We start from the raw sequence: 57,671 nt of genomic DNA, 5'->3' as shown, positions 1-57,671 counted from the left end.
GGACACGCTGCCCGCATCCTTCCCGTCCGCCAGCGTTTCGACAAATACCCGTCCCCGCCGCGCGGTGGTACAGCACAGCGGACGGGCCGCCAGTGGGCGGGCCACGTCATGCAGGGCGTCGGCCATGGCTTCCCCCCCCGTCATGCCCATGACGGCACAACCGCTGCCCGCCGCAAGGCCATGGGCAAACGCCAGCGAAGCCCGCAGTCCCGTAAACGATCCCGGCCCGACCACCACGCCCACCAGTTCGGGCATGGCATGGGTCCAGCCACATTGCGCAAAGAGTTCGGTCGCCAGCAGGGGAAACTGTTCGGCTGCCCCCCGCCCCGTGGCGAACCGGGTCGCCAGAACGGACAACACGCCGTCATCATCCGACACAAGGCAGGCAATCACGGCCCGCGCCTGTGTTCCGGTGGCGCTGCCGTCCATCACCAGAATCCGCATGACCTATACAATCACGCAGGCGTCATCAAAATCGGGCCGCGGCGCACGCGGGGTGGGTGGTGGCCCATCCGTATAGCCAAGGCAGACAAGGAAATTGGCCTGCCAGCCTTTCTGCGCCAGGAAGCAGTCTTCCACCATCGCGCCATCGAACCCCGACAGCGGCAGCACGGACAGGCCCAGCGCACGCGCGGCCATGATCAGGTAAGCGCCCTGCAACGTGCCATTACGAAAGGCCGTTTCCTCCGCCAGCCCCACATCAGCCGCGAACCACTGGCGTACGTCCGGGGCTGGGTTGAGTGAATCCATCCGGTCAAAGAACAGTGGGTCATGCGCCACGATCACGGTGACCGGGGCGGTCATCACGCGCTGCACGTTCCCTGCCGACAGGGCCGGGCGCAGGCGTTCACGGCAGCTTTCGGTAGTGATGAACACGAAACGCGCGGGGCAGCAGTTACCCGATGTCGGGCCCAGGCGGACCAGATCATATAACTGCCGCAGCGTATCCTGCCCTACCGGCCGGTCATTCCACGCCACCGGCGTGCGTGCGTTGCGAAACAGAAGATCAAGCCCAGCGTCATCAAGCGCCATGAAACATTCCCAGACTACCCGCAGGCCTGCCGATCAGGCCTCTACCTGCTCTACCGATACCACTTCCGGCACATAATGGCGCAGCATGTTCTCCACCCCGTGCTTGAGCGTCGCGCGCGATGACGGGCAACCCGAACACGCACCCTGCATGGTCAGCCGCACCACACCGTCACGATAGCCCCGGAATACAATGTCCCCGCCATCACCCGCAACGGCGGGGCGCACGCGGGTATCCAGCAGTTCCTTGATCTGCTGCACGATTTCCTCATCCCCCGGCGCGATCAGGTCTTCGACCACCTGCGCATCGCTTTCGACCACGGGCTGTTCCGTCGCCAGGTAATCCGCCAGTACGGCCAGCACCTGCGGGCGCAGGTCGTCCCACTGCGTCGTGTCACTGCGGGTCACGGCCACGAAGTCATTGCCGAAAAAGACGCGCGCCACACCGTCCAGATCAAACAGAAGTTCCGCAAGGCGCGAACGCCCGGCCACGGAATCGGGGCTGATGAAATCAGCCGTGGCCCCATTGGCCATGATCTCGCGCCCCGGCAGGAACTTCAGCGTTGCGGGATTTGGGGTATCTTCTGTTTCGATGAACATTGCTCGGTCTTCCAGACATGACGGGAAAGCGGGACATGCAAACGTACTTCCCAAGTCCTGTTATATGATCGACCCGCGTGTAAATCCAACCCCACGCAGGGAAACCTGACCCGCTTTTAACCGGCCGGACGTATCACAGCATTGCGTGGCAGGACAATTTCCGCGCACAGGCCGCCATGCGCCCGGTTGGACAGGTGGAAACGGCCGCCATCGCGCTCCACCTCCCGGCTGACAATCGCAAGCCCCAGACCCAGCCCCCCCGTGCTGCGCGAACGCGACCCTTCCACCCGGTAGAAGGGTGTCGTCACGCGTCCGATCTCGGCCTCGGGCAGGCCGGGGCCATCGTCTTCCACCCGTATGCACAGGACTTCAGGCCCCACCGTCAGGCTGACATGGGCGTTGCCACCGTAATTCACCGCATTGTCGATCAGGTTGCCCAGCACGCGCTTGAGCGCCAGCGGGCGCACCACGGCCTGCGCCTGATCCGGTCCGTCATAGGTCACATCGCGGCCCTGGTCGGCGTCATCATCCACCCGCGTTGCAAGGATCGAGGCCACATTGACCGACCGCGCGGGTTCGGGGTCCTTTTCCCCCGACAGGTAGGCCAGCACGCCGGCAATCATCGCCTCCATTTCCGTGACATCGGCCTCGATTTCCTTCTGCGCGTTCGCGTCATCCAGAAATCCCGCCCTCAGCCGCAGGCGGGCCAGCGGCGTGCGCAGGTCATGGGACACGGCAGCCAGCGCCTCGGTCCGGTCGGCGATCAGGCGGTCGATGCGTTCCTGCATCTCGTTAATGGCGCGGGCAAGGTATCGGACTTCCCGCGGGCCTTTGTTTTCCAGCGGTACCCACCGGCCCGACCCAACCGTATCGGCCACATCCGCCAGGGCGCGCAGCGGCATGCTCAGCGCACGCACCAGCATGCCCGCCGCCAGCAGCACCGCCCCCGCCAGGATCGCCGCCGAAACAATGCCCCGCCGCATGTGATGGGGCTGCAGGATGGCGGGGGCAAGGAAGCCCATGTAACTGCCATCGGGCAGGCGCAGCGTGCCGCGCACGTCCTCCGTCGCCGCGATCGTGCCCGACAGGTTCAGTGCGTCCCCCCGCAGTGCCGTCAGTGATCCCGCCATACGGTCATGCAGCTTGCGCAGTGAGGGGGGTTCCACCTTCATCACCCCCATCTGTGCCGGGGTGCGCCAGTCTACCGTCAGGTCATTGGTGGACAGCATGGCCGCCAGCACCATGCGCTGCGACGTGGGTGTCGCGGCCAGCACGCGGGCGTCGATCACCAGCCGCTCGCCCACCTGTTCCAACTGGGCATCGTCTATGGTGTAGGTCTCGGCTTCTTCATAAAAAACGGAACTGCCGACAAAGACGAGTGCGACCGCAGCCAGCAGCACGAACATGACGCGCCCCACCAGCCCACGTGGCCACAGCGTGATCCGCCGGGGCGCTGGCTCCTGCTCTCGCGGGGGCTGTACGGTCCGGATCGTACTCACTCCCCCGTTCCCGTCAGACCCGCTCCACTTCCGACGTAAAGATGTAACCCATGCCGCGTACAGTGCGGATCAACCCGTCCGAATCCGGTCCCAGCTTGCGCCGCAGGCGGCTGACCAGCACATCCACGCTACGGTCCGACACATCACCCAGCCGCGTGCGCGACAGTTCCAGCAGGCGGTCGCGGCCAATGACACGCTGCGGGTTGTCAAGGAAGCTGGTCAGCAGGTCATGCTCCGCCCCCGAAATCTCGACCGCCGCACCGGACGGGTCCGTCAGTTCACGGCGGCGAAGGTCCAGCGTCCAGCCGGCAAAACGCACGGTTTCCTTGCGCTGGCGACCAGCGCTCGGGGTCGTGACCCCACCGCCCCGACGCCGCAGCACCGCGCGCACGCGGGCAAGCAGTTCCTTCTGGCCAAAGGGCTTAGGCACATAGTCGTCCGCACCCAGTTCCAGCCCCTGCACACGGTCCAGTTCCTCGCCGCGGGCGGATACGATAATGACCGGCACTTCCGTCAACGGCGCCTCGCCCGGCGCCACCGGATCAGCCTGTGCGCGCAGGCCACGACACAGGTCCAGTCCGTTGGTGCCCGGCAGCATGACATCCAGAATAATCAGGTCAGCCGCCTGCGCACGCAGCGCGTCCCACATTTCAGGGCCATCCTGCACACCGCGCACGCGGTAGCCATCGCCCTGCAGGGCGCGGACGATCAGGGTGCGCATGCCAGGGTCATCTTCCACCACGAGGATACGGGCGGGCAGATCATCAGTGGCAGGTATCTGTGTCATTCTCTCGGCCATGTTTCGGTTCAGGGACAGTCATGATGCCATTCATGCGACGGCCTCCAGCATATCCAACGCACCGGGCCGGGATAAGACCATCGTTCATATCATAAAATGTCAGTCATGACCGGATACGAAACAAAAACGGGGCACCGGACGAATCCGGCACCCCGTATGACACCCGACCTGCCGGATAAGGTCAGTGCGCGGCGGCGGCAGCTGAATTCAGCTTCAGCACCCAGAACTGGGCAATGTCACGTGCGCCATTGGTGCCTTCCACGCTGTTGAGGGTGGCGATGGCGGCATCTTTCTGCCCTGCTGCGGCCTGCGCCAGGCCAAGGTGCAGGCGCGCGATGTTCACGTCCGACGGTCCCCTGGCAATGCCCTGCTTCATAAGGGCAATGCCCTTGTCGCCCTGGCCGAACAGCACGTAGTTGTAGCCTGCCGTGAGCATGGCGTTGCCGGTGGTGGCCTGTGCTGCCGCCGTATCCAGCCCGGCCTTGCGGTCAGTGACGCTCTGCGTCACCAGCGCCTTCAGCTTTTCCTCACGCGGGGCGCTGGCGTCATGGCCCAGCACGCCGGTGCTGTAACCCTGGTTGATGACATCAAGCGCAAGCTGCGGCAGCCCCGCCTGCATGGCCAGTTCGGTAATGTCCATATATTCGGCCGGGGTCTTGACCAGACCGGATTCCAGACGCACCCGGTCGATATCCAGACGCAGGCCCGGGGCCATGTTCGGGTTGCTCAGGACCGAATGCACCACCTGCGCCCAGTAATCCGGCTTGGGGTAATAGGTGGCCAGCAGCACATAGGTTTTTGTCAGCGCCGCATTGTCCTTCAGCTGCGCCTGACAGGCGGCCAGAAGCTGAAGCTGGTTTTCCGTAGGCTTGCCGCCCGACTTGATGGTGGCGTCGATCTGCGCCTGCTGCACGCGGGCGGCATTGGCGTAATCATGCTGCAGATAATACGCCTGGATCAGGATCGTCAGCATCTGCGGGTTCTTGCCACCCGCCTTGATGTATTTTTCCGTGACCGTGATCGCCGTAGGATAATCCTTGGCGGTGAAGGCCATGCTGCCTTCGGCCAGCGCCATCTGTTCCCTGGTCGCGGCCGGTGTGCGCGGGGATGCGATCAGTGTGTCATAGGCCGAAATCGCGGCGGACACATTACCCGACTGGGCGGCCACGGCGGCACGCATCTGCGCGATGGTGTAGGATTCGTAATCGGACTTGCCCGTCACGGCATCCGCCGCGTCCACATCGGCCATGGCCTGCGGGTATTTCTTGGCGGCAAGGTCGGTCTGGGCCTTCTGCAGCGCCGTGCCGACCTTTTCCCCCAGCTGGTCCGCCGCACTGGCGGCATGGACGGGCAGTACGCCCGCCACCGGCAGCGCCATCATGACCCCGGCCAGCAGGCGCCCGCGCAGCTGGAACAGCGATTTGGATGTGATGTTTTTCAACTGGATGTCCTTCCATGAACGGGTCATGGCCCGATTGATCGGCCAGGGCATCACGATGGACCCACGCGGCCCATCATTCAATCCGCCCCTGACCGATGGCGGCACGGCAGGCCGCATGAAATGCGCCTGCCGTGTCACGACGTGAAATCAGATCATGCGCGGGTAGCGGGCTTATTCAGCGACGTCGTGCGTTTCATGGCGATAGCCGCCCATCAGGATCGACTGCACGTCAGCAGCGAAGTTGCGGACCTCATCCAGCGCGCCCTTGTTGCGGCGGACCAGCATGTTGTAGCCCAGAACCGCAGGCACGGCGGTGCCCAGGCCGATGGCTGTCATGATAAGCGATTCACCAACCGGACCGGCAACCTTGTCGATCGATGCCTGACCTGCAATGCCGATGGCCGTCAGCGCGTGATAGATACCCCAGACGGTCCCGAACAGACCCACGAACGGCGAGGTCGAACCCACGGTGCCGAGGAAGGCCAGGCCACCCTGCAGACGGTTCTGGATGAAATCCACCGAACGCTGGATGGACATGGTGGTCCAGGAATGCAGATCGATGGTTTCCTGCATCGTGCCTTCGTGGTGTTCGGCGGCCTTGATGCCGGTATCGGCAATGTAGCGGAAGGGCGATGCGGTATCGAGCAGTGCCGCGCCTTCCTTGATATCATGGGCAGGCCAGAATTTCGCCTTCACTTCCTTGGCGTCCTTCAGGATGCGCGCCTGCTCAAGGAACTTGGTGATCATGATGTACCATGTCCCGACAGACATCACGACCATGATGATCAGCACGGTACGGGCAATGAAGTCACCATTCGACCACAGCGCGCCCAGGCCATACGGGTTGGAATCGGCAGCCGCCGCAGGGGTGGCGTAGGCAAGGGCGGGCAATGCAGTCAGCAGCGCGGCCGCGATGACTTGATTACGATGCTGTCGGGTCATTTACCTGAAATCCTCTGACGAATAGGGCCATGGGTCTGGCCTGCAACACATTTCATGACTGTTATCTGACCAGTCCGGGAGATGAAAATCAATCCACCTGTATCGATTTCGGAACAATTTCCGGCATGTGGACCCGTCGGTCACGCCCGATGACGGGTGCGGGAATGACGGGAACCACCGGCTGGACCATGACCGGGCGCACAGGCGGGGGCGCGGGTGGTGCGGGCGGCATCGGTTCGGGAATGATCCGCAGCGTCACCGGCGGCAACGGGCGATAGGGTTCGGGAAACATGGGTTTGGCCTTGGGCCGCAACCCATAGGCCAGCATCGACAGGACAACGACATGGACCGCAATGATGACACCCACCACGCGCACGTACGGCGTACGCCGTCGCTGCCTGGCCGCATAATCCAATCCCATGACTTCGTCAGACCACATGCCATTCCCGTCCAGACGCCACCAGCCAGCGCCCTTGCCGGGCCTGCGCGCCATTAATTGCCAGACCATGATTGGGCGTGGTCGGGACGTATGTGTCAAGCACGATATGCAACAGGTGCGGAACAAATTTCCTGTTGTGGAACAATGGTTCCCACCCAAGCATGAAAAACCCCACGACCGAAAGTCGTGGGGCCTGTTCATAAGCGGGCCGTACCGGGTTACTGCGCCTGCGCGCTGGCTTCCGACCGGGTCGCCCCCACGCGGGCGGCAAGGGCGGCGGCCATGAAGTCATCAAGATCACCATCCAGAATGGCGTCCGGATTGGTTTTTTCCACGTTGGTACGCAGGTCCTTCACCAGCTGGTACGGAGCCAGCACGTAGGAACGGATCTGGTGCCCCCAGCCAATATCGGTCTTGTTCGCCTCGGTCTGGGCGGCGGCAGCTTCGCGTTTCTGCAGTTCCTGCTCGTACATGCGCGCCTTCAGCATGGTCATGGCCGTGGCGCGGTTGCGGTGCTGGGAACGGTCGGTCTGGCAGGCCACCACGATCCCGGTGGGGATGTGGGTGATGCGGATGGCCGATTCCGTCTTGTTGACGTGCTGGCCGCCCGCACCCGATGCACGGAACGTATCCACGCGCAGGTCGGCTTCGTTGATCTCGATCTCGATCGAATCATCGACCACCGGATAGACCCACACGGATGCAAACGACGTCTGCCGCCGTGCCGCCGCATCAAACGGCGAGATACGGACAAGGCGATGCACCCCCGCCTCGGTCTTCAGCCAGCCATAGGCATTCGGACCGCTGACCTGGATGGTGGCGGACTTGATCCCGGCCTGTTCGCCTTCCGAGCTTTCCATCATGGTCACCTTGTAACCATGCTGTTCAGCCCAGCGGGTGTACATGCGCAGCAGCATTTCGGCCCAGTCCTGCGCTTCCGTCCCGCCTGCGCCGGCGTTGACTTCAAGGTAGCAGTCATTGCTGTCCGCCTCCCCCGAAAGCAGGCTTTCCGTCTCTCGCCGCTTGGCTTCTTCCGCAAGGGCGCGCAGGCTGGCCAGCGCTTCGGCCACGACAGCCGAATCGCCTTCCATTTCCGCCAGTTCCGCCAGTTCGATCGTATCGTTCACATCAGCTTCAAGCTTCTGCACGCCCTCGATCTGGTTGGCCAGCAGCGTACGCTCGCGCATGAGCTTCTGGGCGGCTTCGGAATCATTCCACAACTCGGGGTCTTCGGCCCGGTTGTTCAGCTCCGCCAGGCGGTCGATTGCGACATCCCAGTCAAAGATGCCTCCTCAGCAGTGCCACCGACTGCTTGATCTGGTCGTTCAGGGCCTCTGTCTCGGCAGACATGGGCTTGCTCCTCGCTCAACGGTAAACAATGCGGGCATGCACGCGGGCACCCGGCATAACGGGCGTCAATACAGGCCGCCCATGCCAATGTCACCCCCGGAAGGCTGCGATGCGGCGGGACCGGACGGCGCCACGGGATGACCTGCGGATGTGCTGCCATCCCCCGCCACTGCCGGATTACCGGGCATGGTGGCCATGTCGGTTTCGGAATCAGGCATGTTTTCAGCACCGGTATCCGCTGCTGTCAGCGCCATGCCCGAACCCGCGCCAAGATCAACACTGACGCCCGGCACCTGTCCGGGCTTGAAGGCGTCAATCGCCATGCCCATCCCTGTATCGTAACGGGCCAGCTGCACCCCATCGGGCACGCGGAAATCAAGGCGCGGGCGGGTAGCGAGCGCCGCCTTCATCACCTGGTTCCAGATCGGGCCGGCGATCACGCCCCCGGTCTCGTTCCTGCCCAGCGACTGCGGGGTGTCGAACCCGATCCACACCACCGTCACCAGATCGGGGGAAAAGCCCGCGAACCATGCGTCATTGAAGTCCTGGCTGGTGCCGGTCTTGCCCGCGATGGGCCGCTCAATGCCCGCCCCCGCGCGCACGCCGGTGCCGCGGCGCACCACATCCTGCATCATCGCCACGATCTGGCTGGCGGATGTGGCCGATACCACCTGTGGGCGGGTATCCTCCATCTGCGGGCCATCGGCGGCCATGCTGCCAGCCTTCCACGTCATGCCATCGGGGCGCCATACGACGTTGCCGTTGCGGTCCTTGATATCGTCAATCAGGGTAGGCGTGACCAGCCTGCCGCCATTGGCGATGGTGGCATAGGCGGCGGCTTCGCGCATGACGGTGGTTTCCACCGCACCCAGCGCCGCAGGCAACACCAGCGGCATGGAATGGACAAGGCCAAGTTTCTGGGCAAGGTCCGCCACCGGCTTCATGCCGATCTGGGCGGCAAGGCGGATGGTAACAAGGTTGCGCGATTCCCGCAGCGCGTCATGCAGCGTGGTCGGCCCCCAGAAATCCTTTTCATAATTGTTGGGATGCCATTCGCCATAGCTGACGGGGGAATCATCGAATTTCTGCGAAGGGGAAATCCCCTGCTCCATCGCCGCCAGATAGACGAAGGGCTTGAACGACGATCCCGGCTGCCGCGCCGCCTGCGTTGCGCGGTTGAACTGCGATTCCCTGAACGACCAGCCGCCCACCATGGCCATGACGCGCCCGGTATGCACATCCACCGTGGCCAGCGCCCCTTCCACGCGCGGCACCTGCCGCACGGCAACGCCGCCGCCATCGGCCTGTGGTTCGATCAGGATCACGTCACCCACCTGCAATCCCTTGCCGGTGCGCATCCATGTCCGGTCGCGCGCCAGCAGTTCACCGGTATGGGGAATGACGGGATCACGTCCTTCCAGCCAGCCCACGCGCCCGGTGGCGGGCGACAGCACGACCGCGACCCGCCACTGTTCCAGCATGGCGGCAGGTGCCGTGACATGGGCCAGCACATTGGCCCAGTCCCCGCCTGCGTCGGCTGCATCGATATGCGTGAACGCGCCGCGCCAGCCGCCATGCGCGCGGTCATAGCGCAGCAGCCCGTCGCGCAGCGCGGTGGTGGCCACCTGCTGCAGATGGGAATCAAGCGAGGTATGGACCGACAGCCCACCTTCCATGGTGGTGCCGATGCCGTAGCGTTCGATCAGTTCACGACGCACCTCCTCGGCAAACCATTCGGAACCGGGAACGGGGCCGGGGCGGGTGAAGTTGGCGGGCACCAGCGGCTCCTGCTGGGCCGCGCGCGCTTCTTCCGGCGTTATGACCTTCAGGTCCGCCATGCGGTCCAGCACCCAGTTGCGCCGGTTGGTCGCCGCCTGTACGAAACGGTGGGGGTTGTAGTTGGTGGGCGATTTGGGCAGCGCGCCAAGGAAGGCGGCCTCGGCATTGTCCAGCTGGTCCAACGGCTTGTTGAAATAGGTCTGGGCGGCGGCCCCGATACCGTAAGCCCCTTCGCCAAGATAGATTTCGTTCAGATAGATCTCAAGGATCTGTTCCTTGCTAAGCGTCTGCTCCAGCCGCATGGCCAGCAGTGCTTCCTTGATCTTGCGATCGATGGAGACCGCATTCGACCCCAGCAGCATGATGCGTGCGACCTGCTGCGTGATGGTGGATGCCCCGATGGGACGGTGCTTCGTCCCGTGCATCATCATGTCGGTCAGGCCCGCGCGCAGGATGGCCATCGGATCGACACCGCCATGGGTGAAGAATTTCTGGTCTTCCGCCGCAAGGAAGGCATCGCGTACGCGTTCGGGTATGGCGCTGTAGGGCACGAATATACGCCGTTCCGCCGCCAGTTCCGCCATGACCTGATCATCGCCCGAATACAGGCGGCTCATGACCGGGGGCTGGTAGGTGCGCAGGCCGTCAACCGTGGGCAGGCCCTCGCTCAGACGTTCATATTCCCCCCATGCCAGAAGGGCCGCCCCACCGCCACCAAGCAGCAGGACGGCAAGCGTGGTGCCTGCAAGCCAGCGCACCATACGGTAACGTGGGCGGCGCGGGCCGCCGGCATCGGGGCGTGTGGGTCCATCAATCCGGCCATCGCGGCCTGATCCGTCAGCAAGCGTCATCCGGTATCCAATAAGGAAAGAAAGGGGCCGTTCTGTGTCGAGGCCCCTGTCTAGCATTGTCCGCCGCCGCCGTCGCCCCCGATCCGCCAGACCGGGGGCCTGCCGATCCCTTATGCGCTGTTACGGCTGGCCCATTCCGCGCGTCCGTCATTATCAAGCTGCTGGAATTCCTCATGGCTCAGTTCAATGACGGCGGCCGCCGCATTATCGGCCAGATGGTCGGGGCTGCTGGTGCCGGGAATGGGCAGCATGACCGGCGCACGGCGCAGCAGCCAGGCCAGCGCGACCTGTCCGGGCTGCACGCCTTTTTCACTGGCCAGACGGGTCAGCAGCGTGTCCCCTTTCGTCAGGCTGCCCGCCGCCAGCGGCGCCCATGGGATGAAGCCTATATTTTCCTTTGTGCAGTAATCCAGCACGTCTTCCGAATAGCGGTTGACGAGGTTGAAGCGGTTCTGGACGGTGGCGACGGGAAAATACAGCCGTGCGCGCTCGATCATCTCCACCGTCACTTCCGACAGACCGACATGGCGGATCAGCCCCTGCGCGCGCATGGCCGCAATCGCCTCGAACTGCCGCTCGGGCGTGCAGTCGGGCCCCACGCGGTGAAGCTGCCACAGATCAATGCGTTCGACCCCCAGCCTGCGCATGCTCATCAACACGCACTGGCGCAGGTAATCGGGATTGCCCACCGGCTTCCATATGTCGGGACCATGGCGCGTATGCCCGCCCTTGGTGGCGATAATGGTGTCCGTGTAGGGATGCAGCGCCTCGCGGATCAGGTCTTCGCTGACAAACGGGCCATAAGCATCCGCCGTATCGACGAAGTTTATGCCCAGTTCCGGCAGACGGCGCAGCGTGGCGAGTGCCGCAGCCCGATCGGCGGGTTCTCCCCATATGCCCTTGCCCGTAATGCGCATGGCCCCGAAGCCAAGCCGTGTGACCTCCAGGTCACCACCAATCATGAATGATCCGGACTGCCTTGCATCGGGTGTAAACATGCCATTTTCCTTACGCGGTGCGGGCACGCCGTGATCACTGTGGTCAGGACGTGCGGTTGCTGTCTGCCAGGCATAAGGCCACCCGCGCGAGTCCGGTTGCATGAAACCCCCGCAGTTCAGCCCAGCATGCGCCCGATCACCCGCGCCGTGTAATCCACCACGGGAATGATGCGGGCGTAATTGATGCGCGTCGGCCCGATCACGCCAATCGCGCCCACGATGCGGTTGGAATCCGTGCGGGCCGGGGCGACGACCACCGACATTCCCGCCATGCCGAACAACCCGCTTTCGGCACCGATGAAAATCCGCACCCCTTCGGATTCGCGTGCAAGGTCCAGCAGGCGCAGCATGGTTTCCTGTGTCTCCAGCCGCTCGAACAGCATCTGGATGGTGGTCAGGCGCTCGATTTCCGTTACATCGGCCAGCAGACGCCCCTGCCCGCGTATGAACAGGGTGCCGCCGCGTTCATCGGCATCACTCCATGTCGCCAGCCCGCTTTCCACCACTTCAGCCGTCAGATGGTCCAGTTCGTTGCGGTTGGCGGTCATGTCGGTGCTGACCGTCTCACGCAGGCGATCCAGCGTCTGGCCCGACAGATGGGCGTTGAGGTAATTTCCTGCCTCCACCAGCGCCGAGGGCGGCAGGCCGGGCGGCGTCTCGATCACACGGTTTTCCACCTGCCCGTCCGCACTGACCAGGATAACCAGCGCGCGCCCCGGACCAAGGGCCACGAATTCGATATGCTTGATGGTGGTACCATCGCTCTTGGGCGCCATGACCAGACCTGCCGCGGATGACAGGCCCGACAGCATGGACGACGCCTTGGCCAGCATGTCCTCAAGCGAACGCCCCTTGACGTCCAGCATCCCCTCGATGCTTTCACGTTCTTCCTCGCTCAGGCTGCCAAACTGCAGCAGCCCATCGACAAACAGCCGCACGCCCTTTTCCGTAGGCAGCCGTCCTGCCGAGGCATGCGGCGAAAACAGCAGCCCGGCATCGGTCAGGTCCGCCATCACATTGCGAATCGTGGCTGGCGACAGCGACAGCGGCAGGCGCTGCGACAGGGTGCGCGACCCCATCGGCTCACCCGTTTCGACATACTGCTCCACGATTTCGCGCAGGATCGCGGCAGAACGCGCATCAAGCCCGGACAGCAGGGCTGGCTGCGATACCTGTGGTCGGTTTTCCATCGCCATGCCTCCTGTGTTGCACGTATCCATTCCATGCGGACCATCCGCATCCCCATCCTAGCAGATCCTGCCATGTCCTGCCCACGCGGGACTGGAAATAGGAACGGGTTGCAGGCTATGCCGCCCCATCACCTTGCGGAGTTTTACGCCCATGCGCCCATCCGGCCGTGCCATAGACGCCCTGCGTCCCGTCTTCATCCAGCCCGGCTTCGCCCACCATGCCGAAGGGTCCGCCCTGATCCGCATGGGCGGGACCGAAGTCCTGTGCGCCGCCACGATCGAAACCCGCGTGCCTTCCTTCCTGCGCGGCAAGGGACAGGGGTGGGTCACGGCGGAATACGGCATGCTGCCGCGCGCCACCCACAACCGGGGCCAGCGCGAAGCCGCAAAAGGCAAGCAGACCGGTCGCACACAGGAAATCCAGCGCCTGATCGCCCGCGCCCTGCGCGCGGTGGTGGACCTGAAGGCGCTGGGCGAAATCTCGGTCACGGTGGATTGCGACGTGCTGAACGCCGATGGCGGCACGCGCTGCGCCGCCATTACCGGGGCGTGGGTCGCACTGCGCCTGGCGCTGGAAAAACTGGTGCGCAACGGCACTTTGCCCGCCCTGCCGATCAAGGGACAGGTCGCGGCCATATCCTGCGGGCTGACGGATGACGGCCCGGTTCTGGACCTGGACTACAGGGAAGACAGCACGGCCAGCGCCGACGCCAATTTCGTCCTGACCGCCGATGGCGGGATTGTGGAAATTCAGGGCACGGCGGAAAAGGATCCCTTTACCGAAGCCCAGTTCAACACCCTCATGCGGCTGGCCCGTACCGGCACGGCTGAACTGTTCCGTATCCAGACCGCTATTGTGGAAGAGGCACTAAAGGCATGAATATAACCCCTACCCGCCTGAACCGTGGCGACACGCTGGTACTGGCGACGCATAACCGGGGCAAGATCGCGGAATTCGCGGCACTGCTGGCAGGATACGGCATCCGTGTCGTCTCGGCTGGTGATCTGTCGCTGCCTGAACCGGAGGAAACCGCCGACAGTTTTACCGGCAATGCCGCCATCAAGGCCATAGCTGCGGCAGAAGCCGCCAACCTGCCCGCACTGGCCGATGATTCGGGTTTCTGTGTTGCGGCTCTGGATGGCGCGCCGGGCGTCTTTTCCGCCCGCTGGGCTGGTCCGGAAAAGAATTACCCCGACGCCATGCGCCGCATCCATGACCAGATGGGCGATACCCCCGACCGCAGCGCGTGGTTCATTTCCGTCCTGTGTCTTGCATGGCCTGACGGGCGGACCGAAACCTTTGAAGGGCGCATTGACGGGCATGTCATCTGGCCGCCGCATGGCGAAAACGGTCACGGCTATGATCCCATCTTCGCCCCCGGCAGCGGCACCCGCAGCTTTGCGGACATGAGCGATGTGGAAAAGAACACCATCAGTCACCGCGCACTGGCTTTCGCGCTATTCCGTGACACCTGCCTGCCCGCGACAGCATAAGAGAAAAAGTTTTTGGTGAAGCTTTTTTCAAAAAGCTTTGAAAACGCCGCCTTTTTGAAAAAACGGCGACACCTAGAAACTTCTATTGTTTTTTATAATGAAAAAAGGCCGGTCCCCCTTACGGGATCCGGCCTTTTTCACATGGTACGGACCACCGGCCTAACGCCCGGTCATGATCCGTTCCAGCAGTTGCGCCACGGTGGGCACGAAGCCATTGGCATAGAACGGGTCGGTCGCGAAACGCCATGCGTTGGTGCCACCGAACATGAGGTTGTGGTCAATGACTTCCGCCTGATCCGGCCCATGGGCATGGGCCGCCGTCTGCAGCGTTTTCTGGATGCAGTAGGAACGCGGGTCCGCCTTGTGCCCGTTGGAATAGGCGGGCGGCTTCTGTGACCAGTTGGAAAAGCGGCATTCCGACAGGCAACCCATGCATGCCCCCTGATCGGCCAGGATTTCCCGCGCCCGTTCCGGGGCCACGAACACCAGCGTATTATCCGGCGTGCGCATGGCCTCGGTATGGCCTTCTTCCGTCCACAGCCGCGCACGCTGCGCATCAGCCGGGGTGACAAAAACCTGCCGTCCACGTGCGCCGATGGCCAGTGCCGCCGTGTGTTCGCCCAGTAATTCAGGGGAGAACGGAATCTGGCGTTCCGACCGCCCCCGCAATTCGCGCAGGAACGAATTGTTCACCGCCGACGAATAGAAGCCGGTGGGCGAGAAACGGTTAAGGAACACATCCCCTTTCTTCAACGTCAGCAGGCGCTGTTTCCACGCATCGGGAATCGGGCTTTCACGCGTCAGCAGTGGACGGGTGCCAAACTGGAAGACGATCGGCCCGAGTTCGGGGTTATCGATCCAGTCCTGCCATTCCTCCAGCCACCATACGCCACCGGCCATGATGATGGGGGTGTCATCCAGACCGAAGGCCCGCATCTGCTTGCGCAGCGCCAGCACGCGGGGAAACGGGTCTTCCGGCGCCAGCGGGTTTTCGGTGTTGGACAGGCCATTATGACCACCCGCACGCCACGGATCTTCATATACCACCGCACCCAGCAGCTCACCCGTCTTGTGGTACGAACGTCGCCACAGGGCGTTGAACGCACGGGCGGACGATACGATGGGATAATAATGAATGCCGAACCGCGCCGCGATTTCCGACAGGCGGTACGGCATGCCCGCACCACAGGTCAGACCCTGGATCATCCCCGGCGCACCTTCCAGCACGCCGTTTATGACACGTTCCGCACCACCCATTTCCCACAGGATGTTGGCATGGATACGTCCCTTGCCGCCTGCGATTTCATGCGCGATGCGGGCCTGCGCGATCCCGCCACGAATGGCGTAATCGATCAGTTCCTCGTGCCGCTCGCGCCGTGTTTTACCATGATAGACCTGAGGGACGACGTTGCCATCTTTATCATAGGAATCGGCATTCACGATCGAGACCGTGCCAGCCCCCCCGGCTGCCGCCCAGTGCCCGGCGGATATGCCGGTTGAGATCGAGACGCCCTTCCCCCCTTCGACCAGGGGCAGAATATCCGTCCCGCCCATACGGATCGCATTGATCGGCTTCATCACCATTCCATCGTCATGTGTCTGCCCGCGCAGCGGGGTATGCCCATACCAGGCACATCCCGCCGCCGGGTGTCATACAGGTCGGCGCCGCGTCTTAGCGCGCGGGCGCACGACCGGGCTTCGCGCCCACTGTCTCGGTGATATCGGCACCGGTTTCCTGATCGACCACGCGCATGGACAGCTTGACCTTGCCGCGATCGTCAAAGCCCAGCACCTTCACCTTCACCTCGTCTCCCTGCTTGACGACATCGGTCGTCTTGGAGACACGGCCCTGCGCCAGTTCGGAAATGTGAACCAGCCCGTCACGGGGGCCCAGGAAGTTGACGAACGCACCGAAATCGGCGGTCTTGACGACCTTGCCGTTATAGATGTGGCCCACTTCGGGTTCCGCCACGATGCCACGGATCCGTTCGATGGCCTTTTCGGCCTGATCGTCGGACGACGCGGCGATCATGATCGTGCCGTCATCGTTGATGTCGATCTTCGCACCCGAATATTCAACGATCTCACGGATAACTTTACCACCCTGACCGATCACGTCGCGGATCTTTTCCTTCGGAACCGAGATCGTGGTGATCTTCGGTGCGGAGGACGAGACATCCGTGCGGCCTTCAGTCAGCGCCTTGGCCATTTCACCAAGGATGTGCAGACGACCCTGACGGGCCTGACCCAGCGCGATCTTCATGATTTCCGGCGTGATGGACGTGATCTTGATGTCCATCTGCAGCGCGGTCACACCCTGCTCGGTGCCCGCCACCTTGAAGTCCATGTCGCCCAGGTGATCTTCATCACCAAGGATGTCGGACAGGACGGCGAAGTCCTCGTCTTCCTTGATCAGACCCATGGCAATACCCGCGACCGGGCGCTTCAGCGGCACACCGGCATCCATCAGCGCAAGCGAGGTACCGCAGACGGTCGCCATGGAGGACGAACCGTTGCTTTCCGTGATCTCGGACACGACACGCATGGTGTACGGGAAGGTATCCTTGCCCGGCAGCAGCGGGTGGATCGCACGCCATGCCAGCTTGCCATGACCGATTTCACGACGGCCGGGAGAACCCATACGCCCGCACTCACCGACCGAGAAGGGCGGGAAGTTGTAATGCAGCATGAAGTTGTTGCGGTATTCGCCTTCCAGCGCATCCACGATCTGTTCGTCCTGACCGGTACCAAGGGTCGCGACCACAAGGGCCTGCGTCTCGCCACGGGTAAACAGGGCGGAACCGTGCGCGCGCGGCAGGATACCGACTTCGGACACGATCGGGCGGATCGTTTCCAGATCACGGCCATCGATACGGAAACCGGTATCCAGCACTTCGGTGCGGACCACGTCGGCTTCCAGATCCTTGATCATGGGCCTGGCGGCGTCAGCATCGGCCTCACCGATCTTGGCGAGGATGGCTTCACGGGCTGCGGCAACCTTCTTGTAACGCACCTGCTTGGTGCGTTCCTTGTAGGCATCGGCAATCAGGGCGCGACCGACCTTGTCCACCTTCTTGCGCAGCTTGATTTCCTCAGCCGTCGGCTCGGCCAGATCCCACGGGGCCTTGGCGGCACTTTCGGCCAGGTCGATGATCGCATCGATCACCGGCTGGAAGGCTTCGTGACCGAACGTCACCGCACCCAGCATCACGTCCTCGGACAGTTCCACTGCCTCGGACTCGACCATCAGCACACCTTCGGACGTGCCGGCCACGACCAGATCCAACTCGCTTTCCTTGAGCTGGGAAATGGTCGGGTTCAGTACGTATTCGCCATTGGCATACCCCACGCGGGCCGCGCCCACAGGGCCGAAAAACGGAATGCCCGACAGCGTCAGCGCAGCCGAACAGCCGATCAGCGCCACGACGGCGGGGTCGTTTTCCATGTCGTGGCTCAGCACGGTGGCGACGACCTGCACTTCATTGCGGAAGTTTTCGGGGAACAGCGGCCGGATCGGACGGTCGATCAGGCGGGAGTTCAGGACTTCGGCCTCGCTCGGGCGGCCTTCGCGCTTGAAGAAGCCACCGGGGATCTTGCCCGCGGCGTAAGCCTTTTCCTGATAGTTGACCGTCAGCGGGAAGAAATCCTGCCCCGGCTTCACGCTCTTGGCGCCAACGGCCGTGCACAGCACCACCGTATCACCATAGGTTACGACAACCGCGCCGTCGGCCTGGCGGGCGATCTTGCCCGTTTCCAGCACCAGCGGGCGGCCGCCCCATTCGATTTCCTTGCGAAAATAATTAAACATCCAGACAACCCTGTCCGTTGACTGCCGCAATGCAGGCGGGCCGGACATTGGAACGTTGATGGCAGCGCCTCGGACGGCATGGAGTGATGACGGCACATACCGCCAGAACACCATGTGGCCTGAAACGCTGCGATCCGGTCCGGACATCTCCGCCGTGGCGTCGGCAGCGTGTTGATGGCACCCGTTTGGTCACGGACACCGGAAAATAGCCAACCCGACCGGACACGGGCATGCAGGTGCATACGCCGTGTCCGTGCGGGTCGTGCGGGAGGAACGCATTATGACCACGTTCCCCCCATGTCGCAAATCAGCGACGCAGGCCGAGGCGCTTGATGAGCGTTTCGTAACGGGCCTGGTCCTTGCGCTTGACATAGTCCAGCAGGCGGCGGCGGCGACCGACCAGCATCAGCAGACCACGGCGCGAATGGAAATCCTTCGCATGGGTCTTCAGGTGATCGGTCAGGTTCACGATCCGCTCGGTCAGCAGGGCGACCTGTACTTCCGGCGAACCGGTGTCCGTCTCGGCGTTGCGGTATTCGCCAATCAGCGCCGTGCGGCGTTCAGCAGTAATCGACATCGTCATCTCCATTGATAATTCGGTTCACAGCATGCGTACCGATCGCAGCAGCCCGCCTTCGGGGCGGCACAGCCCGACCACACGCGCCCCATCCATCGCACGCACGACACCCGAACGGGGGTCAACGTGATCCGGCATCCGGTCCGCCAGCTGGTTCAGGTCTATTGCCTGGCCAAATGACAGGGCATCCGCTTCCTCACGGGTCAGGGCCAGCGCCGGGATGTCGGCCAGCGCGGTCGCGACCGGAAGCAACAGATCCGGTGGAGCAGGCGCGTTGTCGGCGCTTGCGACAATTTTGTCCAGTGGAATCGCATGGGATTCATCAAAAGGCCCGACGTTCAGCCGTCTCAGCGCCGCCACATGTCCCACCGTGCCACAGGCCAGCGCGATATCGCGGGCCAGCGCCCGCATGTACACGCCCTTGCCCGATTCCACCTCGAACACCGCCGTGTCTGCATCGGGGCGCGCAATCAGTTCAAAACGGTCAATCCGCGCCGGACGGGGGACCAGTTCCGGCGCATTGCCCGCGCGCGCCATATCATAAGACCGCTTCCCCCCGACCTTCAGCGCCGAAAAGACCGGCGGCACCTGCATGATGTCGCCACGGAAGGCGGCAAGGGCCGCCTCAAACGCGGCATTGTCGGGTCGCACGTCGGATACGGCGGTCACGCTGCCTTCCGCATCATCACTATCGCGCGCTTCCCCGATACGCAGGGTGAAATGATAGCGCTTGGTGCCATCCATTATATAAGGCACGGTCTTGGTTGCCCTGCCAAAGGCCACGGGCAGCAGTCCCGTCGCCAGCGGGTCCAGCGTACCGCCATGTCCTGCCTTGGCCGCGTCAAACAGGTAACGCACCCGGCCCACGACCTGGGTGGATGTCATTCCCAATGGCTTGTCCACTATCAGCCAGCCATCGAGCGGGCGTCCACGTTTGCGTCCCATTGCAGGCACCTTGATCAATGAGGGGGGAATGCCGTGCGTTTAGACGAGGCACGCATGCACGGCAATGCCCCATTCCGTCACCGGGGCTGGCCGCCTGCGTCACACGTGGTAAAAGGCGAAGCGGGCACATGCCTGCCATCCCCGCAGCCCGCTTTGCCAGTCGTGGATGTAATGTCATCTTGCAGCAAACGGACACATGGCCAAATGTGTCCGCAATCGTTTTTTATTCTGCGTCTAGGGAGACCTGAACACCATGGCTGAACGGCAGACCACGGTCGGTGCATTTGTGTTGGGTGGAGCCCTGCTTGGTGTGACGGCCATAGCGCTGTTCGGACAGTTTCATCCCTTTTCCCCCACCAGTCGGGCCGTGGTGGTGTTCGACAGTCCCATCAATGGGCTGGGCGTAGGCGCCCCCGTCACCTTCGACGGAGTGCAGGTCGGCCACGTGGACCATATTGCCGTCCAGTTTGATCCCCAGACGCATCAGGCCTTCATTCCCGTCACCCTGGAACTGCAGGCCAATGGCGCGCACATGGCGGGCAGCCATGGCAAGGTGCTGGACAGCCGCGAACTTCCGAAACTGGTGGAAAACGGGCTACGCGCCGAACTGCATATGCAGAGCTTTGTCACGGGACAGGAAGAAATCGACCTGACCTTTGACCCCAGCGTGCCCGCGCACCTGCATCCCGGCATCAGCCCGCTGCCGGAAATCCCGGCACGTGAATCGGAAATGCAGAAGCTGACCGACGCGCTGACGGCGCTGCCACTGAAAAACATCGCCAACAATGCTGATGCCATGCTGGTCAGCATCCGTACGCTGGCAGACAAGCTGGACAAGGACCTGCCCCCGCTGGTGGACAGCGTGCGCGCCACGTCCGACCATACGCGGGTGACGGTGGACACCGCGACCGATGCGATCCGTGACCTTGACCGCCAGATGGATACGACACTGGCATCCATCAACCATCTGGCCGATACCGGCACGGCGCAGCTGGATGCGCGTGGCAACGAACTACATACCCTGCTGGTCAATTCCAATGAAACGGTAACCGAGGCCAAGGGCGCGCTGGCTGGCCTGCATGACATTACCGCCCCCAGCACGGCCGATCGTTCCAATATCGATTCGTCGCTACGTGACCTTGCTGCTGCTGCGTCCGCGCTGCGTGGATTTGCCACCGATGTGGAACGTAACCCGCAGCTACTGCTGATGGGGCGGCGTAACTGACCCCTTTCCCATATTGGGACCATGAAAAAAGGCCGGTCATGGCATAATGCCAGTCCGGCCTTTTTTATAGGAATAATAAAAAGTTCTTGGGTGCCATCTTTTAAAAAGCCGACGTTCTTCTGAAGCTTTTTGAAAAAAGCTTCACCAAAAATTTTTATTCAGTAGAAAGTTGATTCTGCCGCAGGGCCGGGAAGATTCAGTCTTCGAGATCGCGCCTGACTTCCGGCTGACGCAACATGTTATCGACTTCCATTGCGTAATCCAGTGCCGTATCGGGCTGGAAATGCAGATCGGGCACGCCCCGCAGCCTGAGCGCATGGGACAGACGCGTGCGCAGGAAAGGCGTCACACGCTTGAGCGCGGGCAGCAGTTCCGCCACATCACTGCGACCCAGACGCGCCACGAATACGGTGGCATGCTTGAGATCGGGTGAGATACGCACTTCGGTCACCGTAATGCGCACATCCGCCAGATCCGGGTCACGGAATTCCGTGCGGGCAAATATTTCCGCCAGCACGCGGCGGACTTCTTCCGCCACGCGCAACTGGCGCTGTGAGGGACCAGACGCGGAATGGCCGGCAAGTTTCCCTGCCGGCCCGCTCTCGCTCATCCCTTTTCTGGATGAATTACGGCTCATGCCGGGACGAGTTCCATTTCATAACATTCGACCACATCACCTTCGCGCAGGTCATTATACCCGGCAAAGGACAGGCCGCACTCGTAACCGCGCGCCACTTCCTTGACATCATCCTTGAAGCGCTTGAGCTGGCTCAGCTCACCTTCATGGATCACGACGTTGTCACGCAGCAGACGCACGCCACAGCCACGCTTGACCACGCCTTCGGTAACGTAACAACCAGCGACCTTGCCCACCTTGGTAATTTCGAAAACCTTGCGGATTTCGGCGTAACCAAGGAACTTTTCGCGATGCTTGGGCGCAATCTTGCCACGGACCAGCTGCTCCACATCATCAGCAACCTGATAGATGATGGAATAGTAGCGGATATCCACACCTTCACGCTGTGCCAGTTCACGCGCCTGCGCCGTGGCGCGGACGTTAAAGGCAATGATGACGGCGCCGGACGCCTTGGCCAACTGCACATCACTTTCAGTGATCTGGCCGACCGTGGCGTTCAGCACGCGGATCTTGACTTCCTCATGCTCCAGCTTCTGCACCGTGGCTTCAAGCGCCTCGGCCGAACCCTGCACGTCCGCCTTGATCAGGACGGCAACTTCCTTCTGCGCACCAGCCTGAATACGGGCCAGCATCTGGTCCAGCGTGCCGCGTGCAGCAGTCTGGCCGGCTGCCGTGCGATCCTTGATCACGCGCTGACGGAATTCCGAGATTTCGCGTGCGCGATTCTCGTTTTCGACCACCACGAACGGCTCACCTGCACCCGGCACGCCGGTAATACCCAGGATTTCAACCGGCATGGACGGACCGGCTTCACCCAGCTGGCGATTACGGTCGTCGATCATGGCGCGAACGCGGCCCCATTCGGCCCCGGCCACTACAATATCGGTGCGGCGCAGCGTGCCTTTCTGGACCAGCACGGTCGCAACCGGGCCACGACCACGGTCAAGACGGCTTTCGATAACCGAACCTTCGGCAACACGATCCGGATTCGCTTTCAGATCAAGAATTTCGGCCTGCAGCAGGATGGCTTCCTCAAGCTTGTCCAGCCCGGTGCGCTTGAGCGCCGAAACTTCGACATCCTGTGTATCGCCGCCCATGCTTTCCACCACGATTTCGTGGTTCAGCAGTTCCTGACGCACGCGGTCGGGGTTCGCACCCGGCTTGTCGCATTTGTTGATCGCCACGATGATCGGGGCATCAGCCGCCTTGGCATGCTTGATGGCTTCGATCGTCTGCGGCATCACACCGTCATCCGCCGCAACCACCAGCACCACCACGTCGGTTACCGATGCACCACGGGCACGCATGGCCGTAAAGGCTTCATGACCCGGGGTGTCAATGAAGGTAATCTTCGCACCCGATGCCAGGGTTACCTGATACGCACCGATATGCTGCGTAATGCCACCGGCTTCACCATTGGCGACATCGGTGGTGCGCAGCGCGTCAAGTAGCGAGGTCTTGCCGTGATCGACATGACCCATGACGGTCACGACCGGCGGACGCGGCCTGAGGTCCTCGGCCTTGTCCTCGATCCCCTCGATCCCGATTTCAACATCGCTGTCGGACACACGGCGCACGCGGTGACCGAATTCCTGTACGACCAGTTCAGCGGTATCCGCATCGAGCGACTGCGTAACCGTCGCCATGACGCCCATTTTCATCAGTGCCTTGATGACTTCGCCCTGACGGGCAGCCATACGGTTGGCAAGTTCCTGCACCGTGATGGTTTCAGGCAGGACCACGTCACGCACCACACGGACCTGATCGGAACGCAGGCGTTCCAGTTCGGCCTGGCGGCGTTCACGCTCGCGCTGACGGCGAACGGATGCGAGCGAACGGGTCTTGTCGTCATCCCCTTCGATCGCGGCCTGCACGTCAATGCGACCAGCGCGACGGCTGTCATTGTTCTTCTTCGCACCGCCCGAGGGGCGGCGACCGGGCGCGGCGTTGCCGGGTCGACGGCTGGGACGACGTTCTTCCTCGCCCCCTTCCGCACGGCCACTGCGCAGGCGCAGGGTCTCACCTGCACCAGCGGCAGTACGTCCGGCACCACCTGCAGCGTTGCCGCCACCTGCCGGACGCGCGGGACGCAGCGGCTGTGCCGGCATGATCGCACGTTCGGCCAGCGGACGCAGACGCTGCATCGGCGGCGCAAGCGTGACCTCACCGGGAATTGGCACGGAGGAGACAACCGGCCCTTCCGGTTCGGCGGATTCCGCCGGTTCGGACGCGCCCTGTGCCGCGGCACTGCGGGCTTCCTGTTTGCGGGCCTCGACCTCAGCCGCGGCATCTGCCTTTGCGCGTGCCTCTTCTTCGGCACGGCGGGCATTTTCCTCTTCCTGGCGACGGGCTTCTTCCGCAGCAGAGAGGATCGTGATCTTCTCCTGCTCGCGCGCGTCCTTTTCGCGCTGGATGGCGGCGCGGCGCTGTTCGTCCAGCACGCGCTGGCGGGTTGCCAGCTCGGCTGCCGTCAGCGCGCGACCTCCCCGTCCCCCGGCGCGACCGCCAGCCGGCCCCGATCCGTTACCTGCGGCCCCGGCCCCGCGCTTCTTGCGCACCTCGACCTGAACCACTTTTGACCGACCATGGCTGAAGCTCTGTCGCACGGAACCGGCATCCACCGTCCGTCCGACTTCCCTACGGCCCGCCGGCCGCAGGGACAAGCGTCCCTTACCCTGATCCTGATCGTTGCCTTCGCTCATGTACCCGCCTGTTCACACCGTCCGGCGGAACACTCCGCCGAATTCGGGCTGGCCCTGCCGGACAAACCCGCAAAACGTTCACTCTCGATACGGAAACGGCGCGCCAGTTCACCATGCAGCATCGCCGCATGAACAACATGGTCGCGGCCAAATGCCGCACCCAGACCCGATGCCGTAGGAACAACCGTAACCGGAAGGTCCCGTGCACCAGACAAAACTCTCTTCCTCTCGTCGGGGCTGCCATCGGCGGCCTGGATAACCAGACCGGCCCGACCGCCCACAACCCACTCACGCACCTTGGCGAAACCACAGACAATCTGTCCGGCCCGCCGCGCCAGTCCTGCAACATCCATCATGCGCCGCAGCAACCCGTCTTCAATAAGATGGGTCAGGTCAGGGTGAATAACAACCCTTCCCCGTGCCGCACGAGCGAATGCGCCACGTGTGCGTGCTGTTTCTAACACATCCGCACGCGCGCTCAACCAAATTCCCCGTCCGGGCAGACGTGCGGAAAGATCAGGGATCACGACTCCGTCCGGGGAAATGACAAACCTGATCATTTCCTCCTTCGGCAGCCGGACACGGGTGACGGCACAGCGGCGCAGCGGACCGCGCTCTTCATGTCCCATGTCGCCCGCGTCTTCCGCGGTCAGATGTCCCTGTTCAGACGTCGGACGTCTCCTGTTCGTCGGCCCGGTCTTCACCAGCCCTGTCGTCTTCATCAAACCAGTGCGCACGCGCCGCCATGATGATTTCGTTGGCTGCATCCTCATCAATCGCATCGCTGCCGAGGATTTCAACCAGTTCATCACCGGCAAGGTCAGCCAGGTCATCAAGCGTCTTCACGCCCTTCTCACCCAGCGTCACCAGCATCTGGTTGGTGAACACACCAAGCGCCGCGATGTCATCGGTGACACCCAGCGCCCGGCGCTTGTTATCCAGTTCTTCTTCCTGACCCGCAAGGTAGCCTTCGGCGCGACGGACCAGTTCACTGGCCACGTCCTCGTCAAAACCTTCGATGTTGGCCAGCTCCTCGGAGTCGGCAAACGCCAGCTCCTCGATGGAATGGAACCCTTCGGTCACCAGCAGGCCGGCAATGACGTCATCAACATCCAGCGCCTCGACAAACAGGTTGCTGCGGCGACGGAATTCTTCCTGGCGACGTTCCGATTCCTCGGCTTCGGTCAGGATGTCGATGTCCCAGCGCGTCAACTGGCTGGCAAGACGGACATTCTGCCCACGCCGTCCGATGGCAAGGCTGAGCTGGTCATCAGGGACGACAACCTCGACCCGGCCAGCTTCCTCATCCATCACCACCTTGCTGACTTCAGCCGGGGCAAGGGCGTTGACGACGAAGGTCGCGGCCTGCGGGCTCCACGGTATGATATCGATCTTTTCGCCCTGCAGTTCCTTCACGACTTCCTGAACGCGGCGACCTCGCACACCGACGCAGGCACCAACCGGATCGATCGATGCATCGCGGGAGATAACGGCCATCTTCGCACGCGAACCGGGGTCACGGGCCACAGCCTTGATCTCGATGATGCCATCATAGATCTCGGGCACTTCCTGCGCGAACAGCTTGGCAAGGAATGCCGGATGCGTACGGGACAGGAAGATCTGCGGGCCACGCGGCTCATCACGCACATCATAGATATAGGCGCGCACGCGGTCGGAATTGCGGAAGCTTTCACGCGGGATCAGTTCATCACGGCGCAGCAGGGCTTCGGCATCCCCGATCTCGACCAGCAGGTTGCCGTATTCCGTACGCTTGACGGTGCCGTTGACGATCTCGCCCACGCGGTCCTTGAAGTCGTTGAACTGGCGGCGGCGTTCATATTCGCGCACGCGCTGGACAATGACCTGCTTTGCCGTCTGCGCCGCGATGCGACCGAAGTCGATGGGCGGCAGCGGATCGATCAGGTATTCACCCAGCTGGATCTCGGGCTTGAACTTGCGCGCGATGTAGAGCGGGATCTGGGTTTCCTCGTTCTCCACCGTCTCGACCGCTTCGGTCCAGCGCGACAGCCGGACATCGCCCGTCTTGCGGTCGATGGTGGCGCGGATATCCTTTTCATGACCGTATTTTGCGCGGCCGGCCTTCTGGATGGCCTGTTCCATCGCTTCCAGCACTTCTTCACGGTCGATCGACTTTTCCCGCGCTACGGCATCGGCAACCAGCAGCAGTTCGGGACGGGCAACGGACGTATCCATCAGTGTCTCCACAACATCGTTCAGTTGGCCTTGCGCGCCGGCTTGCGGTCGGGCTTGCCAGGGGCCTTCTGCGTTCCGGCCGGAGCATTTTCATCCCCCGGCCCGTTTTCGTCGCTGGCGGCATCCGGCTTCATCATCCGGGCGCTCGCCTCGATCAGTTCGTCGGTCAGGACCAGCCGCGCCTTGCGCATTTCAGCGAAAGGCAGCGCGACCTCGGCCCCGTCATCCAGCCGCATCAGGCCATGGCCGTCGCGCGCGCCCAGCACGATGCCGGCAAAGCGCTTGCGGCCATCAATGGGCATGTTCATCTCGGCCCGGGCAAGGTGCCCCGCGAACCGTTCCCAGTCCTTGGCGCGCGTCAGGGGGCGGTCGATCCCGGCAGACGAAACCTCCAGCGTCCAGGCACCCGGCAGCGGGTCCTCGACATCCAGTATCGCGCCCACCGCATGGCTGATCTGTTCGCAGTCTTCAATGGCGATGAGCGTGCCATCCGCACGGTCCGCCATGATCTGCACCGTGGGGGATTCGCGTCCCAGCACCGCCACGCGCACAAGGTCAAAGCCCATGTCGGCCAGTGCGGGCGCGATCATTTCGGCAATACGGGCATCAAGGCCCGTCAGGAATGGCAGATCAGCGTCCAATGCAAAAAAGGCAGCCCTGCGGCCACCCCCCAAAGAAAAAACCAGAGATGAAGGAATTGCCCGTACCATAGGTCACGCCCACCGTAACCGCAAGAACTATATGTCCGGGCAGACGTTACATTTCCTGCATCTTAACGTCTTGCCATATCATACCCCTGACCCACATTATGCACGCATGACGCCCTTGAACTCACCGCCGGAACCCGCACGGGAACGCAGTGAACGCTCATCCAGCCGCAGGCTGGTTGTGGTGGGGCTGATCGCGGCCGTTGTCGCGGGCGGCGGTCTGGGCACGGGTGGCTTCATGGCGGCGCGTGAAGGCGGCAGTGGCAGCCAGACACCCCCCGTTGCCGCCGAAGCGGGCGGCGGCGGCACCAGCGACGGCACGCACCTCATGCTGAACGCCCCGGTACAGAACCGGCCTGACATGATGGGCCAGATGCCCATGATCGCACCCGATCGCGCGGCAGAAATGCTGCGCCAGACATCCTATTCCATACAGCAGCAGGCCGAGATCATGGCTGCGCTGAAGCGCCGCGACATCATACTGGCCGACATGCCCATGTATGACATGACAGGCGGCAACGCGGTGGTGAACGTGCAGTCACTGGGACTGGTGCAGACAGTACACCTTGGCCCGCAGCCCAAAAGCGTCATCCTGCCCATCCGCGTGGCGGGCAATGTGTCCATTACCGCGGCAGGAGACCCGGGGCCGGTCGGCATCCATGCGGGCGCGGTATTCGTGCCCGGCCCCACGGCGCTGCCCGTGCTGACGCGTGACACCGAAATCGTGATCGGGGTAGTCGTACAATGAAACCGCTCTATCCGGCGCTAATGGAGCGGCTGGTACCCCTCATCATGGTCATTTTCCTGGTGCTGGGCAGCTTTCAGGCGGCGATGGCGTTGCATCTTTCGCTCGCCAGCCTGCGGCATTTCATGGAATGGTGTGCCCCGGCCTATCCGGTCGTGGCAGCGGCCAGCGCCTTGCTGGCGCTGACCGGGCTGTGGTTCGAGAACCGGGCCGAAAAACTGGCCCGCAAGGGGATCCGACGCAGACGGGGATGGATAATGGACGTACTCGCCAGGCTGACCAATCGCAGCGCGCTGGAGGAAATGCTGGCGCGCGAACAGAAAGAAACCGTGATCGACGCGGAGGAACTGGCCGCAAGCCTGCGCGCCCGCGTGATCGGCCAGGACCAGGTGTGCGAGGACGTGGCGACCCAGTTGCGCCGCCGCCTGGCGCTGCAGGTCCGTGGCAAGCCGGTGGGTATCTTCCTGCTGGCAGGTCCCCCGGGCACGGGCAAGACCTATCTGTCCAAGCAGCTGGCGCGCCAGCTTGACCGTCCTCTGCTGAATTTCGACATGACGCAGATGAGTTCCCCCCATGCCGCGACCCAGTTGTTCGGCTCCCCCAAGGGGTATGTAGGGTCGGATACATACGGCAAGCTGACCGGCGGGCTGAAGGAAAAGCCCGACGCGGTGGTGCTGCTGGATGAAATTGAGAAAGCGCATCCCGACGTTTTCAAGAAATTCCTGACCGCGTGGAACGATGGCCATGTGACCGAAGCTTCCACCGGGCAGCAGATTTCCACCGTACGCTGCATTTTCATGCTGACGTCCAATATTGCCACCGAAGCCCTGACCGAAATTGCAGACCGGCTTGCGGATGAACCCGACAAGATGCGCGCCGAATCGGTTGAAGCCCTGCGTCAGGCCGGTTTTGCGCCGGAAGTGCTGAACCGTCTGGACCGCATTTTCATCTTCCGTCCTCTGGAAGGACTCGACATCGCGCGTGTCTCGGCGCTTGAGATCGAGGCCATGATCGACAGCTACGGCCTGAAGGTCGAAACCGGCGGCATCGACCCCGCCCTGCTGTTTGAAGTCATGCGCCGGCAGGACCGCATGGGTCCCGCCGCCAGCGCACGTGATCTGGCGCGGTCCATTGAGGACATGATCAGCGACTCGCTCATCACCGCCCGCCAGCAGGGGGCGAAACTGGTGCGCATCGTCTCCAGCGAAGATGGCGTCGTGGCTGAAATCGCGGATGCCAACCGCGATGCCCAGCGCGCGCCGATCAGTTCCTGACCCATGCGGATGGTATCACGTTTCCGGCCCCGGCGACCGGCCGTCGCGGCCTGTGGCATGGACTGCTGAATGTCTGCTTTTTCGCGCTTATGGCACCGGGCACCGATATGGCGGTTCTGCCTTTACATGATCGTGCCGTTCACGGTGCTGACGCTGATCTTCCCGCCAGCCTACCTGACGCGCCTGCTTCCCCGGCTGGCGGCGCTGTCCTCCAGCATTCATAACCGGCTGGGCATGCATGATGCCCCGGCTAGGGGTGAAGGCAGCGGGGACGGCAATGGGGAGGACGGCGTCATCACCATGATGCCGATCACCGACCGGCTGACCAAGGCGATTCCGTTTGCAGGTCGCATCCTGCCGTTGCCCGAGGGCACATGGCACCCGGTCATGAACATCATCAACGGCCCGCATGGGGAAGTGCTGGAAAATGTCCTGATCCGTGTGGAAGGTCATGTCGTCACCGGCATGATCGGGGCGGAAGGCAGCACCCAGCCCGTGCCGGAAACGGCCATTACGTCCATCGATTCCAGCTGCCATGACGACCGGAATTACATGTCGCGCGTCCTGACCGCACACCCGCCGTCAATGGAATGCTGGTTTACCACGGCGGTCTATCCTGCCTCGATCAACCGTACGGCCATCATCGCCAACCGGCTGAAGGAAGAAGGATTCATCCTGCCACCCGTACTGCTGAAAGCCGGGTGGAGCTACAGCACGCCTGCGGGTGACCACAACGTCAATGTCGAGACGGTGACCATTTTCCTCAATCCCGTGAACACCGACAGCACCAAGATGCTGCGCACACCTGATTACTGGGCCAAGGACACACTGGGCCAGCAGCCCGCCGCCAGCGATTTCGTCAAGCGGACGAATACATGGATGGCCGGCTGGGCACAGGTCCTGCATGACGGGTTCAACAGCGACATGCTGGCATCAAGCGATGAACAGCGCGCCCGTCTGGCGCACGATCCCGCAGCACCCCAGCCAGGACGGGGCAGCCCGCTGGACTAGGTTACAAGAAACAAAAGTTTTTGGATGCCGCAACAAAGCTTCACCAAAAACTTTCTTTTTCGGGGCAGGCTTCTGGAGCAGTTTTACCTGCATGAAGGGCGCAAAAACCTAGCCCTGCCGTAAGACGTCTGAAATCTCAATCAGGAAATCCAGCACCGTGCGGGTACGCAGCGGCAGGGTGCGCGGTCCCGTATGGACGGCATAGAAAGGCAGTTCCGGTATCGTCCATTCCGGCAGCAGGTGCTTCAGCCGCCCGGCCGCAATGTCTTCTTCCACCTGGAATGTCGGCAGCATGCCAATCCCCAGCCCCGCACGCACTGCCTGCAGCACGGCTTCGCTACTGTTGGCACGGAAGGGACCACTGGCCGCCACCGTGGTTTCAGCTTCCCCCTTGCGGGCAAACTGCCAGTCGTGGCGGGTGCCACCGTAGCTATAGGCAATGCAGGGATGATTGAGCAGGTCACGCGGATGTTCGGGCGTGCCACGACGGGCAAGGTAGTCAGTTGACGCCACCACGCAGCGATGGACCGAGCCAAGCCTGCGGGCAATCAGCGACCCTTCGGCAATGGAACCGATGCGAATGGCAAGGTCCAGGCCTTCTTCCACCAGATCACCGAATCCATCACGCATGACCAGTTCAACCGACAGGTCGGGATGTTCCTCCAGCAGGCTGCTCAGCCGACTGGTCAGGTACAGGCCGAACGCCGTGGTTACCCCCAGCCGCACCAGCCCCGAAACCGAAGCCCGCCTGCGGCCAAGCGCCGTTTCCGCCGTTTCCAGTATTTCCAGCACTTCATAGGCATGCGGCAGCAGGCTGCGCCCGTCTTCCGTCATCATCAGGCTGCGGGTGGTACGGGCGAACAGGGTCGCGCCATAATGGGCTTCAAGCAACGCAATATGACGGGAAATGGTGGGCTGGCTGGCCCCCGTTTCCCTTGATACCGCCGAGAATGAACCCGTGGCGGCCACACGGACGAAGCTATGCAAGGCAGAAAGCAGATCCATGAAGCCCAGCGTCCTCAGCTATGTTATTACATAGTCATAGCTTTAAACGGCATCTTATTTATGCACAACACAGAGAAAAGACACCACCGATATGTGTAAAATGCAACGGTAACACCGCAAACCTATGCTGAATATGCATATATGATCTGTTCATAAAAAAACGGCGGCCCGCATCATACGGACCGCCGTCTTGTCATTCCATCCCGGCCAAAGCCGGGACAGATCGTGTGATTACGCGGCCTTGGTCATGCCACGCAGCACGGTCTGGAGAATGCCGCCATTGCGGAAATACTCCACCTCATCCAGCGTATCGACACGGCACAGCAGGGGCACATCCTGCCTGGAGCCATCGGCGCGGGTGATGGTCATGGTCATCGTCATACGCGGCGTGATCTTGTCCAGACCACGGATTTCAAAGGTCTCGTCACCCTTCAGGCCCAGCGTCTTGCGCGTCGTGCCTTCCTCGAACAGCAGCGGCAGCACGCCCATGCCCACCAGGTTGGAACGGTGGATACGCTCGAAGCTTTCAGCAACAACCGCACGCACGCCCAGCAGCAGGGTGCCCTTGGCCGCCCAGTCGCGCGAGGAGCCCATGCCATATTCCTTGCCGCCGATCACGACCAGGGGCACGCCCTCCTTCTTGTATTCCATCGCCACATCGTAGATGGAGCCTTCCTTGCCGTCCGGGAAGTGCCTGGACACGCCCCCTTCGGTGCCGGGCAGCATCTCGTTCTTGATGCGGATGTTGGCAAACGTGCCACGCACCATCACGCGGTCATTGCCACGACGCGAACCGTAGGAGTTGAAGTCCTTTTTCGCGACGCCATGCTCCTCAAGGTATTTTCCAGCCGGCGAGCTTTCCTTGATCGCGCCGGCAGGCGAGATGTGGTCGGTCGTGATATTGTCACCCAGCAGGGCCAGCAGACGCGCGCCGATGATGTCGCCACGCGGCTTGGGCTCGGGCGTGATGTCCTGGAAGTACGGCGGATCCTGCACGTAGGTGGAAGAGGCATCCCACTTGTACGTCTCGGAACCGGTGGCGACTTTCAGCGCCTGCCATTCCTTCGTGCCCTGACTGACGTGCTTGTAGCGGTTGATGAACTCCTCACGCGTAATCGCGGACCCCATCAGGGCGGCGATTTCGTGGTTGGTCGGCCAGATGTCCTTCAGGTACACCGGCTTGCCATCCTTGGAGGTGCCCAGCGGCGTGGTGGTGATGTCCTCACGCATGGTGCCCAGCAGGGAATACGCCACGACCAGCGGCGGGCTGGCGAGGTAGTTGGCGCGCACGTTCGGCGAAATGCGGCCTTCGAAGTTACGGTTGCCCGACAGCACGGACACCGCAACCAGCTTGTTGCCTTCGATCGCATCGACGATGTGATCTTCCAGCGGGCCGGAGTTACCGATACAGGTCGTGCAGCCATAGCCCACGGTGTTGAAGCCCATCGCGTCCAGTTCAGCCTGCAGGCCCGCGCGGTTGAGGTAGTCGGTGACAACCTGCGATCCCGGTGCGAGCGAGGTCTTGACCCACGGCTTGGGCTTCAGGCCCAGCGCACGTGCCTTTTTCGCCACCAGACCTGCCGCGATCAGCACGGCGGGGTTGGAGGTATTGGTGCACGAGGTGATGGCCGCGATCACCACGTCGCCGTGGCCGATCTCGTAATTGGTGCCGGCCACCTTGGCCTTCTTGTTCTTGTCGGCTTCGGGCACGCCCAGGCTGCCGGTCAGTTCTTTCTCGAACGCCTTGTCCGCACCCTTCAGCACCACGCGGTCCTGCGGGCGCTTGGGGCCGGCGATGGACGGCACGATGGTCTCAAGGTTGAGTTCCAGCGTATCGGTGAACACGGGGTGCGCCGATTCGGCATGACGGAACATGCCCTGTGCCTTCAGGTATTCCGCCGTCAGCTTGATGCGGTGTTCTTCACGGCCAGTCTGGCGCAGGTAATCCAGCGTCAGGTCGTCAACAGGGAAGAAGCCGCAGGTCGCGCCATATTCCGGTGCCATATTGGCAATGGTCGCACGGTCGGCAACCGGCAGGTGGTCAAGGGCGGGACCAAAGAATTCGACAAACTTGCCGACAACGCCCTTCTTGCGCAGCATCTGGGTGACTGTCAGCACCAGGTCAGTGGCGGTGGCACCCTCGGGCAGCTTCCCGACCAGCTTGAAGCCGATCACGTCGGGGATGAGCATAGCGATCGGCTGGCCCAGCATCGCGGCTTCCGCCTCGATCCCGCCAACGCCCCAGCCCAGCACGCCCATGCCGTTGACCATGGTGGTGTGACTGTCGGTACCGAACAGGGTATCGGGATAGGCATAGTCCTTGCCATCCACATTCGCCGTCCACACCGCCTGCGCGATGTATTCCAGGTTCACCTGGTGGCAGATCCCGGTGCCCGGCGGCACGACGGAGAAGTTCTCAAACGCTTCCTGACCCCAGCGCAGGAAGGCATAGCGTTCGCCGTTGCGCTCGAACTCGATGGTCACGTTGTCCTGCAGCGCTTCGGGCGAGCCCGCCACGTCCACCATGACCGAGTGATCGATCACCAGGTTGACGGGAACCAGCGGGTTCACCTTCTGCGGGTCGCCCTTCAGCTTCAGGATACCATCGCGCATCGCGGCCAGATCGACCACGGCGGGAACGCCGGTGAAATCCTGCATCAGGATACGCGCGGGCTTGAAGGGAACTTCCTTCGTGCTGCGCCCTTCCTTCAGCCATTCCGCAATGGCCTTGGCATCCTCAACCGAATAGGAATGCCCGTCCTCGAACCGCAGCACGTTTTCCAGCAGCACTTTCAGGCTGACCGGCAGGCGGCTGACGGAGCCGATTGTCTTTTCAGCTTCCGGGATTGAGAAATAATGATAGGTCTTGCCGTCCACATTCAGTGTGCGGCCCGTTTTCATTGAGTCGTGCCCAACCGTCTTCATTGGCTTTGTTTCCTCCGAGGCATCAGCAACGGATCGTCCCGTATGACCGTTTTCCCGCGCCCCATTTCCATGGGGCGCGATTTGCGGCCTTGTCGGGGACAACCTGCTTGATCTCCCAACGGGGGTAGAACATACCCGGACGCGGTTGCGACACAAGCTGGACCCGGTAACAAGAAAGCGGGAGCGGGCGTTTTTTTTCACCCGCCCGCCCCATCACCCACCGATCGGAGGATTTCCGTCATTCCTGCCTTTACTCCCCCCGGCCGCCCCCTGCTGGAAGTGGAAAATATATCGGTTTTCCGCGGTGAACGGCTGGTTCTGGACCGTGTCGGCTTTACGCTGGATGCGGGCGACGCCCTGCTCCTGACCGGGCCGAACGGTGCTGGCAAGTCCACTTTGCTGCGCGTGCTTGCGGGTTTGCGCAAACCGGAAGGCGGCCATGTTCTGTGGTCCGGGGTCGATGCGCTGGCCGATCGCAGCCAGCATGCCGGACGGGTGGCCTATCTGGGCCATCAGGATGCGCTGAAGCTGGGACTGACACTGCGTGAAAACCTGACGCTGGCAGCGCGCGCCAGTGGCGGGAATCCTGATTTGTGTATGAAATCGCTTAATATTTCCGGGCTGGCCGACCTGCCCGCGCGTATGCTGTCAGCGGGGCAGAAACGGCGTGCGGCGCTGGCGCGTGTCCTGCTGGCGCAGGCCCCGCTATGGCTGCTGGATGAACCCAGCCTGGGACTGGACATCAACACGATGGGCCTGCTGGGCACGCTGTTTGCGGCCCACCGGCAGGCTGGCGGAATTGTGATTGCAACCACCCATGTTCCCCTGCCCCTTCCCAATGCCCGCACGCTGGCGCTGCCGGGCCTGAACGAATCCGACATCCCGCAACCGATGGAGGATTTCCCCGAGGACGACCTGCTGTGAAATTCCAGATTCCCTCCCTCATCATGGCCATTCTGGAACGTGATCTGCGGCTTGCCCTGCGCCATGGGGCGGATACGCTGGGCGCCGTGCTGTTCTTCATCCTTGCGGGCGCGCTGTTTCCGCTGGCCCTTGGCCCCTCGCCCGAACTGCTGCGGCGTATGGCGCCAGGCATTGTCTGGGTGTGTGCGCTTCTCGCTGCCCTCCTGCCGCTGGACCGTCTGTTCGGTGCGGAGCTGGAGGACGGATCACTGGACCAGCTCCTGATGACCGGACTGCCCGCCTCCCTTATCGCGCTGGCAAAAATGATGGCCCACTGGCTGACGACCGGCCTGCCGCTGCTACTGGCTGCGGGGCCGCTGGCCATCATGCTGGGCATGCCCACGGGCAGCATGGTCGTGCTGCTGACCGGGCTGTTCCTTGGCACGCTGATCCTGTCACTGATCGGGGGCATGGCGGCGTCGGTGGTGCTGGGCGCGCGACGGGGCGGCGTGCTGCTGCCGCTGCTGGTGCTGCCACTGACCACGCCCGCGCTGATTTTTGGCGCGGCAGCGCTGGATGCGGCCCAGACCGGCCTGTCATGGGGACCGGACCTTGAACTGCTGGGCGCCTTTCTGGCCGCGGCGATTCCCCTGTGCCCGCTGGCAGCGGGAGCCGGACTGCGGGCCGCTGTAGAATAAAAGGGAAATTTTTTGGTGAAGCTGTTTTTCAGAAAGGCAGCGCCCGAAAACTTTTATTCTTATTTATCAATCTTTCGGACCCGGCAGCCTATCTGGTTGCAACGGGTGCCGAGGGAGCGCCAACGTCAAACGGTAGCGTCCCCTGCACCGGGTCGCCCGTCCGTGCCCGCATGCGCCAGTGCAGGACATAGTGACCCGGTGTCAGCGTCACGCTGGTGGCAATGGACTGCTGTTCATCATCAATAGGGGATGCAGGCAGCAGTTGCGGCACCCCACTGGGACCAAGCAGCAGCAGGCGGGCACGGAATGGGTCGATCACAGTGTCGAACGACAGCTTTACGGCTACGTTGCCCACAGCAACATGCTGTCCCGGCATGGGTTCCGAATGTACCAGCACCGGGGCGGCGCAGGCCTGCGCCATAACCATGCCGGACAGGACGGCTGACAGGCCAGTCATGCGCAGCATTGAAAAAAAGGACACGGGAACGACACCTCCGGCATGGTTGAACCTTGCGTGTGTATTCCCCCGATATGCGAAGGGCGGCAAGACCTTCGTCCCGCCGCCCTGCATTTTGGCTGACCCCACAGGGCCATGGCGTATCAGATATAATGTTCCTGAATCGGCTTCAGGCCATTGAACCCGGTCGAACAGTAGGTCGAGACATACGCCCCCGTGGACAGCAGTTCGATCCGGTCCCCCGACGCCAGCCCCAGCGGCAGGGCGTAGGGGGTCTTTTCATACATGATGTCCGCGCCATCGCAGGTCGGACCCGCAATGGCGACGGGGCCGGTGGCCGTTCCGTCATGCGGGGTACGGATACCGTAGCGGATGGCTTCGCCTTCGGTCTCCGCCAGGCCACCGAAGCGCCCGATGTCCAGATAGACCCAGCGCACGCCATCATCGATGCCACGGCGGCTGACCAGTACCACTTCGGACGACACCACGCCCGCGTCACCAACAATGAAACGACCCGGCTCGACAATCATTTCCGGCAGGTCATTGCCGAAATGTTCGGTCATGGCGTGGCTGATCGCCAGCGCGAAGCTGTCGATTCCCGGCACGTCGTCACGGTACCGGATGGGGAACCCGCCACCCAGATTGACCATGCGCAGGTCAAGCCCGGCCGCTTTCAGGTCGGTAAACAGCATGCCCACGCGCGCGATGGCGGCTTCATACGCGCCGGTCGCCGTCTGCTGGCTGCCCACATGGAAGGACAGTCCATACGGGTCCAGCCCCAGGTCACGGGCACGCAGCATGAGGTCACGCGCATTGTCCAGCGTCGTGCCGAACTTGCGCGACAGCGGCCAGTCGGCGCCTTCGTTTTCCACGATAAGGCGGCAGTAGACGCGCGAACCCGGCGCATGGCGGGCCAGCTTTTCCAGTTCTTCCGCGCAGTCGAAGGCGAACATGTCCACACCCGCGGCAAAGGCGCGGGCGATGTTGGACGCCTTCTTGACGGTGTTGCCAAAGGAGACATCAGCCGGACGCGCACCCGCATCGAGGCACATGGAGATTTCTTCCCACGACGCGGCGTCGAACGCCGAACCCAGACCCACCAGGCGGGTCAGGATTTCACGGGCGGGATTGGCCTTGACGGCATAATAGATCCGGGCCAGCGGCAGCGCATCGCGCAGCGCGCGATAGCGTTCTTCCACCCGGTCAACGTCAACGACAAGGCAAGGCGTAGCAGGCGACTGCTCAGCCAGATAACGAGCGATTTTGGGAGTCATCGCACCCAAATCCCTTCTGTACTGCCGTCCGGATGGATACAATTCTGGGATTGCACAAACGGACAGATGTTGCGAAACGGTCTAACGGACCAGCGACCAATTAAGGACCCCCACCCTGTGGCGGCCCGATTGCCAGAACGCTTGACGTCGTTGCGTAACCTCAGAGGGCCAGTGGCACGTGCGTTGTTGCGTAAGCAGCGCATATGAGGACAATACGCCCGTGACGCAATAGAAAAATCATCCCTTCCGACAGTTTTTCATCTAAGGTCACCTGATCGTGGCGCAATATACACATGGTCGGCATTGCCCCGGCCCGTCCACGTGACAGCAGACAGGACACGAAGTTCCCCTTGATTGGTACCTCATCCACTGAAATCGATATGACGGATATCCCGCCACCAGCATCCCACCTGCCGCAGTTTTCCATGCAGCAGGTCAAGAAGGTGGCACAACAGGTCGCCCGCAACATCGTATCCGACCAGATCACGCTGGCTGCGGCGGGATGTGCATTCTATGCCACCCTGTCCCTGTTCCCCGCCATGAGTACGCTCATCTCCCTCTACGGGCTGCTGTTCGATCCCCAGACAGTGGAACCGCAGCTGGTGGTGCTGCGCAACCTGCTGCCGCCTTCCGCCTATGACATGATCGGGGACCGTATCCACCTGCTGGTGGCCGAATCGCATTCGTCGCTTACGTTAAACCTGATCATATCGACCACCATCGCCACATGGTCGGCGTCCGCTGCCACGCGTTCGCTTATCATGGCGATGAACGTTGCCTACAATACACCGGAAACACGCAGTTTCGTGCGCTTTCAGGCCATGGGCATGGGACTTACGTTCTGTTCGATCTGTGGGGGGATCCTTACGCTTGCGCTGATGGTGGGGCTGCCGTTCCTGCTTGATTACCTGCCGCAGCGGCTGGCGCTTGCCCCGCCGCCCGGTTCGGTCGAACTGCTGGTGCGCATGGGGGGACCGCTGCTGATGCTGCTGTTCGTGCTGTCGCTGTGTTCGCTGCTGTACCGCTTTGGTCCCAACCGGCCCCATACATACTGGCGCTGCATCCTGCCCGGATCGGTGGGGGCGACACTGCTCTGGCTGCTCTCATCGGCGGGATTTTCGTATTATGTCAGCCATATCGCGGGCTACAGCGCCACGTACGGGCCGCTGGGCGCGTTCATCGCCATCATGATGTGGTTCTATGTGTCGGCCTATGTCGTGCTGCTGGGGGCCGAACTGAACGCCGGGCTTGAAATCGAGATGAAACTGCGCTGCGCACCTGAAAAGACCATGGAAGGCTGGACCAAGCACCAGAGCCTGTAAGCCGGACAGGTCAGCGCGGCGCGCTTGCGACTTCTTCCTCATCATCCGGCATGGGACGCAGATCGACCTGCGTCATACCCATGCCCAGCATGCCAAGCTGGCGCGCGGCTTCAAGCGACAGGTCAATGATACGGGCACCATGATAGGGACCCCGGTCATTCACCCTGACCACGACCGAACGCCCCGTCCGGCGCGAATGCACCAGAACCCGGGTGCCAAACGGCAGTTGCCGGTGGGCGGCCGTCAGCGCGCCGGGATCAAACATTTCACCCGATGCGGTGGCATGACCCAGCTGCCTGCCGGAGCCGTACCAGCTGGCCAGCCCATGCTGGCGCCAGTGCGTGGGAACCTGCGCCATGACAGGCAGCCGCCGCGCGGCACCACGACCACCATGCCGCCCCACGGGCGCACCGTGCCGCACCGCAGCACACGCCACCTGCATGCCACCGGATGCCGCCAGCATGAGACACGCCACAATCATCGGCAACGTAAACCGTGCCCCATCGTGACCTGTGCCCATGCCACCACGTGGGTGATCGGGATCTCCTGTCATGACCCCACCATATCATGTGATGCACCGATATCATATCAATAGCGTCATGATACGCTGCGCCCGTCATGGACCGCGCCGAACGGCGTTTGCACGACATGCGTGACATGATCGGGCTTGGAACCGGGCGGCGGGCGTGCTAGGCGCGTGCATCATGGAGCGCCCTCTCATTGCCGTGCTGAACGGCCCCAACCTGAACATGCTCGGGCTAAGGCAGCCCGAGGTCTATGGTCACGCCACGCTTGATGACGTGGAACAGGTCTGTGTCCAGGCCGCCGAACGCCTGGATGTGGCCATCGACTTCCGCCAGACAAATGGGGAGGGGGAACTTGTTTCATGGATACAGGAATGCCGGGGCCGCGCACGCGGCATCATCATCAACCCGGCGGCCTATTCCCACACCTCGGTCGCAATCCTTGACGCGCTTCTTGCCGTTGATCTGCCTGTGATCGAGGTACACATTTCCAACATTCACCGCCGTGAAGCCTTCCGTCATCACTCCTACGTCTCCCGTGCCGCCATTGGCGTCATATGCGGGTTGGGCGTACGGGGGTATGCCCTTGCGCTTCAGGCCATGACAGACATGATTCTGGACGAGGACGATCAATGAGCCGACTGCTCGTGGATGCGGATGCCATTCGGGCATTGGCTGAAATTCTGACCGATACCGGCCTGACCGAAATCGAGATCGCGGAAAAGGACAACCGCATCCGTGTTGTCCGCGCGGCGGCGCCGGTCGCCCATGCCGTGCCGGCCCCGGCACCCGTGGCAGCACCCATTCCCGTAACGCCGGTGGCCCCTGCCGCCCCCGTGACCACCGACCCGTCCAAGCACCCCGGTGCCGTGACCAGCCCGATGGTGGGTGTCGCCTATCTGGCGCCCGACCCGTCTTCTCCGCCGTTCGTGACCGAAGGCCAGCAGGTCAGCGCGGGCCAGACACTGCTGCTGATCGAGGCAATGAAGACCTTCAACCAGATCAAGGCCCCGCGCGCGGGTACCGTAAGCAGGATTCTGGTGCAGTCGGGCGACCCGGTCGAATTTGGCGAAGCGTTGGTCATCATAGAGTAATGTTTTCCAAGATCCTCATTGCCAATCGTGGCGAGATCGCCCTGCGCATCCTGCGGGCCTGTCGCGAACTGGGTATCCGGACCGTCGCCGTGCATTCCACGGCCGACACCGATGCCATGTATGTCCGCCTGGCGGATGAAGCCGTGTGCATCGGGCCGCCAGCCAGCCGCGACTCGTATCTGAATGTCGCGGCCATCCTGTCGGCCGCCACCATTACCGGGGCGGACGCCATCCACCCCGGTTACGGCTTCCTGTCGGAAAACGCTGATTTCGCGGAAACGGTGGAAGCCCACGGCATCACCTTCATCGGGCCGACGGCGGAACATATCCGCATGATGGGTGACAAGATCACTGCCAAGACCACCATGATGGCGCTGGGCGTGCCACTGGTCCCCGGATCAGATGGTGCGCTGGAAAACCTTGAGCGGGCGCGCGAAGTGGCGGCAAGGGTCGGTTATCCCGTGCTGATCAAGGCTGCCGCTGGCGGCGGCGGGCGTGGCATGAAAGTCGCCCCCACAGAAGCCGACCTTGAGGAAGCCTGGAGCGTCGCCCGCACCGAAGCCCGTGCCGCCTTTGGCAATGACGAGGTGTATCTGGAAAAATACCTCGACAAGCCGCGCCATATCGAACTGCAGATCATGGCCGACACGCATGGCAATGTGGTGCATTACGGCGAACGTGACTGCTCGCTGCAGCGCCGTCACCAGAAGCTGCTGGAAGAGGCGGGGTCACCCGCGCTTACGGCAAAGCAGCGTGATGAAATCGGTGCGATCGCCACATCCGCGCTGACGAAACTGGGCTACCGCAATGCCGGCACGCTGGAATTCCTGTACCAGGACGGACAGTTCTGCTTCATCGAGATGAACACCCGCCTGCAGGTGGAACATCCGGTGACGGAAATGGTGTGCGACGTGGATCTGGTGCGTGAGCAGATCCGCATCGCGGCGGGAGAGCCGATCGGCTACAGCCAGTCGGACATCAAATTCTCCGGCCATGCGATCGAATGCCGCATTAATGCGGAAGATCCCCAGACCTTCATGCCTACGCCGGGCACGATCACCGTCTATCACCCCCCGGGTGGCCTGGGCGTGCGAATCGACAGCGCGCTTTATGCGGGCTATCGCGTACCGCCCTATTACGACAGCATGATCGCCAAGCTGATCGTACGTGCGCCAACGCGGCTTGAAGCCATCGAGCGCATGCGCCGCGCGCTGGATGAATTCGTGATCGAAGGGGTCAAGACGGTCATCCCGCTGCACCGCAAGATTCTGGAAGATCCCCAGTTCCGCAAGGGTGACTATACCATTCACTGGCTGGAAAACTTTGTAGCCCGCCAGCAGGAAAAGAACTGACCGGGTACACCCCGAAAGCCGTGGCATATTCCACGAAAAAAGGGCGGCACCATTATGGTGTCGCCCTTTTTTTAACATTCTGCAAAATATCAAAGACGTTTCTGGTGAAGTCTTTTCAAAAAGCTTCAGGGAGCGCCGTCTGTTTGAAAAAAAGCGGCATCCAGAAACTTTTATTTTTCATGCCTTTGCCCGGATGACTGGCGCACAATCTGGCACGACAGGCCAGCGGCGCAGAATGATGCATCGGGCAGACCCGCGCAGGTTCAGGCCATGACCGGATCAAGATAGGGGCTGGAAGCGTCAAAGAACTTCTGGTTGTGATCCAGTTCATAGGAAATCACGTACAGGCAGGTCAACGCACTGTCGATTTCCAGCCGCACACCCAGATTATCCGCCTGTCCCGCTATCTGCTGCAGATGGGCGATGGCGAATTTGGCGGATCGCGCCGTACGGCCGTAATGCCCCCCGTACCGTCCGCTGAACTGCGCCATGCGCCCCATCATGTCGCCCACAACGCGCTGGGCTTCTGGCGGCAGCATGTGACGTTCCAGAATCGCACGCAGGCGGATGACGTTCAGCCCGATCGTCATGGCGGACAGGATACCCTGCAGGTACGCATCGATAATCGTATCCGGCGTATTTTCGGCATTGGTCAGCAGGCGCACAAAGCGGTCCACGTTGTGTTCGACCACATACAGGGTGGTCGGCAGGTTGCGCGCGCGCGCGACATAACGCAGCCCATGCAGGATGCCGGTACGCATCTGCCAGCGCATGTCGTTCGTATCAAACGGCAGGACCAGCCTGAACGACCACATGGCGTACCACAGCCCCAGCACCAGCGGCATGGCGGTATTGAAGAACGCGACTTCATCCAGTCGCGACTGGTTGCCCGGTCCCAGCAGGATGGGCAGGAACAGGTTGTACGAAACCGCCCCCAGCACCAGTGCGGGATAGGCAAAGGCCAGTCCCCCCGCCAGCATGGGCAGGAACAGGCACACGGCCATGATTTCATACGTGGTGGGTTCAGCCAGACGCCACAGCACCAGCCCCCCCGCCACGACCGAGGCGATGATCGCGCCACCAAGGAAGGCCCGTGTGGCCAGTGCCGGTTTTTCCAGCGTGGAGAACAGGCTGCACACGATGGACACGAACATCATGAACGTCAGTCCCGCCGACCATGACGTGGTGATCCAGATCAGGCCGGAACCGAAAATGGTGACCGACGCCCGCAGGCTGTTGGTAAAGGCCTGCTGCCAGTCACGGAAGGTCTTGAGCCGGTAATGGAAATGGTCATGCAGCAGGGGATTACGGCTGGCGTCAAACTGGATCAGCGCCTGTTCCAGTTCATCAAGGATTTCCCCCAATGCGTAGTTGAGCATGCGCTGCTGCGACAGCATCCGCACCAGTTGCGGGTCCACGGGGGCGCTGCCGGGACTGCCCATTTCCTCATCAAGGGAATCGGCCACACTCTGCCGACACGATGCCTGCAACGCTGCCAGACGGGCAAGGACGGGATGGATGTCATCACTGGATTCAAGCTGTGACGCCATGTCCTTGAGGAAGGCCTCCACCTCGCTTGATGTCGCGGTGAAAGCGGCATCAGGCCGCCCGCATGGCCCCTGCATCAGTGCGGCAAGATCCAGCCCGCGCGACAGCAGCATGGCCACCCGCGCCAGCGCGGCACGCGCGTGATCGCCCTCATGCCCACGATGGGATCCCATCTCCACTTCCGCGAATTCGATCTGGTCGCTCAGGGTCGTAATATTGGAAAAGACGCCACGCGCCTTTTTAAGAACCTGCGTATCCCCCGACAGCAGGGAAGCAAGGGTCTGGGCCGCCCCGTTGATCGCGGTCAGGAAATTGGCGGCCAGACGGTCCTGCGCACGTTCCTCCAGCTTGAACTGAAACAGGGAGGAGATGGTGCTTTCCAGCACGATGCCCAGCACGATATAGGTCGCGCGCGCCATGGCCGTCATGAAGATATGTTCGGGATCGGCAATCCCGTCGAGCGAGATGATGGCATAGGTAAAGCCACTCGCCCGCATGCCGTGGATACGGTAATTGGTCATGGTCGCCGGACCGGGCAGCAATGTCCCGATAAAGCAGAACGTGCCAATCCCGATCGCCAGCATGAGGATGAACATGAGCGGCGCCTGTGGAAACGCCGCCACCAGCAGCACGGCACAGATCGTGCCAACCACCATGCCAAACAGATGCCATCGCGCCTTGGCGACACTCTTGCCACGCGTGCCCTGCGCCACCATCCATACCGTCAGCGCCGCCCATTGCGGGCTGCCCAGTTCCCACCACAGGGCAATGCCCAGCGCGATGAGGGAGGTAATGGTGGTCCGCAGCGCGTACCCGAAGGTAAAGATGCCAGGGGCATAAAGCCAGCGCAGGTGATCCTGCCGCACGGCCATGCCCGGCGGCCACAGTCGCCTGAAAAAATCACGGACCTGATTGCTGAAACGGATCAGGGAAAGCTCAAGACCTTTCATCCCGGCGTCAAGCCCCCCTGTTCAGATACAATCCGTCTACACTGTACGTCATCATACCGGCCACACGCACAGGCCGACAGCCCGATGACTGCATGCGAGACAGTGCCTGCCGCATACCGCGCGCCCGGCGTCGCCGGTTATTCGTCGTAAGAGACGAGGGTCTTGACCGGCACATCCAGCCGGCCGCGTCCGCCAAGACCCGTCAGTTCGATCATGGTGGCGGCCCCCACCACATCGGCGCCCACCTTGCGCAGCAGGGAAACGGACGCCACCAGCGTGCCCCCCGTGGCCAGCAGGTCATCCATCACGACCACGCGCTGTCCCGGCTGGATCGCATCCGCCTGGATATGCAGCGAATCGGACCCGTATTCCAGGTCATAGCTGTGGGACACGGTCTTGCCCGGCAGCTTGCCCGGCTTGCGCAGCATGACCAGCCCGCAGCCAAGACGGCTGGCCAGCGGGGCCGCCGTCAGGAACCCGCGCGATTCGATGGCCGCCAGCATGTCCGGCGCCCACGGCGCCACAGCCGCCGCCAGACGTCCCATGGCGATCTGCCACGCATCCGCGTTCCGCATCAGGGTCGAGATATCGTAGAACAGGATACCGGGCTTGGGAAAATCCGGGATGTGGCGGATGTATTGTTTCAGGTCGATCTTGGCGGTCGTCATGATCGGTGTGCAGTCCCCGTTGCGTGGTCATACAGATCCGGGACATGCCTGCCCCGTTCACGAAAGTGTCGCCCCTGCGGACGGCCCCCCGCTGTAGCCGCCACACGGCGGGGCGACAACCCCAACCGGGTCCCGGACACATGCTTTGGCGCGCACTGACGGGCGGATGTGGCGGGGGAAGACTTTATTCCTTCCCTACCTCCGTGCTGACGGGCGCACGTGCGGGCCGCAGCAGCACCATGACCAGCATGATCGCAGCCCCCATCAGCATGACACCCGCCATGGGAATGGGGGAATTGGTCGGCAGCATGCCCACGAATGCACCCGCCACGGCACCCAGCACGTATTGCAGCGTGCCCACGAATGCCGATGCACTGCCCGCGAAACGCGGATGGTCGGCCAGCGCGCCCACCGTGGCGTTGGGGCCGATGATGCCCGTGGTGCCCAGTGACACCATCATGGTCAGGATCAGGCACCCCATCATCCACGCTGGCGCATGACCGCCATGCTGCATGGCGAAGGCAATGATGGTGGCCATGGTGGTCATGGCGATGGTTCCCATCACCGCGACCATGACCGCGACCCCGAGGATACGGGCCGCGTCAATCCGCCCCACCAGCATGCCATTCAGCTGTGACGCCCCGATCATGCACACCGCAAACACACCGAACAGCATGCCGAAATGCGCCGCCGACAGCCCGAACAGGCCACGGAACACCGACGGGGCGGCGGACAGGTAGGTAAACGACATGAAGCACGAAAAACCGGCGATCATGGCATGGGTGATGAACCCGCGGTCACGCGCCAGCATCATGTAGCGGCTGAACAGGGTGACGGGCGAAAACTCGCTGCGGTTCTGGGGTTTCAGCGTTTCCGGAAGGACGCGCCAGATCAGCAGGATACAGATCAGGCCGTACACCGCCGACGCCCAGAAAATCGACCGCCATGACGCAATCGACAGTACCATGCCCCCCAGCGTGGGCGCCAGGATGGGCACGACCCCCATTACCAGCACCAGCCGCGACATAAGGCGGGCGGATTCATTGCCATGCGACATGTCACGCACGCATGCACTGGGGATGATCAGGCTGGCCGACGCCCCAAGCGATGCGACCAGGCGGAAGAACGAAAACGTGGGAATATCCCGCGCCATCGCGCACCCGACCGATGCCAGCGTATAGACCAGAGTGCCAACCAGCATGGGCCTGCGCCGCCCGAAACGGTCCGACAACGGCCCCATGGTGATCTGCCCGATCGCCAGTCCCACGAACCATATGGCCAGCGTCATCTGCGCCGACCCCGCGCGTCCGTGCAGCGTCGTTTCCAGCTCGGGAAAAGCCGGGAGATAGATGTCGGTGGAAACCGGGCCGACCGCGGTCAGGAACCCGAGCAGGATCGCAATCCACCCCATGGGGCGGGCAGTCGTTTCCGGCACGGGCTTTTCCGCTGAATGGCCCGCCGTTGCGGATGAGCCCATGAGGCACTCCATATTGAAAGATTGTGGGACTAGTAGACCAGCCGGGTCCACTTTTTCACCATCTAATTACGCCATACTGCAATTCGCTATCGCGATACCCGTGCCATGTCGGGACGGCCCATGCGCACACGTTGCATAAGCCATAATCCCACCAGCGCGGACAGGGCGAACAGCATGACCGCCACCCCGATGCGCCATGCCCCCCCCAGCCGGATACCAGATCCCACCAGCACGAACACGATGGTCTGTGGCAGGCTGCCCAGTACCGTGGCCAGCATGAACGGCACGACCCGCACCCCCAGCATGCCCGCCGCAAGGTTGAGAAGGAGTGCCGACCCCACCGGCATGAGCCGCAGCGTCAGGACGGATGCAAACGGTTCATGCCGCACGAAACCATCCAGCCGTGCCATGGTTGCCGCAAGCCGCGCGGGCATGGGCGGCCGTCCCGTCCACCGTCCCCAGCCATAGCCACACAGGCAGCCCGTCAGGGTCGCAATCGTGGCAAGGACGCATCCCACCCCGATTCCATAGGCGGCGCCGGCGGCAAAACACACAGCCTGCCGTGGCAGGCCAGATGCACAGAACGCACTGGCGGTCAGAATGAATATCGCCACCCCTTTCCCGCCCACATGCGCGACGGGGGCCGCCGTCAGCATCTCCCGCATTCCCGGCAGACGGCCCATGGCCACGGCCAGCCCGACAAAGACCCCCAGCAGCATGATGGGCCGGACCAGCACGCGCAACGTGACCCGGGCGGGCGGTGCAGGCCGTGCGGCGTGCGGTAATGTCATGCGTGCGTCCCGTTTTCCGACAGCGATTTGCTTCTTCGCGCCTAGCATCGCCTTGCGGCGGACTGCAAGGGCGGTCTAAATCCGGTTATGTCCGCATATCCTTCCTCCGGCTCCCTGATGGGCCGTACGCCCCCGTCCGCGCAGGAGCTGCGCAACCGGCAGCGTATCTCCACGTGGCTGTTTGCAATCTGCTTCATGCTTGTCGGCATGATTGCACTTGGCGGTTATACCCGCCTGACCGGATCGGGCCTGTCCATCATGGACTGGCGGCCCATTACGGGCATGATCCCACCACTGAGCCACGCGGAATGGGAACGGCAGTTCGCGCTGTACAAGACCATTCCGCAGTACAAGATCCTGCACGACGGATTCGGGCTTGCGGGCTTCCAGCAGATATTCTGGGCGGAATGGACGCACCGCTTCTGGGGGCGGCTCATGGGGCTGGTGCTGCTGATACCACTGGTCTGGTTTTCCATCACCGGCGCGCTGAGCCGGGGCCTGGCGCTACGGCTGGTGCTGTTTTTCGTGCTGGGCGGGCTGCAGGGCGCGATCGGCTGGTTCATGGTGGCGTCAGGCTTCAACCCCGACAGCACGGCGGTCGCCCCCGTGCGGCTGGTGCTGCACCTGTGCTGCGCCTTCGCGCTGTACATCGCCATCCTGTGGACGGCGCTTTCCGTACGCACGCCACGTCCGGCCTTCATCCCCGCAACCCCTGAGGTCGTACGCATCCACCGCCTGGTCTGGACCATCTGCCTTCTGGTGGGCATCACTGTCATCGCGGGAGGCTTTACCGCGGGCACGCATGCGGGATTTGCCTACAACACCTTCCCGCTCATGGATGGTCACCTGATCCCGTCGGGCTACGGACGGCTGCACCCGTTCTGGCTGAACTGGTTCCAGAACATTCCCGCTGTCCAGTTCGACCACCGCCTGCTGGCCACCACGACGGCGCTGCTCATTGGCATCACCATCGTGCTGGGGCTGCGCACGCCGCAACTGGGCAGGGAAGTCCACGGCGCGCTGGTGGTGCTGGGCTGGCTGGTGCTGTTACAGTACGCGCTGGGCGTGACCACGCTGCTGCTGGTGGTGCCGGTATGGGCGGGAACGATCCACCAGACCTGTGCGGCCATCGTGCTGACAGCAGCCATCATCACCCTGCATCGCCTGCGCGGGGTGGGCCGCCCCTAACCCTGATACGCGGACAGATGGCGGCATGCACGGTATGCCGCCATCACATCGGTCATGGCGTTACAATGTAGGCTGCCCCCTGCAGCCGCACATGGGTATAGCGTGCGCGAATAATGCGCCACAGGTTGGAAAACTCCCACACCTCTTCCTGTGTATCAAAGCGTGAATTGCTTACGAACGCCGCGATGTCATGGTGATCCACGGCCCGCGTCAGCGCCTGTGCATCATGCGTGACCGCGACATGCTGGGAATAGTTGAAGAAATCCATCACTACCGGCTTGTGCGCCCAGTAACACAGGGCCAGCGTTTCACACGCCACATCGCCATCAATCGCACGCACGGCGGCAATCGTTTCGTTTGATGCACCCTGATGCTCCACGATGGCGGTCACATTGCTACGGTAAAGGTAGGGCAGGTAGACCGGCAGGCTGACCACCACCGGCAGCAGGTTCAGCCCCACCATGCCCACAAGCATTGTGCGTGCAGGCATACGGCCAGCCGTCCCCCCGGCCGTCGCCAGGTACGACATCGCAAGCCCCGCGCACATGGCGGCTGCGATCAGTGCCTCGAAACAGGCATTATGCGACACTCCCGCCCCTGTGCGCTGCACGATGGCCGATGCAATCGCCAGCAGCAGATACAGCCCCAGCAACAGGCCGGACCGATGGCGCAGACGCAGCCATGGCACGAACGCGCATGACACCATCATACCACCCAGCCCCACCACGTTACCCAGCCCCTTGAGCATGCCGTGCACATAGAAAATGCGTTTGTGGGCAAAGACCCCCTGAATGAACTCCGGACCGAAACAGCTGTAATACAGCCCCCCCAGCAGGCACAGGGACACAAGGCATCCCGCCATCCATGAAACGGCATGGCGCCAGTCGGTCAGCAGCAGCCACACAAGGACCGCCGCTGGCAGAGCAAGGATATTATGCTTGAAGGTCAGGCCGGCCACCATAACGAAGCCGGCGCAGAAAGGCCGCCATGCGCCGGTCCATCCCGATTGGCGGCCATTGCCCAGCAACAGCATGAACCCAACCATGATGACAGCCTGCCCCAGCCATTGCGGGTCATCCATGGCGACATAATCGCTGTAGAAAACAGCGGAATAGAGCATGACCAGCAGGCCCGCGAGCCATGCCCCGCCCTGTGTTCCCCCACAGGAGAGGACAACACGCCCCGTAGCCCAGGCACAGAAAAGCAGCGCCAGGAGCGAAATGACGCGCCCCGCCACGATCATGTCCCCCAGCAACCAGCCAAACAGACCGACAACATAGAACGAACTGGGGGGGTAATTATTGAACACCATCTGTTCCGATGGCGGGTATAGCGGCGCATGATCCAGCCCTATGGCGCGCCGTGCCAGATAGGCATTCCACCCTTCGTTACTGGATAGCGAGATATGGGCAGTAATAAACGCCACATGTGGGGCGAGAAGGGCGAATACGAAAAATATTCCGATATAAATCCATGTTGATTTTTTATTTTCTAAATTTTTTATATCAAAATTCATATTTTCCATATGGATTTTATTTTTCATGGCAATGTTAGTATATTTTCATATGAAAAAATGAAGGGAATATGGCGCATCTGGATATTTCCATACGCCAGCGATGACAATAACCTGATCCCGATGCCCTGATTAACCCGCACGTACACGTTTCCCCATCCTGATCCGAACCGGCCCGGGTGGATACTGTTAGAATGCGCAGTCATAATTTTATATATCCCGCCCGCTATTTTTTTATGGCGTCATGCCCCGTCCCGATGCACAGGTGCAAAGCGGACGGAAGATGACCATATGGGGCATACGCTATCCGGGACCATGTGGGGACAATCCGGCCACATGGCATGCCATGTCTTTTCCGGACGGATGATTTTCTGCGATACATCGCACTCAGATATGCAGGAATGGAACATGCTCAAGCTGAAACATGTCGTAACGGGTGCGCTGCTGACACTGATCGCATGCGGACCATCCGCCCATGCCGAACCACATGGCGGTGGGGGCGGTTTCCATGGCGGCGGCCGTGACGGCGGTGGTGGCTGGCGCGGTGGTGGCGGTCGTCGTGGCGATGGTGGCTGGCATGGTGGTGGCTGGGGCCGTGGCGGCGGATGGCGTGGCGGTGGTTGGGGATGGGGTGGCTGGAGCGGTGGCTACTATCCCTATTATCCCGTCTATGGTGGCTGGGGTTATCCGTGGGGCGGATGGGGCTGGGGTGGCGGCTGGGGATGGGGTTGGGGCGGTTACGCCATGGGCCCTGCCATGGGAGCGGCCGCAGCCAGCGCCAGCTACCGGGCGGCACCCGAAATCTATAACGGTACGGGCAATAATGCGCCGGAAGACGATTCCGTCTATGACAGGGACCTGTCCACGCTCCTGACCGACCAGACCGCCCCGCCACAGCAGGGACAACCGGCCACGGGCCAGTCCGCGCCGCCCCCCGCCAAACCCGTTACCTGCCCGCGTGGTCAGGTCTATAACACCCTGACCGAAAGCTGCGACCGGCCATAAGGTCGGCATGGCGCGGCCTGCAGCCTGAAAAAAGTGTTCGAAACGTCAGTTCGTGACAGCGCCATAAAATTAAAAGAAGTTTTTGGTGAAGCTTTTTTCAACAAACTTTTAGGGAACGCCGCCTTAACAATAAGGCGGCATCCAAAAAATTTTATTTTTTTATCAACAGGTTATTTTTAAGCAGTCTTTAACCTGCCGTAACAGCTACGGTATCCGTGCCCGCGTGCGGCAGCCAGCCACCCAGTTCCTGCCGCACAAGGGTTTCCAGCAGGTCAATCGCGTCGGGAGAATCGTTCAGACAGGGAATCAACGCCAGTTCCTTACCGCCAGCCCTGACGAAAGCATCGCCCGCTTCATTCCCGATTTCATCCAGCGTTTCGATACAGTCGGAAATAAAGCCCGGCGTAATGACGGCAATACGTTCGATCCCGCGCGCGGGCAGCGATTCGATAAACGGCGCGGTGTAGGGTTCCAGCCATTTTGCCGGGCCAAAACGTGACTGGAAGGTCAGCGGCATCATCTGTTCATCGTAACCCATGGCGTGCCGCAGCGCCACGATGGTACGCTGGCAGTCGGCGGCATAGGTATCGCCCTTTTCCACATAGATCTTTGGCAATCCATGGAAGGACGCCACAATCATCTGTGGCCTGAAATCCAGCGTGGCGAGACGTGCCGAGATGGACCGCGCAAGGGCCGCGATATAGGCGGGATGATCCGGGAACGGCGGCAGCGTGCGGATGGCAGGCTGGTTGCGCATACGCATGAGCGCGCGGAACGTCTGGTCATTGGCGGTCGCGGTCGTCGTGGCGCTGTATTGTGGATAAAGCGGCGCCAGCAGAATCCTGTCGCACCCCTGCCCCACCAGGTCATGCAGCGCCTGTTTTATGGACGGCTGACCATACCGCATGCCCCATGCCACCGGCACATCATCTGCCGCCAGCCGCGCGCCCAGCTGCTCCGCCTGCGCACGGGTATAGGTCCGTAGCGGGCTTTCATCACGGTCGTGATGCCATATCCGGTGATAGGCCTCCCCTGACTTGCGGGGGCGGAAGGTCAGTACCGGCCCGTACAGGATGGGTTTCCAGATCAGGGGACTGGCCTCGATAATGCGCCGGTCTGACAGGAATTCGGCCAGATACCGACGCACCGCGCCATAGCCGGTACCATCGGGGGTGCCAAGATTGCTCAGCAGAACCCCGATGCGCGACGGGGCATTTTCATGCCGCGCCGCACGATTTACGGTAATGAATGTCATGGAACGGCTGCTACATGAAGCCGTGCGGGGATGCAAAGAAACGGGCGGACATCAACCCGTTGACCTGCGACGCATCAGCTATCAGCGACGGACCCGCACACGGACCGGCTGCAGCGCGCGTGCCGGTGCACGCAGGCAATACGCCACGCCAGCAAGCCCCAGCAGGGCGACAACAGGGGAAAGCATCTGGACAAAAGTGAACATCACGGTCCCTTTCCTGATCGGACAGTTACCAGTCAACCGCGCGTTTCATACCTACGTCAATCAAAAATATTGCTGTCCCTTACCAGTTCCACGCATTTACGCATGAGTGAGGGTAGCGCCACATCCCCACCATCCACATAATGAATGACCCCATCCGCCCCTACCAGACTGTTGGGAAAAGCGGGCACGCGCGCCGCATAGACATCCACCAGCAATGTGAAATGGGTAAAGACGTGCTTCACCTGCCCGACCGGTTGCCAGCAGGCGCGTAGCCGGGGTGCGGTGGGCGCATGGTCCAGCGCCTCCGCCTGCGGCCACACCGCATCGCGCCAGTGCGGGCCGGGCAGGCCCATCATGCCACCCAGCAGCCCCTTTTCGGGCCGCCGGACCAGCAGGATACCCCCTGCCGCATCCACCATGCCGAAATGCACGCCATGGCGCACCGGCCGCGCCACCTTTGGCGCGCGGCGGGGCAGGCTGGCCGCGATTCCCTGCCGGTTTCCCGTGCAGGATTCCCGCCACGGACACAAAACGCAGGCGGGCGTACGCGGCGTGCAGATCCCGGCCCCCAGGTCAAACAGGGCCTGCGCGAAATCGGATGGCCGGGCGACGGCCTGCCGGTCCGTATTCAGTGTCATCGCCTGCCGGGCAATGGCCTTGCGCGATCCGGGCAATGGGTCAGTCATGGCGAACAGCCGCGCCGTCACGCGTTCCACATTGCCATCCACGGGCACGACCGGGCGGCCAAAGGCGATGGCGGCGATGGCAGCGGCGGTATAGGCCCCGATTCCCGGCAGTTCCAGCAATCCCGCCACCGTATCGGGAAAGTGACCGCCGTTTTCCGCCACCACGCGTGCGCAGGCATGCAGGTTGCGCGCGCGGGCGTAATAGCCAAGACCTGCCCACAACGCCATGACCCGATCCTGCGGGGCGCGGGCCAGTGCCGTTACATCGGGGAAGGCGTCCAGAAAACGCTCGAAATAGGGTATGACCGCCGTAACCGTGGTCTGCTGCAGCATGATCTCGCTCAGCCACACGCGATAGGGATCTGCACTCTGGCCCGGCAGGGCGCGCCATGGCAGAGTGCGGCGGTGCCGGTCATACCAGCGTAACAGAGCGGCAGCAGAAGGTAACACGGACCCGTTTATGACGAACCCGCCGACCCGCAGCAAGCGAAACAATGATGCAGCCCCCTCCGAACCACCCCGACGGGCCATGCGTACACGCAGCATGGCGGCCCTGCTGCCGCATATCAGCCGTCCCGTGTTTCGCAAGCAGTCTCCCGCCGCCGTGCAGGTCATGACGGACTGGCCCGATATTGTCGGCCCCCATCTGGCAGGCATGACCGTGCCGCGCCGCCTGAGTGCCGGGACCCTGACCGTTGCCTGCCGGGGGCCGGTGGCGATGGAACTGCAGCACCTTGCCCCCACCGTCATCGCACGCATCAACACCACCTGTGGGCAGGGCGTGGTCAAGCGACTGAAGATGGTGCAGGATCTGACCGCCGCCCCACGTGCCTCTACTGCCGCGCCCCGCCGCCCGCCACCGCCTCCCGTGCAGATTGACGACATGCCCGACGGGCCGCTGAAGGACGCGCTGTCCCGGCTGGGTGGCTGGCTGAATGCCGGTCGTGACCGGTAGGGAGGTCTGGAAAAATCTGCCTTCGAAGCGCTCCTGAAAATTATAAGAAAATGTTTGGTGAAGCTTTTTTCAAAAAGCTTCAAAGAACGTCATCTTGAAAAAAAGAGAGCACCAAAAAAACTTTTATTTTTATTTATCAATAATTTATTTTCATACGGGTACCAATCATGGTCCGTCACATAACGATATGGACACAGGACTGGATATCCGGTGGACATATGCCAATATCAGCGGATACGAGATCAGGAAAAGGAACCACCCGAGATGCGTAAGTTGGCCCTGTTGCTGGCCGTGTCCATGGGACTGGTCGGTGTTCTGCCCGCCCCTGCCGCCTATGCGTGGCGTGGCGGCGGTTGGGGTGGTGGCTGGCATCGTGGCTGGGGCTGGGGCGGATTCGGCCTTGGCATTGCCACGGGCACGGCGCTGGGTGTCGCGATGTCGCCTTACCGCTACCGGCCGTATGGCTATGGTTATCCCTACCCGGCCTATGCCTATCCGCCACCGCCCTATCCGGTTTATGCGTACCCGCCTCCGCCGCCTCCCCCGCCACCGTATTACGGGTATTACCGTTAGGCGCGGGCAGCCTGCACAAAACGGCGGATCAGCTCGGACGACTTGACGCCGGGGGAGGATTCCACGCCGGATGAGACATCAACGGCACGCGCCCCGCTCTGCCGTATGGCGCGCTGGATGTTATCGGGGTTCAGCCCACCCGCCAGCAGCCACGGCACCGGGGCCTGCCATCCATCCGTTAGCGTCCAGTCAAAGGCATGAGCATTGCCGCCGGGACGGTCCGACCCGGCGGGCGCGCGGGATTCAATCACCAGCCCATCCACGGCGCAGGTTTCAGGCAGATCCTGCATGCTGGCAATCCCGACAGCCCCCCATACCGGCAGGCCAAACCGCCTGCGGATAACATCCGTGCGGTCCGCATCATCATAAATCTGCAACCCGTCCAGCGGTACATTGTCCAGCACGCGGCGAATGTCATCATCAGTCGGGCGGACAAACAGGCCAATCCGCTCTGGTCCACCAGTCGCCATGTCGCGTGCCAGCACGCCTGCGGCCTGTGCCGTAATATTTCGCGGCGAACGGCTGAAAAATACGAACCCGACCCAGTCTGCCCCGGCCTGCGTTGCGGCATCCAGTCCCACATGGTCACGAATGCCACAGATCTTGACCCTGACCGGCATGGCGCGCGTTCCCCTGCCCGGTTTCAGGACGACAGTTCGGCGGCAATCGCCGCCGCCGCCGCCGCCGGATCAGGCGCGCGGGTGATGGGGCGACCTACCACGATCCAGTCAGCTCCCGCCGCGCGGGCCTGTGCCGGGGTCATGACACGCTTCTGGTCCCCCAGTGCACTACCAGCAGGACGGATTCCCGGCACAACCAGTACCGGCCCTTCGCCCAGCGCCTGACGCAGGGGGATGATTTCGTGCGAGGAGCATACCAGTCCATCCGCCCCCGACTCCATGGCCAGCCTGCCCAGACGGACAACCTGTTCTTCCACGCTGCCGGGCACGCCCACTTCATGCAGGCCCTGCGTATCCATGCTGGTCAGCACTGTCACGGCCAGCAGCAGCGGGCGGCTACCGGGCGGAAAGGTTTCATCCACAGCCTTGCGCGCGGCTGCAATCATGGCGCGACCGCCGCTGGCATGGATGGTCAGCATGGCGGGCCGCAGAACGGCAAGGCTGCCGATGGCGGACGCCACGGTATTGGGAATGTCATGCAGCTTCAGGTCGAGGAACAGCGGACTGCCGCCCGCAGCCGCCCGCACGGCATCCAGCCCGCGGGCATAGGTGAACTCCAGTCCCAGCTTGACCGCGCCAGCGTGGCCTGCCGCCTGCTCGCGCCAGCACGCGGCCTGTGCCGTATCCTTGGTATCGAGGGCAACAATCAGGCGGGTGGACCGTCCAGGCATTGGCGGTGCTCCATGGTCAGGCATGCAGGTAATGATGGGGTTCGGAAACGAAGGGATCAGGCGCCCGGTGGCTTTTCCGCCGTGATTGCGGGCGGCGTCACCACGGCGGGTTCCGTCGCGACGGGACTTGCCGCAGCCGTTGCCTGTTCCGCTTCATACGCCTTCACCATCGGGGAATTGGCCGGGGCGGATGTCAGGCCGGGGGCACGGGGGGTACCGGTATCATTTTCCGGCAGGCGGGCGCGCAGGGCGCGCACTTCCTGTTCGGCGCGACGGGCGCGGCGCATCTGGCGCAGGACCACAATCCACACGCTGGCAGACCCCGTGGCGTACAGCAGGGCAGCGACCAGCAACGCCAGCACGCCGGGCGATGACGTCCATTTCCATTGCAGCCATGACAGTTCCACCGGCGCCTGATTACAGGCCGCGAAAATGATCAGCGCCACGATCACGGGCAGGGTAATGAAAAGACGTATCATGATCCTTGTTCCCTACCGCCAAGAACAGGGGGCTGCAAGAAAATCAATTCATCCGGCGTGAAGCTTGATTGCACGCAACAGGCATGGTTGCCTGCGGGTAACAGGCCATGACACGCAACAGGCCACCGGGACAGGGGCAAAACAATGGGCAAGGTTGTTGTTTTCCGGACCACGGCACGACGTGATGAATCCTGGGCGGTGGTTGCCCGCACCGGGGGCAACACGCGAATCGCCAGCATCTATCCCACACGCGCCAGTGCCGAAGCGGACTGTGAATGGCGCAGCCAGCAGGTGGCTGCCTACCGCAATTTCCTGGAACGCAATGAAATCGCGGCGCCACATTACAGCATCCGCCCCTATCGCCGCGCGGACCTGCCACGTGCATGGCGTCCCCTGCCCGCACTGGGCTTTCTGCATGGCGGGTGCTGACCATCCATCAGTCGTGGAAACCAGGGCAGTTTCGCGCATCTGCTTAAGAAACTGCCTGAGAAAGTCAGTTCATGACAGCACCAAAAAATTAAAAGAAGTTTTTCCCAGGGGCTGTTGGGAATTGAGTTTTCTAAAGGGCCATGATGTGTTTCAAAGACCATATGGATCGCTTCATACTGACGGATGCCCAATGGGCGAAAATGGAACCGCTGTGCCTTGGCAGGAAGACGGATCGAGGTCGCAGCGGGAAGGATAACCGCCTCTTCATCGAGGCGGTCCTATGGATCGCCCGGACCGGTAGTCCGTGGCGGGACCTGCCGACGTATTTCGGACATTGGAACTCGGTTTATTCGCGCTACAGCGACTGGACGAAAGCCGGTGTTTTCCAGAAGATTTTCGAGGCTGTCTCCGATGATCCCGACATGGAATACGCGATGATTGACGGCACGGTGGTCCGGGTTCACCGCCACGGCCAGGGCGCAAAAGGGGGACCCGAAGCCAGGCGATAGGGCGGAGTGTAACGGGGTGGTCAACGAAGATCATCGCCATGACCGACGCCCTGGGCAATCTGGTCCGCTTCACGCTTATCCCTGGCCAGCATTACGACACGGTCGGGGTTGCCCCCCTTCTCGAACCGGCGGATTTCAAGGGGATTCTCGCTGACAAAGCGTTTGACGTCCACTGGATCGTGGACGCCCTACACGCGCAAGGGGCCTGTGTGGTCATTCCCCAGCGCAAAAACCGCCTCGACAGACGCCCGTTCGATGGGGCCCTGTTCAAAGCACGCCA

55 protein-coding genes and 1 pseudogene (1 of these 56 running past the window's edge) are annotated in these 57,671 nt (G+C 62.3%); 19 read left to right on the top strand and 37 right to left on the bottom strand.

Annotated features, from left to right (window positions below; genetic code table 11):
* From tsaB to hrcA, 12 genes are all read right to left on the bottom strand, one after another.
* Positions 1-444: the 5' portion of a tRNA (adenosine(37)-N6)-threonylcarbamoyltransferase complex dimerization subunit type 1 TsaB gene (gene tsaB, locus MSKU9_RS12305; protein WP_141261708.1), read on the bottom strand. The gene continues 270 nt to the left of window position 1, outside the view; 444 of the gene's 714 nt are visible here — the first part of the coding sequence; it begins with the start codon at positions 442-444; the stop codon falls past the left edge of the window.
* Between the two features lie 3 nt (positions 445-447).
* Positions 448-1,032 (bottom strand): malonic semialdehyde reductase, encoded by a 585-nt coding sequence (locus tag MSKU9_RS12300; protein WP_141261707.1) that lies wholly within the window; start codon positions 1,030-1,032, stop codon positions 448-450.
* A 33-nt stretch (positions 1,033-1,065) separates the two neighbouring features.
* Complete coding sequence (locus MSKU9_RS12295; protein ID WP_141261706.1) at positions 1,066-1,629, bottom strand: NifU family protein; 564 nt, start codon at positions 1,627-1,629, stop codon at positions 1,066-1,068.
* A gap of 116 nt (positions 1,630-1,745) precedes the next feature.
* Entirely contained in the window at positions 1,746-3,035 is a 1,290-nt protein-coding gene (locus tag MSKU9_RS12290; RefSeq protein WP_227002494.1) for an ATP-binding protein, read from the bottom strand.
* A gap of 106 nt (positions 3,036-3,141) precedes the next feature.
* Complete coding sequence (locus tag MSKU9_RS12285) at positions 3,142-3,915, bottom strand: response regulator (RefSeq protein ID WP_141261704.1); 774 nt, start codon at positions 3,913-3,915, stop codon at positions 3,142-3,144.
* A gap of 193 nt (positions 3,916-4,108) precedes the next feature.
* Complete coding sequence (locus MSKU9_RS12280) at positions 4,109-5,335, bottom strand: tetratricopeptide repeat protein (RefSeq protein ID WP_370685930.1); 1,227 nt, start codon at positions 5,333-5,335, stop codon at positions 4,109-4,111.
* 204 nt (positions 5,336-5,539) lie between these two features.
* A complete protein-coding gene (locus MSKU9_RS12275) occupies positions 5,540-6,310 on the bottom strand; it encodes a MotA/TolQ/ExbB proton channel family protein (protein ID WP_141261702.1) in 771 nt (256 codons plus the stop codon).
* Between the two features lie 88 nt (positions 6,311-6,398).
* On the bottom strand, positions 6,399-6,803 hold the full coding sequence (locus tag MSKU9_RS12270) for a hypothetical protein (protein WP_227001065.1): 405 nt from the start codon (positions 6,801-6,803) through the stop codon (positions 6,399-6,401).
* Positions 6,804-6,967: 164 nt separating this feature from the next.
* A protein-coding gene (gene prfB, locus MSKU9_RS12265; protein ID WP_141261701.1) for a peptide chain release factor 2 occupies positions 6,968-8,099 on the bottom strand; the annotation gives its coding sequence in 2 pieces (ribosomal slippage) (positions 6,968-8,029 and positions 8,031-8,099; 1,131 coding nt in all).
* Between the two features lie 65 nt (positions 8,100-8,164).
* Positions 8,165-10,729 (bottom strand): penicillin-binding protein 1A, encoded by a 2,565-nt coding sequence (locus MSKU9_RS12260; RefSeq protein WP_141261700.1) that lies wholly within the window; start codon positions 10,727-10,729, stop codon positions 8,165-8,167.
* Positions 10,730-10,839: 110 nt separating this feature from the next.
* On the bottom strand, positions 10,840-11,727 hold the full coding sequence (locus tag MSKU9_RS12255; RefSeq protein WP_141261699.1) for an aldo/keto reductase: 888 nt from the start codon (positions 11,725-11,727) through the stop codon (positions 10,840-10,842).
* Between the two features lie 116 nt (positions 11,728-11,843).
* The gene (gene hrcA / locus MSKU9_RS12250; protein WP_141261698.1) at positions 11,844-12,923 is read right to left on the bottom strand and encodes a heat-inducible transcriptional repressor HrcA; all 1,080 of its coding nucleotides are present in this window, start codon (positions 12,921-12,923) and stop codon (positions 11,844-11,846) included.
* Between the two features lie 145 nt (positions 12,924-13,068).
* Here hrcA and rph point away from each other — a divergent pair, with 145 nt between their 5' ends.
* Positions 13,069-13,797: a ribonuclease PH gene (rph, locus tag MSKU9_RS12245; RefSeq protein WP_141261697.1), complete on the top strand. Its 729-nt coding sequence runs from the start codon at positions 13,069-13,071 to the stop codon at positions 13,795-13,797.
* Entirely contained in the window at positions 13,794-14,411 is a 618-nt protein-coding gene (gene rdgB, locus MSKU9_RS12240) for an RdgB/HAM1 family non-canonical purine NTP pyrophosphatase (protein WP_141261696.1), read from the top strand. The genes rph and rdgB overlap by 4 nt, the downstream gene beginning before the upstream one ends.
* A gap of 159 nt (positions 14,412-14,570) precedes the next feature.
* Here rdgB and MSKU9_RS12235 read toward each other — a convergent pair whose 3' ends face one another.
* The 4 genes from MSKU9_RS12235 to truB form a co-directional block, all read right to left on the bottom strand.
* Positions 14,571-15,989: an NAD(P)H-dependent flavin oxidoreductase gene (locus tag MSKU9_RS12235; RefSeq protein ID WP_141261695.1), complete on the bottom strand. Its 1,419-nt coding sequence runs from the start codon at positions 15,987-15,989 to the stop codon at positions 14,571-14,573.
* A gap of 94 nt (positions 15,990-16,083) precedes the next feature.
* The gene (pnp, locus tag MSKU9_RS12230) at positions 16,084-18,219 is read right to left on the bottom strand and encodes a polyribonucleotide nucleotidyltransferase (protein ID WP_141261694.1); all 2,136 of its coding nucleotides are present in this window, start codon (positions 18,217-18,219) and stop codon (positions 16,084-16,086) included.
* Between the two features lie 307 nt (positions 18,220-18,526).
* Positions 18,527-18,796, bottom strand: a complete 270-nt coding sequence (gene rpsO, locus MSKU9_RS12225) for a 30S ribosomal protein S15 (protein ID WP_014105875.1) — start codon at positions 18,794-18,796, stop codon at positions 18,527-18,529.
* Between the two features lie 24 nt (positions 18,797-18,820).
* Positions 18,821-19,741, bottom strand: coding sequence for a tRNA pseudouridine(55) synthase TruB (gene truB, locus MSKU9_RS12220; protein WP_141261693.1), 921 nt, complete (start codon positions 19,739-19,741; stop codon positions 18,821-18,823).
* A 253-nt stretch (positions 19,742-19,994) separates the two neighbouring features.
* Here truB and MSKU9_RS12215 point away from each other — a divergent pair, with 253 nt between their 5' ends.
* Positions 19,995-20,966, top strand: a complete 972-nt coding sequence (locus MSKU9_RS12215; RefSeq protein ID WP_141261692.1) for an MlaD family protein — start codon at positions 19,995-19,997, stop codon at positions 20,964-20,966.
* Positions 20,967-21,162: 196 nt separating this feature from the next.
* Here the strand turns inward: MSKU9_RS12215 and rbfA are convergent, their stop codons facing one another.
* The 5 genes from rbfA to rimP are packed head-to-tail and all read right to left on the bottom strand — an operon-like array spanning position 21,163 to position 27,160.
* Positions 21,163-21,576 carry a 30S ribosome-binding factor RbfA gene (gene rbfA / locus MSKU9_RS12210; RefSeq protein WP_010509158.1) on the bottom strand — a complete coding sequence of 138 codons (414 nt, stop codon included), beginning with the start codon at positions 21,574-21,576 and terminating at the stop codon, positions 21,163-21,165.
* Between the two features lie 23 nt (positions 21,577-21,599).
* Positions 21,600-24,305 (bottom strand): translation initiation factor IF-2, encoded by a 2,706-nt coding sequence (gene infB / locus MSKU9_RS12205; RefSeq protein ID WP_141261691.1) that lies wholly within the window; start codon positions 24,303-24,305, stop codon positions 21,600-21,602.
* Complete coding sequence (locus MSKU9_RS12200) at positions 24,302-24,934, bottom strand: RNA-binding protein (protein ID WP_141261690.1); 633 nt, start codon at positions 24,932-24,934, stop codon at positions 24,302-24,304. Before MSKU9_RS12200 ends, infB begins: the two co-directional genes overlap by 4 nt.
* Positions 24,935-24,968: 34 nt before the next feature.
* On the bottom strand, positions 24,969-26,519 hold the full coding sequence (gene nusA / locus MSKU9_RS12195) for a transcription termination factor NusA (protein WP_141261689.1): 1,551 nt from the start codon (positions 26,517-26,519) through the stop codon (positions 24,969-24,971).
* Between the two features lie 20 nt (positions 26,520-26,539).
* A complete protein-coding gene (gene rimP, locus MSKU9_RS12190; protein WP_141261688.1) occupies positions 26,540-27,160 on the bottom strand; it encodes a ribosome maturation factor RimP in 621 nt (206 codons plus the stop codon).
* Positions 27,161-27,344: 184 nt separating this feature from the next.
* On the opposite strand from rimP, the gene MSKU9_RS12185 reads away from it, so the two are divergent.
* The 3 genes from MSKU9_RS12185 (at position 27,345) to MSKU9_RS12175 (ending at position 30,256) form a co-directional block, all read left to right on the top strand.
* Positions 27,345-27,974 (top strand): hypothetical protein, encoded by a 630-nt coding sequence (locus MSKU9_RS12185; RefSeq protein WP_141261687.1) that lies wholly within the window; start codon positions 27,345-27,347, stop codon positions 27,972-27,974.
* Positions 27,971-29,245: an AAA family ATPase gene (locus tag MSKU9_RS12180; protein ID WP_141261686.1), complete on the top strand. Its 1,275-nt coding sequence runs from the start codon at positions 27,971-27,973 to the stop codon at positions 29,243-29,245. The genes MSKU9_RS12185 and MSKU9_RS12180 overlap by 4 nt, the downstream gene beginning before the upstream one ends.
* Before the next feature lie 69 nt (positions 29,246-29,314).
* A complete protein-coding gene (locus tag MSKU9_RS12175) occupies positions 29,315-30,256 on the top strand; it encodes a hypothetical protein (RefSeq protein ID WP_227002489.1) in 942 nt (313 codons plus the stop codon).
* Positions 30,257-30,364: 108 nt separating this feature from the next.
* Here the strand turns inward: MSKU9_RS12175 and MSKU9_RS12170 are convergent, their stop codons facing one another.
* Both MSKU9_RS12170 and acnA read right to left on the bottom strand, forming a co-directional pair.
* The gene (locus MSKU9_RS12170) at positions 30,365-31,261 is read right to left on the bottom strand and encodes a LysR family transcriptional regulator (RefSeq protein WP_141261685.1); all 897 of its coding nucleotides are present in this window, start codon (positions 31,259-31,261) and stop codon (positions 30,365-30,367) included.
* A gap of 231 nt (positions 31,262-31,492) precedes the next feature.
* Complete coding sequence (acnA, locus tag MSKU9_RS12165) at positions 31,493-34,186, bottom strand: aconitate hydratase AcnA (RefSeq protein WP_141261684.1); 2,694 nt, start codon at positions 34,184-34,186, stop codon at positions 31,493-31,495.
* Between the two features lie 279 nt (positions 34,187-34,465).
* On the opposite strand from acnA, the gene ccmA reads away from it, so the two are divergent.
* On the top strand, positions 34,466-35,110 hold the full coding sequence (gene ccmA, locus MSKU9_RS12160; RefSeq protein WP_193557700.1) for a heme ABC exporter ATP-binding protein CcmA: 645 nt from the start codon (positions 34,466-34,468) through the stop codon (positions 35,108-35,110).
* Positions 35,111-35,133: 23 nt separating this feature from the next.
* Entirely contained in the window at positions 35,134-35,787 is a 654-nt protein-coding gene (gene ccmB, locus MSKU9_RS12155) for a heme exporter protein CcmB (protein ID WP_193557701.1), read from the top strand.
* Positions 35,788-35,875: 88 nt separating this feature from the next.
* Here ccmB and MSKU9_RS12150 read toward each other — a convergent pair whose 3' ends face one another.
* Positions 35,876-36,268 (bottom strand): copper resistance CopC family protein, encoded by a 393-nt coding sequence (locus tag MSKU9_RS12150; protein WP_227001063.1) that lies wholly within the window; start codon positions 36,266-36,268, stop codon positions 35,876-35,878.
* 119 nt (positions 36,269-36,387) lie between these two features.
* Positions 36,388-37,518 carry a type III PLP-dependent enzyme gene (locus tag MSKU9_RS12145; RefSeq protein ID WP_141261681.1) on the bottom strand — a complete coding sequence of 377 codons (1,131 nt, stop codon included), beginning with the start codon at positions 37,516-37,518 and terminating at the stop codon, positions 36,388-36,390.
* Between the two features lie 293 nt (positions 37,519-37,811).
* Between MSKU9_RS12145 and MSKU9_RS12140 the strand changes: the two genes are divergently transcribed.
* The gene (locus tag MSKU9_RS12140; protein ID WP_193557699.1) at positions 37,812-38,840 is read left to right on the top strand and encodes a YihY/virulence factor BrkB family protein; all 1,029 of its coding nucleotides are present in this window, start codon (positions 37,812-37,814) and stop codon (positions 38,838-38,840) included.
* Positions 38,841-38,850: 10 nt separating this feature from the next.
* On the opposite strand, the gene MSKU9_RS12135 is transcribed toward MSKU9_RS12140, so the two are convergent.
* Positions 38,851-39,393, bottom strand: a complete 543-nt coding sequence (locus MSKU9_RS12135) for a septal ring lytic transglycosylase RlpA family protein (protein ID WP_141261680.1) — start codon at positions 39,391-39,393, stop codon at positions 38,851-38,853.
* A 151-nt stretch (positions 39,394-39,544) separates the two neighbouring features.
* On the opposite strand from MSKU9_RS12135, the gene aroQ reads away from it, so the two are divergent.
* The 3 genes from aroQ to accC are packed head-to-tail and all read left to right on the top strand — an operon-like array spanning position 39,545 to position 41,810.
* Positions 39,545-40,000, top strand: a complete 456-nt coding sequence (aroQ, locus tag MSKU9_RS12130) for a type II 3-dehydroquinate dehydratase (protein WP_010514708.1) — start codon at positions 39,545-39,547, stop codon at positions 39,998-40,000.
* The gene (accB, locus tag MSKU9_RS12125; RefSeq protein ID WP_141261679.1) at positions 39,997-40,458 is read left to right on the top strand and encodes an acetyl-CoA carboxylase biotin carboxyl carrier protein; all 462 of its coding nucleotides are present in this window, start codon (positions 39,997-39,999) and stop codon (positions 40,456-40,458) included. Before aroQ ends, accB begins: the two co-directional genes overlap by 4 nt.
* Positions 40,458-41,810 (top strand): acetyl-CoA carboxylase biotin carboxylase subunit, encoded by a 1,353-nt coding sequence (gene accC, locus MSKU9_RS12120; protein WP_141261678.1) that lies wholly within the window; start codon positions 40,458-40,460, stop codon positions 41,808-41,810. The genes accB and accC overlap by 1 nt, the downstream gene beginning before the upstream one ends.
* 263 nt (positions 41,811-42,073) lie before the next feature.
* On the opposite strand, the gene MSKU9_RS12115 is transcribed toward accC, so the two are convergent.
* From MSKU9_RS12115 to MSKU9_RS12100, 4 genes are all read right to left on the bottom strand, one after another.
* Positions 42,074-44,308 carry an FUSC family protein gene (locus MSKU9_RS12115; protein WP_141261677.1) on the bottom strand — a complete coding sequence of 745 codons (2,235 nt, stop codon included), beginning with the start codon at positions 44,306-44,308 and terminating at the stop codon, positions 42,074-42,076.
* Between the two features lie 137 nt (positions 44,309-44,445).
* Positions 44,446-44,976, bottom strand: coding sequence for an adenine phosphoribosyltransferase (locus MSKU9_RS12110; protein ID WP_141261676.1), 531 nt, complete (start codon positions 44,974-44,976; stop codon positions 44,446-44,448).
* 184 nt (positions 44,977-45,160) lie between these two features.
* A complete protein-coding gene (locus MSKU9_RS12105; RefSeq protein ID WP_141261675.1) occupies positions 45,161-46,453 on the bottom strand; it encodes a multidrug effflux MFS transporter in 1,293 nt (430 codons plus the stop codon).
* An 86-nt stretch (positions 46,454-46,539) separates the two neighbouring features.
* Entirely contained in the window at positions 46,540-47,244 is a 705-nt protein-coding gene (locus tag MSKU9_RS12100) for a TVP38/TMEM64 family protein (RefSeq protein WP_141261674.1), read from the bottom strand.
* Positions 47,245-47,361: 117 nt separating this feature from the next.
* On the opposite strand from MSKU9_RS12100, the gene MSKU9_RS12095 reads away from it, so the two are divergent.
* Positions 47,362-48,432, top strand: coding sequence for a COX15/CtaA family protein (locus MSKU9_RS12095; protein WP_162853818.1), 1,071 nt, complete (start codon positions 47,362-47,364; stop codon positions 48,430-48,432).
* A 52-nt stretch (positions 48,433-48,484) separates the two neighbouring features.
* On the opposite strand, the gene MSKU9_RS12090 is transcribed toward MSKU9_RS12095, so the two are convergent.
* Positions 48,485-49,957, bottom strand: coding sequence for a glycosyltransferase family 87 protein (locus MSKU9_RS12090; protein ID WP_141261672.1), 1,473 nt, complete (start codon positions 49,955-49,957; stop codon positions 48,485-48,487).
* Positions 49,958-50,353: 396 nt separating this feature from the next.
* On the opposite strand from MSKU9_RS12090, the gene MSKU9_RS12085 reads away from it, so the two are divergent.
* Positions 50,354-50,950: a hypothetical protein gene (locus tag MSKU9_RS12085; protein ID WP_227002487.1), complete on the top strand. Its 597-nt coding sequence runs from the start codon at positions 50,354-50,356 to the stop codon at positions 50,948-50,950.
* Positions 50,951-51,137: 187 nt separating this feature from the next.
* Here MSKU9_RS12085 and hemH read toward each other — a convergent pair whose 3' ends face one another.
* From hemH to mutY, 3 genes are all read right to left on the bottom strand, one after another.
* Positions 51,138-52,205 carry a ferrochelatase gene (hemH, locus tag MSKU9_RS12080; protein WP_141261671.1) on the bottom strand — a complete coding sequence of 356 codons (1,068 nt, stop codon included), beginning with the start codon at positions 52,203-52,205 and terminating at the stop codon, positions 51,138-51,140.
* An 81-nt stretch (positions 52,206-52,286) separates the two neighbouring features.
* Complete coding sequence (locus MSKU9_RS18795) at positions 52,287-52,412, bottom strand: hypothetical protein (protein WP_264371852.1); 126 nt, start codon at positions 52,410-52,412, stop codon at positions 52,287-52,289.
* Positions 52,413-52,465: 53 nt separating this feature from the next.
* Entirely contained in the window at positions 52,466-53,626 is a 1,161-nt protein-coding gene (mutY, locus tag MSKU9_RS12075) for an A/G-specific adenine glycosylase (protein WP_141261802.1), read from the bottom strand.
* On the opposite strand from mutY, the gene MSKU9_RS12070 reads away from it, so the two are divergent.
* Complete coding sequence (locus MSKU9_RS12070; protein WP_141261670.1) at positions 53,625-54,050, top strand: DUF721 domain-containing protein; 426 nt, start codon at positions 53,625-53,627, stop codon at positions 54,048-54,050. The genes mutY and MSKU9_RS12070 overlap by 2 nt on opposite strands.
* Before the next feature lie 264 nt (positions 54,051-54,314).
* Complete coding sequence (locus MSKU9_RS12065) at positions 54,315-54,623, top strand: hypothetical protein (protein WP_141261669.1); 309 nt, start codon at positions 54,315-54,317, stop codon at positions 54,621-54,623.
* Here MSKU9_RS12065 and MSKU9_RS12060 read toward each other — a convergent pair.
* Genes MSKU9_RS12060 through MSKU9_RS12050 form a run of 3 tightly spaced genes read right to left on the bottom strand, consistent with a single transcriptional unit; the run spans position 54,620 to position 56,453 of the window.
* Positions 54,620-55,243: a phosphoribosylanthranilate isomerase gene (locus MSKU9_RS12060; RefSeq protein ID WP_141261668.1), complete on the bottom strand. Its 624-nt coding sequence runs from the start codon at positions 55,241-55,243 to the stop codon at positions 54,620-54,622. The two genes, MSKU9_RS12065 and MSKU9_RS12060, sit on opposite strands and share 4 nt — an antisense overlap.
* Before the next feature lie 23 nt (positions 55,244-55,266).
* Positions 55,267-55,974, bottom strand: a complete 708-nt coding sequence (pyrF, locus tag MSKU9_RS12055) for an orotidine-5'-phosphate decarboxylase (protein ID WP_141261667.1) — start codon at positions 55,972-55,974, stop codon at positions 55,267-55,269.
* A 56-nt stretch (positions 55,975-56,030) separates the two neighbouring features.
* The gene (locus MSKU9_RS12050) at positions 56,031-56,453 is read right to left on the bottom strand and encodes a LapA family protein (RefSeq protein WP_141261666.1); all 423 of its coding nucleotides are present in this window, start codon (positions 56,451-56,453) and stop codon (positions 56,031-56,033) included.
* Between the two features lie 144 nt (positions 56,454-56,597).
* On the opposite strand from MSKU9_RS12050, the gene MSKU9_RS12045 reads away from it, so the two are divergent.
* The 3 genes and pseudogenes from MSKU9_RS12045 to MSKU9_RS12035 all read left to right on the top strand — a co-directional run.
* The gene (locus MSKU9_RS12045) at positions 56,598-56,882 is read left to right on the top strand and encodes a hypothetical protein (protein ID WP_141261665.1); all 285 of its coding nucleotides are present in this window, start codon (positions 56,598-56,600) and stop codon (positions 56,880-56,882) included.
* 140 nt (positions 56,883-57,022) lie between these two features.
* On the top strand, positions 57,023-57,391 hold the full coding sequence (locus MSKU9_RS12040) for an IS5 family transposase (RefSeq protein ID WP_141261664.1): 369 nt from the start codon (positions 57,023-57,025) through the stop codon (positions 57,389-57,391).
* Positions 57,392-57,429: 38 nt separating this feature from the next.
* Positions 57,430-57,671: pseudogene (locus MSKU9_RS12035) on the top strand (IS5/IS1182 family transposase); the annotation flags it as partial.

The sequence above is a fragment of the Komagataeibacter diospyri genome (genome assembly GCF_006538165.1).
GTDB lineage: Bacteria > Pseudomonadota > Alphaproteobacteria > Acetobacterales > Acetobacteraceae > Komagataeibacter > Komagataeibacter diospyri.
Note: the sequence above shows the minus strand (reverse complement) of the source record. Positions and strands in the feature narration are given on the sequence as shown.

Coding starts and splice junctions, on each gene's coding strand:
- MSKU9_RS12290 (WP_227002494.1), bottom strand. CDS start 3,035: ATGTTCGTGCTGCTGGCTGCGGTCGCACTCGTCTTTGTCGGCAGTTCC.
- MSKU9_RS12095 (WP_162853818.1), top strand. CDS start 47,362: ATGGGCCGTACGCCCCCGTCCGCGCAGGAGCTGCGCAACCGGCAGCGT.
- MSKU9_RS12255 (WP_141261699.1), bottom strand. CDS start 11,727: ATGTTTACACCCGATGCAAGGCAGTCCGGATCATTCATGATTGGTGGT.
- MSKU9_RS12215 (WP_141261692.1), top strand. CDS start 19,995: ATGGCTGAACGGCAGACCACGGTCGGTGCATTTGTGTTGGGTGGAGCC.
- truB (WP_141261693.1), bottom strand. CDS start 19,741: ATGGGACGCAAACGTGGACGCCCGCTCGATGGCTGGCTGATAGTGGAC.
- aroQ (WP_010514708.1), top strand. CDS start 39,545: ATGGAGCGCCCTCTCATTGCCGTGCTGAACGGCCCCAACCTGAACATG.
- MSKU9_RS12060 (WP_141261668.1), bottom strand. CDS start 55,243: ATGCCGGTCAGGGTCAAGATCTGTGGCATTCGTGACCATGTGGGACTG.
- rbfA (WP_010509158.1), bottom strand. CDS start 21,576: ATGAGCGAGAGCGGGCCGGCAGGGAAACTTGCCGGCCATTCCGCGTCT.
- MSKU9_RS12175 (WP_227002489.1), top strand. CDS start 29,315: ATGTCTGCTTTTTCGCGCTTATGGCACCGGGCACCGATATGGCGGTTC.
- accC (WP_141261678.1), top strand. CDS start 40,458: ATGTTTTCCAAGATCCTCATTGCCAATCGTGGCGAGATCGCCCTGCGC.
- MSKU9_RS12260 (WP_141261700.1), bottom strand. CDS start 10,729: ATGACGCTTGCTGACGGATCAGGCCGCGATGGCCGGATTGATGGACCC.
- MSKU9_RS12235 (WP_141261695.1), bottom strand. CDS start 15,989: ATGAAGCCGATCAATGCGATCCGTATGGGCGGGACGGATATTCTGCCC.
- MSKU9_RS12100 (WP_141261674.1), bottom strand. CDS start 47,244: ATGACATTACCGCACGCCGCACGGCCTGCACCGCCCGCCCGGGTCACG.
- pyrF (WP_141261667.1), bottom strand. CDS start 55,974: ATGCCTGGACGGTCCACCCGCCTGATTGTTGCCCTCGATACCAAGGAT.
- acnA (WP_141261684.1), bottom strand. CDS start 34,186: ATGAAGACGGTTGGGCACGACTCAATGAAAACGGGCCGCACACTGAAT.
- MSKU9_RS12180 (WP_141261686.1), top strand. CDS start 27,971: ATGAAACCGCTCTATCCGGCGCTAATGGAGCGGCTGGTACCCCTCATC.
- MSKU9_RS12145 (WP_141261681.1), bottom strand. CDS start 37,518: ATGACTCCCAAAATCGCTCGTTATCTGGCTGAGCAGTCGCCTGCTACG.
- rpsO (WP_014105875.1), bottom strand. CDS start 18,796: ATGTCGATTACTGCTGAACGCCGCACGGCGCTGATTGGCGAATACCGC.
- ccmB (WP_193557701.1), top strand. CDS start 35,134: ATGGCCATTCTGGAACGTGATCTGCGGCTTGCCCTGCGCCATGGGGCG.
- MSKU9_RS12105 (WP_141261675.1), bottom strand. CDS start 46,453: ATGGGCTCATCCGCAACGGCGGGCCATTCAGCGGAAAAGCCCGTGCCG.
- MSKU9_RS12300 (WP_141261707.1), bottom strand. CDS start 1,032: ATGGCGCTTGATGACGCTGGGCTTGATCTTCTGTTTCGCAACGCACGC.
- pnp (WP_141261694.1), bottom strand. CDS start 18,219: ATGTTTAATTATTTTCGCAAGGAAATCGAATGGGGCGGCCGCCCGCTG.
- rdgB (WP_141261696.1), top strand. CDS start 13,794: ATGAATATAACCCCTACCCGCCTGAACCGTGGCGACACGCTGGTACTG.
- MSKU9_RS12090 (WP_141261672.1), bottom strand. CDS start 49,957: ATGGAAAATATGAATTTTGATATAAAAAATTTAGAAAATAAAAAATCA.
- MSKU9_RS12045 (WP_141261665.1), top strand. CDS start 56,598: ATGGGCAAGGTTGTTGTTTTCCGGACCACGGCACGACGTGATGAATCC.
- MSKU9_RS12170 (WP_141261685.1), bottom strand. CDS start 31,261: ATGGATCTGCTTTCTGCCTTGCATAGCTTCGTCCGTGTGGCCGCCACG.
- rph (WP_141261697.1), top strand. CDS start 13,069: ATGCGCCCATCCGGCCGTGCCATAGACGCCCTGCGTCCCGTCTTCATC.
- MSKU9_RS12085 (WP_227002487.1), top strand. CDS start 50,354: ATGCTCAAGCTGAAACATGTCGTAACGGGTGCGCTGCTGACACTGATC.
- MSKU9_RS12115 (WP_141261677.1), bottom strand. CDS start 44,308: ATGAAAGGTCTTGAGCTTTCCCTGATCCGTTTCAGCAATCAGGTCCGT.
- MSKU9_RS12065 (WP_141261669.1), top strand. CDS start 54,315: ATGCGTAAGTTGGCCCTGTTGCTGGCCGTGTCCATGGGACTGGTCGGT.
- MSKU9_RS12275 (WP_141261702.1), bottom strand. CDS start 6,310: ATGACCCGACAGCATCGTAATCAAGTCATCGCGGCCGCGCTGCTGACT.
- hrcA (WP_141261698.1), bottom strand. CDS start 12,923: ATGGCGATGGAAAACCGACCACAGGTATCGCAGCCAGCCCTGCTGTCC.
- infB (WP_141261691.1), bottom strand. CDS start 24,305: ATGAGCGAAGGCAACGATCAGGATCAGGGTAAGGGACGCTTGTCCCTG.
- MSKU9_RS12070 (WP_141261670.1), top strand. CDS start 53,625: ATGCGTACACGCAGCATGGCGGCCCTGCTGCCGCATATCAGCCGTCCC.
- MSKU9_RS12140 (WP_193557699.1), top strand. CDS start 37,812: ATGGTCGGCATTGCCCCGGCCCGTCCACGTGACAGCAGACAGGACACG.
- MSKU9_RS12200 (WP_141261690.1), bottom strand. CDS start 24,934: ATGGGACATGAAGAGCGCGGTCCGCTGCGCCGCTGTGCCGTCACCCGT.
- accB (WP_141261679.1), top strand. CDS start 39,997: ATGAGCCGACTGCTCGTGGATGCGGATGCCATTCGGGCATTGGCTGAA.
- MSKU9_RS12135 (WP_141261680.1), bottom strand. CDS start 39,393: ATGACAGGAGATCCCGATCACCCACGTGGTGGCATGGGCACAGGTCAC.
- MSKU9_RS12285 (WP_141261704.1), bottom strand. CDS start 3,915: ATGACACAGATACCTGCCACTGATGATCTGCCCGCCCGTATCCTCGTG.
- nusA (WP_141261689.1), bottom strand. CDS start 26,519: ATGGATACGTCCGTTGCCCGTCCCGAACTGCTGCTGGTTGCCGATGCC.
- MSKU9_RS12110 (WP_141261676.1), bottom strand. CDS start 44,976: ATGACGACCGCCAAGATCGACCTGAAACAATACATCCGCCACATCCCG.
- mutY (WP_141261802.1), bottom strand. CDS start 53,626: ATGGCCCGTCGGGGTGGTTCGGAGGGGGCTGCATCATTGTTTCGCTTG.
- MSKU9_RS12050 (WP_141261666.1), bottom strand. CDS start 56,453: ATGATACGTCTTTTCATTACCCTGCCCGTGATCGTGGCGCTGATCATT.
- MSKU9_RS12040 (WP_141261664.1), top strand. CDS start 57,023: ATGATGTGTTTCAAAGACCATATGGATCGCTTCATACTGACGGATGCC.
- hemH (WP_141261671.1), bottom strand. CDS start 52,205: ATGACATTCATTACCGTAAATCGTGCGGCGCGGCATGAAAATGCCCCG.
- MSKU9_RS12270 (WP_227001065.1), bottom strand. CDS start 6,803: ATGGCGCGCAGGCCCGGCAAGGGCGCTGGCTGGTGGCGTCTGGACGGG.
- MSKU9_RS12295 (WP_141261706.1), bottom strand. CDS start 1,629: ATGTTCATCGAAACAGAAGATACCCCAAATCCCGCAACGCTGAAGTTC.